Raw genomic sequence first — 57,671 nt, forward strand, 5'->3', positions numbered from 1 at the left:
TATGACAGACCTATGGCTGTCAGGATTGCAGTATTAGCTTAATTTTGGAGGAGACCAGATCTGGAAATAAATAGGTTCTGGTTGCTGTTTGCCGTAGTTCCATAAATTTTTGAAACCAGCAATAACAACAGTGTTTGTTTCTTCTGAAATTGCAGTGTAATTTATAGGTAAGGTTGTTGTGGAAGGACAGTGGCAAGAAAGATTCCCACAAGTGCCGCCACAATCTGTTGTTTTTTTGTCTTGATTTTTATGATTTTTGCAACAATCGCTAGAGGTCTGTTCCGTGCTATTGGAACAACAGCTTTTTTCTGACTGATGAGAAAAATTAATATGGGCAAATAAACTCGTAGGCATTAAAAATATGCCAAGCATAATTACCATAATCACTATTTGAAGCTTTTTTGCCATTCTTGAATAATCAGATAAATGTAATTAAAAAAACAATCTGATTTTTTAATTTGATGTGTTCTCTACTTAAATTTAAGTTTTATTTATGCTTTCTTTAGTAAAGAATATTCTCCACTAGTAATTTGTGTCAAAACTATGGAAGAGGCTGAACACTCTGCCCTTCCGCTTTGTTATAAAAATGAACAGCGAACAGCAGAATCACAACCAAAATTATAATATAGATCATATTAAAACGAAAGTATTAAGCAACAACTTCAGCTTTAAAGCCTACTTTTTGCAATGTAGCCTTTACATCTTCTTCGGTAGCACCATCGCTTTTAACGGTAAGAATTTTATCTGGATTAACAGTATCCACTTCCCAACTTTCAATTCCTTCTTGCTTGTTAAGGAAAGGTGTTACTTTCGAGATACACCCACCACAATTGATATTTGTTTTAAATTTTAAAGTTTTCATAGTATTTGAATTTATAATTAATATTAAAGTTTTATTCGTTTAAGTCTTAAGCTATTTGCAACTACAGATACGCTGCTGAAAGTCATTGCTGCTCCTGCGATCATTGGATCCAATAAAAATCCATTTATGGGATACAAAACTCCTGCTGCAATAGGTATTCCGATGATGTTGTAAATGAACGCCCAAAACAGATTCTGACGGATGCCCAATACGGTTCTCTTTGAGAGTTCCAATGCTTTGGGGATGGATTGTAAATCTGAGGTTATCAAGGTCATTTTCGCCACGTCCATTGCGATGTCTGAACCTTTACCCATTGCAATACTTACATTGGCCTGTGCCAAAGCGTGTGAGTCATTGATGCCATCGCCAACCATAGCTACTATCTTTCCGTCTGCTTGCAGTTTTTCAACAAAAGCTGCTTTGTCTGAAGGCATTACTTCGCCTTTGTAATTTGTTATTCCAACTTGTTTTGCGACGGCAGATGCGGTTTTATTATTATCTCCCGTAAGCATATAGACCTCAATGCCTCTTTCTTGAAGCATCTCTATTGCCTTTTTTGAAGTTTCTTTAATTTTGTCTGCAATGGCGAGTATCGCCAGCACTTGTTTTTCGTTAACAAAGAAAATTACTGTTTTTGCCTGGTCTTCTAAACTTTCTGCTGTTTGCATTAAAGAAGCGTCTATTTGAATATTTTTCTCAAGCATTAACTTATGGTTACCCACAAAATATGTTTAACCATTTTCTGTTTGGGCTTTCACGCCTTTGCCTGTAAGGCTTTCAAAGGAATCAATTTCAGCTTGTTCAATATTTTCCTCTTTCAAAAGTTTTACCACTGCCTCTGCCAAAGGGTGCTCTGATTGCACTTCTATTGCCAAAAGAATTTGCTTGTATTGATTTTGATTTTCAAGTTTATCCTTCCAAAATATATCAGTTACCAATGGTTTTCCTTCTGTAATTGTGCCTGTTTTATCAAGAATGACAGCATTCACTTTATAACCGAGTTCTAAACTTTCGGCATCTTTTATAAGAATGTTGTTTTCTGCACCTTTACCAATACCTACCATAATGGCAGTAGGTGTTGCCAATCCTAACGCACAAGGACAAGCAATAACCAAAACCGCTACCGAGGTTAATAAAGCTTGCGAAAATGCATTCTGCCCTCCTACTGACATCCAAACAATGAACGTAATAATAGATATCCCCAATACGACAGGAACAAATATTCCAGCAATTTTATCGACCAATTTTTGAACTGGTGCCTTACTTCCTTGTGCTTCCTGAACCATTTTAATGATTTGGGATAGCAAGGTTTCTCCACCTACTTTTTCGGCAGTAAATTGAAAACTCCCTTTTTGGTTAACTGTGCCTGCAAATACTTTTTCATCCTTTGTTTTTTCAACTGGAACGGGCTCTCCCGTAATCATACTTTCATCTACGTAAGAGCTTCCTTTGGAAACTTCTCCATCCACAGGTATTTTTTCTCCCGGACGTACTAAAATGGTTTGCCCCACTTGCACAGCTGAAATAGGAATTTCTTTTTCTTCCCCATTCTCAATAATTTTTAGTGTTTTGGGCTGTAATCCCATCAGCTTTTTAATGGCCGAAGAGGTATTTGACTTTGCCTTTTCTTCCAAGAGTTTCCCCAAAGAAATAAAGGTTATAATTACCGTAGCAGCTTCATAATAAACGTGTGGCTCGATACCACGACTCAACCAAAATTCAGGAAAAAAGGTATTGAATACACTAAAGAGAAAAGCGATTCCGGTACTCAATGCTACCAAGGTATCCATATTCGCTTTACCGTGTTTGGCTTGCTTGAAAGCATTGATGAAAAAACTACGACCGAACCAAAAAAGTATGGGAAAAGTCAATACCAAAGAAATCCACTTACCCAGTTCCCATTGCATATAGAACATTCCCAACACAAAAATGGGAAGCGTAAGAATTGCTGACCAAATGGTGCGATTTTTTATGTCTTGATAATGCTTTTGCTGAAGTTCTTGTTGTACTTCCGAGGGATTCTCCGCATCAATGATAATGTCATAACCTACCTCACGTAAGGCATTTTGTAGTTTTTCTTCTGTAACGGTATCATCATAGTCCACAAGTACCGAACTGCTCGCGAAATTAACGCTGGCACTATTTACGCCGTCAGTATGCGAAAGGACGGATTCAACGCTAGCTGCACACGATGCACAGGTCATTCCCGTAATAGGAAATGATTTTTTTACTCCCTGTTTAGAAGGTTTTTCTTTGGTTTCAAATACGTTGATTGTCTCCATAATCCCATTTTAATTGTACACTACAAATTTCAGGATTAAAGGACTTTAAGGTGTTACGTTTTAAGCAGAATGATTTGTAGAATTTGCTTAATTCGTTGAATTTATAAACAATTATAGCTACCCAATTAATTTCAGAATGCCTCTTAATATCACTGAAATTAAAATATTTTTTACAGCCTTTTATCTTTTAATGATATATCAAAATACAGAATAGTACTAATCCAACTTTAATACCAATTGCGCAAACTGCACTTCTATAGCCTTATCCAATCCTGGTATTACGGAATCCAAACCCGTTTCTGAAACCAAAACCTGTCCTGTCGCACTTATCAGACAAGACATATTAACGCCATGTTCTATATGGGTAATGGTTGCTTTAAATTGTGATTTATAGGATTTTCCTTGATATGAAATCTCCACCTGCCAATTAAAATTGATAGGCTCGTGACGTTTTGCCATAAAATCCACGGATGGAACTGAACCTGTAAACCGAAGGATTAACGGCTCTTCCCACTCTTGTAAAATGGTATTTAACTCAGGAACATCTGTCGTTAAAGTCTTAAGATCAATAACACCATTTATTATTTTAGATTCGTAATCAAGAAATAAATCCAAATCATGACTTTCTGCCTTGATAGGCTCACCGTCAACCAAAGTCATCATCTGAATATGGCCATCATTGGTTTTATAAATTTTTTGAGCCGTAGTCTTACAAAATGTAATTAAAAGGATCGTAAAAACAAATAGTTTAGCTTTCATATTATTATAATTTTAATGTGTTTTTGTTTATAGCTCTATTTAAAATTTATATCTCATCTAACGCTATTCGATTTTTATCTACAGACTTTTTAAACTGTGAAGATGTCATTCCTGTAACCTTTTTAAACTGATTGCTTAAATAAGCTACGCTACTATAGTTAAGTTGAATGGCTATCTCACTCAAGGTTAATTCATCATAAACAATAAGTTCTTTTATGCGTTCAATTTTTTGGTTGATGATGTATTGCTCAAACGTTATGCTTTCTACTGATGAGAATAGTGAACTCAAATATTTATAATCAAGAAGAATATTTTCGCCTATATAATCTGCCCATTTAAAACCCAGCTCCTCGGAAGAATGGTGGATTTTATCAACAACTAATGTTTTCATTTGTTCTATAAGTTGACTTTTACGGTCGTCAATCAAACTAAACCCTGAATTTTGAAGTGCTTTGGAAAGACCATTTTTGATATTTGCATTTAATGCTGAAACCAATAAAACTTCCCCCAATTTAATAGAAACATACGGTATTTCAAGTTGTTCCAAAATATTAGATACTGCCGAAATACATCTTGCGCAGACCATATTTTTAATATGGATAGTCTCGTTCATATGGTACTTATTTCAAAATAATGTTATTCCAGATTTATATAGAGAATAATAAACGGCAGCTATTGCAGCAACCACAAAAATCAATACCATAACAACCAAACCTATAATTTTATCCTTTTTTGAAATATCAGTTATAGGTTGATGCTTTTTCCTTTCAGATTTTCTTTTATATCTTCTACTTTCACTCATTATCGGTCGCCGTGATAAAACCAAGATTACTTTATGGTCATATACAGATTACTTGATTAATCCATAATTCATTTATTCTAAGGTTGCTTTTACCTCTCCACAGGTTTTCATAGCTTCTCCATAATATGGGTTTCGCACCTCTTTTTCTAAACTTATCCAATAAGCACCCTTATTGTTATCGGCCATTGGGCAAAACTCTACATAAACCTTTTGATTAACCCCAAAAAGTTGCACACTACTAATCATATGAGCAGAAAGATGCTTAAAGTGTCCTCTTTGCGTTGCTATATCTGAGCTGTTCTCAATAGCTTTAGCAGAGGTCTTTATCTCCTTCTGAATGGTCATCCAATGATTATGTGCCTTTTCATCAGATAATAATTTCATATCCACATTTTTCAAGGATTGGTCTATTTGCTTTCCTGCCTGTTGAGCACCTTTGGCGTTATCATTTACCAATGCATCTTTTAACAGGATATAATCATCAAAAACCTGTTTTAATTGATTTTGAAATTTGTTTGAAACGGCAATCCTTTCCTTCATTTGGGAATGATTGGTTTTATCCACGTTTTCTACAGTAGTATTTTTATCTTCTTGCATTCCTAAATGGCCTTCATGACCTGTCGTTGTTTTACCACCTGTGGCATTCATCATACTTTTTTTGCCTTGTAATTGTGCAGCTGCATCTACGGTAAACGTTCCGTAAGTTACCACCTCATCTCCATTCTTTAAACCTTCCAGAATAGTATAACTATCGCCAGTGGCGTTGCCTAATAAAACTTCTCTCATCTCAAAAACAGCCTTGTTAGGATTTGTTTTTACATAGACTACAGAGCGTTCTCCTGTCCACATAACAGCTGTTGACGGTACGGAAACGGTATTCTCGGTACTTGTTTGGGCACCCTTAATTATTCCTTCCACAAACATTCCTGGTTTGAAAAGATCTTTCTTGTTTTCCAGAACCGCTCTTACTACGATTGTTCGAGTAGCTGAATTTAATAAAGGATCTATAAATGAAACTTTTGCATCAAATACTTCATTTCGGTAAGCATTGGTAGTTACTTTGATTGTTTGTCCTTTTTTTAAATAAGCTATTTGGTTTTCGTAAGCATCAAATTCTGCCCATACTGTATTGAGATTTGCAATTTTGTATAAGGGTTGTCCTTGCTTTAAGTAATCACCTTCTTCTACCATTTTCTGTGTTACCGTTCCTGAAACTGTTGCAAATACAGGAAAGTTCTCTTGCACTTTTCCAGCAGTTTCTATGGCATTGATTTGCTTTTCTGAAAGTTTCCAAAGTTTAAGCTTGTTTCTAACTGCCTTATATAATTCTGGTTGCGATTCTTTCAAGGATGAAGCGGTAAGCAGTTCTTGCTGTGCTGCAACCAATTCGGGCGAATAAATAGTTGCCAAACGTTGGCCTGCTCCAACACGCTCTCCTGTAGTATTAACGTAGAGTTTTTCTATCCTTCCTCCAAAATATGTGACCTGTACGGCATTGGACTCTTCATTAGCTTTAATTTTACCAGATAATTTCAGAGAATTACTATCCATTTGTCCTTGTCCTACAATTGATGTTTGGATATTGGCCAGAGCCATAGCGTTTTCAGTCATTTTTATTTCATTGGCACTTAGGCCTTCGGCACCCGTTTCGGCAGGAATTAATTCCATACCACAAATGGGACAATCGCCAGGTTCTGGTTGCATAATCTGTGGATGCATAGAACATGTCCACATTTGATTAGATGCAATTTCTTCTGAATGTTCGTGCTTGTCTTTCGTATTACTTGTCGCCTTATTTGCCGAATCTCCACCGAATAGTAGAAAGCCGCCTAATAGGCCAACAATCACGGCTAAGCCTAAATACATGATGTTTTTATTCATTTTAATTTTATTTATTTGTTATTCTCCAATCGTTTTATCATTGCTTTCATTTCTGCAATTTCCTTTTCTTGTGCTTTAATTATATCATCCGCTAATTGCTTAACCTCTGGATCTTGTATATCAGCTCGCTTACTAGTCAATATAGCGATAGAGTGATGCGGTATCATTGCCTTCATCCAGAGTACATCGCCAATAATTGGGGCTTGAGCCCTTACAAGGCCTAACGAACCAGCAAAAAGAATAATACTACCCAAAACAATTGCTATATTCTTCTTTTTATTCTGATACATAGTACGCATTGCTACAAACATTATAATGGCCATAGCAGCAATACCCAAGCAACTCATATAAAATCTTGTAAGACTAAAGTAGACGTGATCTAATTGATAAGAGTTAAGATACATTGTAATGTACATTGCCACGAATGATGCTACGAGCATACCCACAAATTTTGTGTAATTATTTTTCTTTAAATTTTGATGTGAATTTTCCATTTTATGTTGATTTTAAGGTTACTTATTTTCGTTTCTTTTTAACTATTTTTCTAATGGTTGGCGATGATGTATACCAAAGTAGAAAACCACTTAATACCATAATTAAGCCTAATAATGAAAACGCTCGCAATACTATGGTATTAAAATTGTCTCTGCCTTGATAATCCATTGTAACTAATTAATTCTTTTAATTAAAACCTTTTAGTTTGAAAAAATTCAGATAAAACTTCAAAGTGCCTGATACGGAAGGGAACATAGAAACTACCAGGTAAACTATGTGTCCCCTCCAAGATCAGGGCTTTATTATAAACCATTCCTTAATATTACTCCTCATTGATTTCCTTTCTACTAGAAAAATTAAAATAACGATGTTTCCTTATATCTTTTTTAGAGTTTTTATTTCTACGCATCTATTACATTATTAATCTTAATTTGAATACCGTCAATATTTGAAAAACAGGCTGTTACTAAATTAGCCCCTTCTTAATAGCAGGTATAAATCACCAATCAAAATAATGGCAATAATGGCGTAATTGAACCATTTTCTAACTACAGACTTATCCGTTGTAGTTTGACACCCGTCTTTGCAAAATTCTTTCATATGTTATATGATCTTTTTTATGCAAAATCCTTTAAATAATAATTAAAAATGAAAGGCAAGCATTTATTAATCAATAAGCCATCCAAAATGTTTACCCCTCAAAATGAAGTATTCTTCACTAAACTTCTCTTCTTCATAAGTTTTTAATTGCCTGACATAGGAAGAGAGATTTTATTATTTAGGGGATACTTTATCTCTCTCCCTTGTGCAGGCTGGTATTAACTAAATCAACTTCTCTTTTTCAAAATTCTTTGTGCCTGACACGGGAAGGATTTCACTAACTATTAATCCTATTTTCCTTCCCACGGCAGGACTTGATAACTCTTCAGATATCCCTTTTATGCTACAACCTTCTGACAATAAATAAACAGGACCTTAAAAAGGTTTTATGTAAAAGCTTAACTATTGAATAGTTTTTTGAACTTTTCCGCATTTAAGCATTTTACTGCCGTAATACGGGTTTCTAACTTCGTTACTTGTACTTAACCAAACACTACCCTTATCATACATTGGGCAAAATTGCTCGTATAACGTGATTTTTGTCCCCGTAACTGCCACCATATCAGTAATGTCCTTGCTCAATATTTTAAAATGCTCACGTTGATGGTCTATGGCACTTTCAGAAATATGTTCTGCATGTTCGGTCGCATCTTCTATAATATCGGCCAGCTCTGTTTGCTGTTCTTTTGTATAGCTAGTCATATCAAATGCTTTAAGAGAGGCTACCAATTGAGTGCCTGATTCTGCCGCTTTTTTAGTGTCATCTCCCACCAAAGCATCTTTTAAATTGAAATAATCCTTTAATATAGCTTCTGCCTTTGCATCACTATTTTTATTCATCATTTTGCTATGGTCCATTTTCATATCTCCGTGATCATTATTCATTTTTTCTTTTTCCTGTGCATTGGTAAAAGAAACTGCTAACAATAGGATAACTGTTATACTCATTTTTAAATTTTTCATTTTTCTTTATATTAAATTGTTGTTTATAAATTATCTTTTAATTGTGTGATAAAATTGATTAATTCTTCTGCTTCAACTTCTGAAAATGATGCTTCACTATGTATCAAAGTGTAAGAATCCAAAGGCATCTCGCCATTTTCGATCTGCTTGACAATTGACGTTAACTTACTTTTCTTTCTTCGACTGGATAATGAATCCCATTCGTTGAAGTTAAGCTCAGCTTTTCCTTCTTTGATATGGTCTTCCAAAAACCAAGAAACAGGTTGAATCTTATTATACCAAGGATAGGCAGTATTATTACTGTGGCAATCATAGCAGGATACCTGTAACTTTTTTTGAATAGTTTCTGGCACATCATTAACCTGCATAAAATCGGTTGACGGAACAGTATCACTTTGGTTGCGTGTAGTGGGAACAAATTGAATTCCCACAAACGCTACCAATACTATTATTGCTATGATTTTTATTATTCTCATTTAGTTAATCTCTCTTTGCACCTTACCGCATTTCAACATTTTACTTCCGTAGTAAGGGTTTTTAACATCTTTAGTCATACTTAACCAAGTACTACCGTCGTCGTACATTGGGCAAAACTGTTCGTATAGCGTACTTTCAGTTCCTGTAATTGCAACCATATCGGTTACATCTTTACTCAATATTTTAAAATGTTCTCGTTGATGGTTTATGTCACTTTCAGAAATATGTTCTGCGTGTTCCACAGCATCTTCAATAATATCTTTTAATTCAGCTTTTTGAGTATCTGAAAAACTTGATGAAACATCAAGTTTTCCAAAACTTATAGCTATTACTGCTCCAAGTTCTTTTGCTTTAGCATTATCATCTGCAACCAATGCATCTTTAAGGTTGAAGTAGTCCTTCAATACGGCTTGTGAATTACCCGTTCCACTCATTGTCATTTCCTTTTTATCGGCATCGTGATGACCATCACCATTATCGTGATTCATTTCTGAATGATCTTCACCAGGACTCATTTCAGAATGGTTTCCATCCGTGTTATTTTGTTCTTTCTTGTTGTCTTTACAAGACACTGCTGTTAAGGTTATAAATGCTATCGCAACTATACCTATTGTTGATTTTAATTTGCTCATTTTGTTTTAATTTAAATTTGTGTTTATTAATTGTTATTACTGCTTTTTGATAAGATTCTTATAATTTTTCAATGACGTTTTCCAGCATTGCAGTTATTTCACTGGCAACCTCATTCAATTTTTCATTCTCTACAGCTTGCATCGATGCCATTGGGTTAACGGCTGCAACTTCAATGATACCTGCTTCAATTTCCTGCACTATGACATTGCAGGGCAACATCGTTCCAATTTTATCTTCTGCCTGCAAGGCTTTGTGTGCAAAAGGCGGATTACAAGCACCAAGGATCCTATATTTTTTAAAGTCTATATCCAGTTTTTGCTTTAGGGTTGTTGTAATATCAATTTCTGTGAGTATTCCAAAACCTTCTTCCTTCAATTCTTTTTTCACTTTCTCGATAACCGCTTCAAAAGTTCCATTAACTGTTTTATTAAAGTAGTAGTTCATCTTTTTGTTATTTAGTTATTAAAATCTTGCGGATAGTCCTCCCCCTGCACCAAAACGGTTATCATAGCTAGCCATAAGTGATAAATTTCGCGACAAGACATACTCAACACCAGCGCTCCAGACTACTTCTTTTTTAAAATTTATATCTTGTGGTAACTCGTCCACCCATCCAAAGTCTGCTTGATACTCGTACATTCCAAAAACAACAGTTCTCGGAAAAATGGTTATGGCACGACTTAAACTGATTTGTGGCCGTAATTTACTATCCATACGAACATCCAGATTAAACAGGTAGGGTGTTAAGTATCGTACTCCCGCTATTGCAGTTTTATTAATTTCATCAAGACTATTTTCTCCTTCATTTTCAACATTCACACCACCAAAAACACGGAAATAATCGTGCAGATAGCGTTCGTATGTAAATTCCGCCTCAATATTTTCATTCCATCCGTATTCTGCCGATAGCGTAAACTGATTTCTAATATTGGACGTCATAAATGTTGCACCAGTCATATGAGAAACAGCATCAACCATTCCCCACGAATACCATTGATTTGTTTCGTGAATTAATTTTGAAACAGGAGATGCTTCCATTCTCGTATCTCTAGGTGTATCATAACTTATTACGCGAGCCATTCCACCCATCATATGATATAGAATATGACAATGGAAAAACCAGTCGCCATATTCATCCCCATAAAACTCAATAGTAATTTCTTGCATTGGCGGCACATTTACGGTATGTTTTAAAGGCGAGTATTCCCCATTTTTATTGATGACTCTGAAAAAATGACCGTGTAAATGCATTGGATGGTGCATCATTGTTAGGTTATTTAATTTGATTCGAGTAACTTGATTTCCTTTTATCTTTATCTTATCTGATTCGGCCAGCGGAACCCCATTCATACTCCAAATATATCTGCTCATATTCCCTGTGAGGTTCAATAAAATTTCATTTACAGGTGTATCTGGCGCATAGGTTGTTTTTTCGGGGGACTTCAAATAATCATAATTATATTCTGAAAACATATCCATTCCCTGCATCGTATTTGAGTCCTTATCATTCATATCCATCGTTTTAGACTTTGCAGGTTCCTCCATTTTCATTTCACTATTTGCCATTTTAGAATGATCCATATGTGTCATTGTAGAATCCGTCTTCATACCGTCAGACATCTTATCTGTTTTTATATTGGAATGATCCATTTTCATATTCCCATCCATTTCCATACCTTTCATAGCATCCATCTGCATTCCATATTCATCTTTCATTTCAAAACGTTCGTCTTTACCCGGTTGAAATTTAAGAGCGTGTGCACCCATTTTCATTTTCATTTTCGCCATTTTTTGCATCATTTCGATTTTATCAGGTTTCTGCACGATTTCCGCAGGAAGAATTTTACCACTACCAATATATGCTAAGGCAGTACCAGATCCGTCTTGCGCCATTGATCGAAACTCAATTTTACCATCTTCGGGAACTGTTATTATAAAATCATAGGTTTCTGCAATGGCGATAAAAGTTTTACTACGTTTTATAGGAACAATGTTCTTTCCGTCAGCCGAAACTAGTGTTGGTTCTTGACCACCAAATGTCATCCAGAATTGAGATGAAGCAGCACCATTGATGATTCGCAAGCGCACTTTTTCGCCAGCTTTAAATTCAGGATATTCTGCTACCTCTTTGCCATTAACTAAAAACGCGGGATAATAAATATCTGCTATATCTGCACCTTCCATTCGTTGGCGCCAGAAATTTAATTGTGCGCCAAAAGCACCTCTTGCAATTACTTGATTTAAAGGTGTAGATGTACCTTTCTTCATTTGGTACCACTCATTGCCTCGCTTTAAATTTCGGAGAACATTCATTGGTTTTTCGTTTGTCCAGTCAGACAGCATTAATACTAATCCTTTATCGTAATCCAAGTTTTCTTCTTTTGGATGAATGACGATTGAGCCAAAAACACCGCTTTGCTCCTGTAGCATTGTGTGCGAGTGATACCAATATGTTCCATTTTGGTTGATTGCAAACTCATATTTAAAAGTGGTTCCAGACTTTATGGGTGGTGTAGTTAAATAAGGAACGCCATCATAAAAATTCGGTAAAAGAATTCCGTGCCAATGCACCGAAGTTTCAACGCTCATTTCATTTTTCACATAAATGACCGCATATTCGCCTTCAGTAAATTCGAGTGTTGGACCAGGAATTGTTCCGTTTACAGTCATACCCTTTACTTCCTTACCAGCTTTGTTAACTATTTCTTCACGAAGGGTAATGGTATATTCCTTTACCGGTAAATTATCGACGTTTCCTTCCACAGACTGTGCGAAAAGTACCTGACTACTGGTAGCGATAATAATTATAATAAGATGTATAATTTTCATTTTAAAAGTTTTATCAAGAATATAAATTTTTGTTGTTTTCAAGTTTGAGTCATTGAATGATGCGCTCAATTAATTCGTTAAATAATTAATAAGCGCGGTTTGAACATAATAAAGCTTTGTTGTTTCAATCTGTCCCATTTGAAACTTTAACTGCAATTCCTGAATGTCTAACACGTCATTGAAATCAATAGTTCCTGTTTCATAATTTTTTATGAGGATTTCTTCCGCATCTTCAGCTTGCTTCAGGTTTTTCTCTTGTGTGTTGAATTTAATTCGCGACTGATTGCGTTGAGAAATTGCCTTTGATAATTCAGCCACTAGCACATTCAACCTTTCATCTTTTTGGGATTGTATCTCCTGTTTACGCAGTTCATTTTGTTTTGAAATTGACTTATAGCGCTTGTTGAAAATGGGAATAGTAATTGAAACCATTGGCATAACGATGTCTTTCCCATTGTCAATTAGACTCATATCCGTTCTTTCAGAAACGGGTATATAATCCAATCCAAAACCGAACATTGGCAACGCCTCCCGTTGATTCAAAAGCTCCGATTGAGCGACTGATTCATAAAGCTTATCATATTTGAGCAATTCTGGATTTACAGATAGGGCCTCGTAACTATAAAAATTGTCCACTTCTGGAATTTCCAAAGAAGAAACCACTAACGCATCTTTATCATATTCTCGGTTCATCAAACTGTTCATAGCTGATTGTATGCCCTTATTTTGCTGAATCAAAACATCTTTCTCCTGTTGTAATTCGTTCTGCCTAATCTGTAAACGCAACACATCTACTGCTGATGCCTTTCCTACTTCTAAGGAAGTAAGCGCAAGACGTTCATAGGTCTGTAGGAGTGCTATATTTTCATCTAACACTTCCTGCTTCGCCCTGATTTCATATAGTTGGTAATAGAATTGCGAAACAGAAAGCGCAAGCTTTCGTTTTGCAATGGTCACTTCCACAAATTGGGCTTCGGCCATTGACGTGGCATAATTTTCCCTTGCTGATATGGTTCCAAACCACGGCAACATTTGTTTTACAGAAAAACGAGCACGTTGTGCTCCCACACGTGTTTCAGGTTCCGTAACAAAATAACCTGCACTTATTTCGGTGTTGGGAATCCAATTAGCTTCGTTTATCTTTTCTTCTGCTACATTGAAGCGCAGTTCAAAAGCTTGGATTTCTGGGTTGTTCTTTTCGGCCTCCTGAATATAGGATGCTAAATCTTGTGCATTTAATTCCGCAAAAGCGAAAAAAACAATTGTTATTAAAATTATATATCTCATTTTGTAGCTCGTTTTAATTGAAATTCTTGTTTCCAGCTGAATAAAACTGGCACAACAAATAAGGTTATAAGCGCAATGAGCATCCCTCCAAAGGACGGTATAGCCATTGGAATCATTATATCACTCCCTCGACCGGTTGAAGTTAAAACTGGTAATAGTGCAAGAATTGTAGTTGCCGTTGTCATTAAACACGGACGAATACGCTTTTCTCCTGCTTCTACTACAGACGCCCTAATTTCCTGTTTTGTTTCTGGTGTATTTTTATCGAAGGTTTGGGTCAAATAAGTTGCCATAACAACACCATCATCCGTAGCAATACCAAAAAGGGCAATAAATCCAACCCATACTGCAACACTTAAATTAATGGTGTGCATTTGAAAGAGCTCTCGCAAGTTTTCACCAAAAAAGTTGAAGTTTAAGAACCAATCTTGCCCATAAAACCAAATCATTAAAAATCCTCCTGCAAAGGCTACAGCAATACCCGTAAATACCATTAGCGATGTGCCAACAGAACGGAACTGGAAATAGAGAATAAGAAAAATAATACCTAGTGCCAATGGTACTACAACCCCCAAAGTTTTCTCGGCTCGCAATTGATTTTCATAAGTACCTGTAAATCGATAGTTAATACCTTTAGGGACTATAAGTTCGCCACTATCTATTTTTGATTGGATAAGGGCTTGTGCGTTTTCTACCACATCTACTTCGGCAAAACCATCAAGTTTATCAAAAAGTACGTAACCCACTAGGAAGGTGTCTTCACTCTTGATTACTTGTGGACCTTGTTCATATCTAATAGTTACAAGTTCACTTAATGGAACTGGACTTCCATTTTCCACAGGAACATAGATGTCCTTTAAATCATTTGGGTTTGCGCGTAACTCCCTTGGGTAGCGAACTCGAATACCATATCGTTCTCTACCTTCAACAGTTTGGGTGAGTACCATTCCACCAACAGACACTTGTATAACTTGCTGTACCTGTTCTACGGTAATACCATATCGAGCAAGTCGCTCTCTGTCAATATCCAAAAGCAGATAGGGTTTCCCGACAATACGGTCAGCAAAAACAGCTTCGTCTTTAACACCTTCTGACTGTTTTAATATGCCTTCCAACTGTACTCCAAACGCTTCAATTTCTTTTAAATCCTGTCCTTTTACCTTTATTCCCATTGGTGCTCGCATACCAGTTTGCAACATTACCAAACGGGTTTCAATGGGCTGTAATTTAGGTGCTGAAGTAACTCCTGGAAGCTTTGTAACCCTAACGATTTCTTTCCAAATATCATCTGGGGATTGAATTTCAGGTCGCCAGTTCCTGAAGTATTCGCCATCCTCATCTGGTATCAGTTGTGAACGATGAACCGAATATGGATCTTTGGTTTTGGAAATATCGTAGTCGGCTGCTTCATTAACTTCGCTATTGGGGTTTACAACTAAACTTCCATCTTTTAAAATGAAAAGTCCGTCTTCGTCTACCTTATAACGTTGTCTTTTCCTATTCTCATTTAAAATATATTCAGATTTGTACTGAATCATGTTTTCATACATCGATAAAGGAGCTGGATCTAATGCCGATTCAGTACGACCAGATTTACCAACAACGGTTTCAATTTCTGGAAGGCTTGCTACTGCCATATCTAGTTGTTGTAAAACACGTTTATTCTCTTCAACCCCAGCGTGTGGCATAGAAGTGGGCATTAACAGAAATGAACCTTCATTAAGTGATGGCATAAACTCCTTACCTGTATCGCGCATTATCAATACCCCAAAAATTATAATTGCGGTGGGTACGGAAAGAAACAACAGCTTATTGCGTAATGCCCAATTTAAAATTCGCACATAATATTTTCTGAAAAGGGTGAAAATACCAAGAAGACCAAAACAGATGAGACCTACAAAAATTAAATTTATAAAGATGCTTCGATCTACTCCTAATGGCCTCCAATATTCAGCCAGTAAAAATATGATGGCAAACGCGGAAATATAAATGTTAAGAGTATTTGCACGACTTGAAGTTAACCTTTCTCTTAACTTTAAAAATCCAGTAACCGCAAAGGCCAATAATATCAAACCGAGAAGGTAACCATACACAATAGCAATGATACCAAGAACTACAAGTGCTCCATTTAAAATATAATTGTATGTTTTTTTAACACTACGTTGCTTAAAAAGGAAAGCGGCAAATGGCGGTATTAAAAATAAGGCAACAATAAGGGATGCAGTTAGTGCAGAAGTTTTAGTAAATGCTAAGGGTCTAAATAATTTTCCTTCTGCACCAATCATTGTGAATACAGGAATGAAACTTATAATAGTAGTCATTACCGCCGTCAATATAGCCCCTGAAACTTCAGCAGTTGCATTATAAACTACAGTATTTATCGGTATTTTTTCGTCATTTTCATCTAGATGTCGCAGTATATTTTCTGAAAGAATAACACCCACGTCAACCATTGTACCAATGGCAATTGCAATACCAGATAAGGCTACAATATTGGCATCCACATTGAACAGTTTCATCGAAATAAAAACCATCAATACAGCTACTGGCAATAATCCTGATATTAGTATTGATGCCCTTAAATTGAACAGCATCATAATTATGACGAAAATGGTAATGAGTATTTCTAATGATAGTGCTTCATCGAGCGTGCCCAATGTTTCTTGAATGAGTTCTGTTCTATCATAAAATGGAACAATGGTAAGCTGTGACGTTCTTCCATCTTTTAATGTTTTCGATGGTAAACCAGAACTTAATTCATTAATTTTTTCCTTTACGTTATTGATGACATCCATTGGATTTGCACCATATCTTGCAACAACAACTCCACCTACCACTTCTGCACCTTCTTTATCTAAAATACCCCTTCTTGTAGCGGGTCCGTGGGAAACTTTTGCAATGTCCTTTAAGCGTATTGAGGTAAAATTCTCTGATGTGACTACAGCATTTTCTAAATCAGCAATGGATTTAACATATCCCAAGCCACGTATTAGATATTCCGCTTGATTTATTTCTAGGGTTTGTGCCCCCACATCCTTATTACTTTGTTTTACTGCTTTAACAACTTCATTTAAACCAATCTTGTATTGTTTCATCAACTCTGGATTGACATCTACTTGGTATTCTAAAACATAACCTCCAATCGAGGCTACTTCAGAAACACCGCTAGCTGAAGACAGTGCATATTTCACATAGAAATCTTGAATGCTTCGTAATTCCTGCAAATCCCAACCGCCTGTTACGTTTCCGTTGTCATCTCGACCTTCTAGGGTATACCAATATATTTGACCCAACCCAGTAGCATCAGGACCCAATGCAGGATTTACTCCGTCTGGTAAAAGTCCTGGTGGTAGTGAATTTAGCTTTTCAAGTATTCGGCTTCGGCTCCAATAGAATTCGATATCCTCTTCAAAAATGATATAGATACTAGAAAATCCAAACATGGAAGAACTTCGTATGGTTTTAACCCCCGGAATACCTAGAAGTGAAGTCGTTAAAGGATAAGTAATTTGATCCTCAATATCTTGTGGGGAACGTCCATCCCATTTGGTAAATACAATTTGTTGATTCTCGCCAATATCTGGGATGGCATCAACGGCTACAGGGTTACGTGGAAATGAGCCGGTGTTCCATTCAAAAGGTGCATTTACGACACCCCAACCCACGAATAAAGCTAATAGCAAAACAGCTACCAGTTTATTCTCTATTAGAAATTTGATGCTTTTATTCAGCATAGATATGATTATTAAGTAATTATAAATCTTGTTTAAAAAGTGATGTACAAGCAGAATTGTCCAAAACAATTTAATGCAGGACTACAGTTCTAATTACTTAAAAATCAAATAAGGAAAGTTTGGTCTAAAACTTGAATATCCTTGACCAAGGGAGGAGGAGTATAATCTCTATATGAGTTTAAATCTTCTTGAGATTCAAAAAATAAATTTATATAGGTATGGATAAAAGCAGCAACAAATATTTGTTGGTTTTTATCAATTTTGTCGAACGACGTTTTCAATGTGTCTTGGCCTTCAACAAGAACTTGTTCATCACTACAACAATCTTTTTTGGAAATGTCGCACTCCGATGACGGAGATTGCTGCTGAATTTCCATGCCGCAAGTTTCAACGTGACCAAATAAAGAAGAATCCACTAAAATATCGCCGCAATAATGGCTATCAACAGTAAATGAAAAAGTTGATAGTAGCACGATAAGTGCTAGAGAAAATGACGTTATTTTATGAAAAACTTTTTTCATTATAGTTACAAAGTTATGAAAAACTTATATCAAAACGTTTATTTAACAAATAATTAGAATTATGAAATTATCAAATGTATAATTACAATGCATTAAATATGATTGCAAATGAAATCTAATTAGCAATAACTATTTATGACAATGGTCATATTTTTGTTCTAACTTTAAAATTATCTTCGCTTAGATTAATTTTGCCATTAAGATGTAAATATTTGATAATGATTCGAATAAAAGGCACTCTGAAACTTTCAAATAATTTTGATTGTCAAATAATATTTAAACTGTGAAATCTTTTTTTACCAAAATATTGTCCTTTTTTTTAGCAGTAGTCATACTGTTTTCTACCTCTTCTTTTAAGGTAGATCTGCATTTTTGCTGTAATAAATTGGTCGATATGTCAATTCTGGGCGAGGTCAAAACCTGTAAAGATAAAGTTCAAGAAACAGTTATTCCTACCAAACAATGTACTACCCTGCAAGAGAAAGATTGTTGTAGCAATCAGTCCATATTCAAAAAAGGAGATGACACTTTCAAAAAATCCAATATCGTAGCAGAACCTGAAACGCTGGTTTTCTTAAATACTTTCATTTATAGTTATATCAATCTTTTTATGGGATTGGAAGATAAAATAATTTCCTTTCAAACCTACAGGCCACCACTGCTCTCTACAGATATAATTATTCTCAACGAGACCTTTTTAATTTGATTTTCTACATCGCAGATTGAATTTAATCTGCATTGCCTCTATAGCCACAGTTTTACTTCTGGCTAACATTTGTTGTACCCTGTTTCAACTACACCGTACATTATTCATCAAAACCGTACAGAGCTAACCCTGTTAGCTACAAATAATTTAAACTATTGGGTTAAAACCTGACTGCAATACATTAAACACTATGAGCAAGCCAAAAGAATTTTGGATTAAAAATATGGTCTGTAATCGCTGCTTAAAGGTAATTCAGCAGGAATTACAGCAACTTGGTGTAACCGTAGTTTCTCTGGAATTGGGACACTTGTTAGTAGAAGCACCAAAAAAGACCAACGATGAAGTTGTCAATGCCGTAACAACCGTAATCCTCGCCAATGATTTTGAAATCGTTCGGAATGAAGCAGAAATGCTCGCGGAGAGAATCAAGATTATTTTAATAGAACAATTGCAAGAGTTGCCATTACATATTAAGGTTAATACATCCGAACTTCTGGCATCAAGTCTTCATAAGGATTATAAAGCACTGAGCAAACTATTTTCTGCGTATGAAAAAACCACAATAGAGAAATACTTTATAAAACTAAAGATTGAAAAGGTAAAAGAACTAATTCAGCTTAAACAATATTCATTTTCTGATATAGGCTATATATTGGATTATAGCAGTGTCAATCATTTGTCCAGACAGTTTAAAGAAGTAGTGGGTATAAGTATGACGGACTATAAAAATACGGAAAACTGGAAACGGAATTTCTATGACGAAATTATATAGATAAGAAAGAAAGTTATGCAGAGCATAATACTGCAAAGCCAATAATTTTAAACAATTAATTTAAAACAAATACCTATGAAAACACTAACAATTATTTTATCGATTATTGGGCTTTTTAGCTTAAACAGTTGCATGCAAGAAACAAATCCTCTAGCGTTAATGGAAACTCATGAATCCCGCACAGAGGTTTATAATGCCATTGCCGAGAATGACGGTTATATGACAGAGTTTATGGCAAATATGCAAAACGACGAAAACGCCATGCAAATGATGCAGGGCAACAAAAAAATGATGAGCTCTATGATGCAAGGAGAAGGAATGCAAATGATGATGAAAGATAGCATGATGATGAAAAACATGATGCAGGGAATGATGGGCAACATGGAAGGCCGTCAATCAATGATGAACGGAATGATGAATGATGGCAAAATGATGGGAGCTATGATGCAAATGATGCACAAAGAAGGTATGATGAGCGAAGATTGCATGGAGTCGTGCAAGAAGATGATGGCTGAAAAAGGAATAGATATGGAGGGAATGAATAAGATGAAAAAGTGAGTTACAAGATGAAAATATTGAAGTTTAATCGATAAAATTTAAAATTATGATGAACAATAACGAAGATCACTATTACTGGGGAATGCATATGGGCTGGTGGATTGCCATACCTCTAATTTTAATAGTATTAATGGTAATAATATTTAATTCCAGAAAAAATAACAAATAGTGCACGATTCATCGAAATATTAGAGATATAAAATTTAAGACAGTTTTCAATACTAAAATCAAATAAAGAAAAATTATTATGGAGATTTTAATAGTAGCAACCAAGAGTTGTCAACATAGGCCTTCACTTGAGAAAGTGCTTCAAAAAGCTTGGTTACCCTACAAAGTAAATTATTTTGAAGAACATCCCAAAATATTTGAAAAATATCAATTGAAACACTCACCGTTATTGATTGTAGATGGAAAAGTAGCATCCATTGGTATGCCCGAAATAGATATAGTAAATGATCTAAAGACAAGAAATAGGGATATATCAGAGATTAGAACCTCTAAAAGAGATAAGAACCATATGATTCCCAAAAATATAGGTACAGAATCTGGCTTAGTGGAAGTTGATGTAACATGGGGCAGTATTCAATCAATAAAGGCAGCACAAACCGTGCATACGGTTGGTGAGGTAGAAGTATATCAGCACCACATGAAGGATTTGTCCATTATCGATGCGCGAAAACCCGATACCTCTGATGGAGTAACTATTCCAGGATCAAAAAATATTCCTTATGACGAGTTGGTAGGAAGAATGGAGGAATTGGACGAGAGCAACCCCAGCATATTTTTTTGCAATGGGCCACAATGCCCACAGTCATCAAGCGCTATAAAGAACCTCTTGGATGCAGGTTATCCTGCTGATAGAATTTTATATTACAGGGGAGGAATGCATGACTGGATTACATTAGGTCTTCCGGTACAAAAATTATGAAAGTAGTAATGACTATTCCCAGTTGGGTAATGAATTTTTGGGATTATTAACTATTAAAACTATACGATTATGATGATGTGGTGGTGGATATTGATACCGGTTGTGCTTCTATTGGGCGTATATCTGTACAATGGAAGAAATAGATAAAATACCGTTAAGAGGCAAAATCTCATGGATATCCTCGACAACCGGTCCGCCAAGGGCGAAATATCCAAAAAATAATACGAAGAAATAAAACGGGACATTGATTCAAAAAAATGAATAAACAACAATTTTATATAAATGAGTATTAATCTAAATTCAAATTAAAATGAAAACAATTGTAAAAACCTTAATGATTATCGGAGTAGTAAGCACATTATTTAGCTGTAAATCAGTGTTTAATGCGACTGAAACAATGGAAACTCAAGCTAATCGAAACGCTGTGTACCAAGAAATAATTGCGACCCCAAGCCAACTTAGCGAATTTATCGACCTAGCACAACAAGATGCAGGAGCAAGAAAGATAATGATGCAGAACCATATGCAAATGATGGAATCTGGAAATATGAAAATGATGATGGAAAAAAACCCTGAAATGAAAGAAAAAATGCAATCCCATATGCAGATGATGATGGAAAAAAATCCGGAAATGATGCAAAAGATGCAATCCAAAATGCTCGATAAAATGATGGAGAGTGAAAAGGGTCGTAAAATGCTGATGGATGAAATCCATAACAACGAAATGATGAAAAAGGAGATGAAACCAAAGATGATGGAAATGATGAATGACAACCCTGAAATGATGGAAGAAATGATGGAAAAGATGAAAGAGAAAAAATCTAATTCAGAAAATCATAAACACTAATAATTATGATGATGTGGTGGTGGATACTGATACCGGTTGTGCTTGTATTTGGCGTATTTCTATACAATGGAAGAAATAAACAAAATAGCGAGAAGAGAGAAAATCCTATGAATATTCTGGACAACCGATTCGCCAAGGGCGAAATATCCAAAGAAGAATATGAGGAACAAAAACGAACGTTGAACCCTAAAAACTAAAATTATGAAAAATCACTGGTTATGGATGGTTCTGGGTTGTGGATTACCACTCCTATTTATATTCTTTGCCCCCTCCTTGGGTATTGGAGGTGGCACGGCACTATTTACTTTATTCATAGTGATGTTTGCCTTTCACTTACTGATGCCAATGAAACACGGCGGCCATACCCACGGGCTGTCTGATGAAAATTTAAATAGAAAAAGAAATGATAATGACCCTGAACACAAGGGTCATCATCATTAAAAAAAAACAATGACACAAAAATTTCAAATAAACGTAATCGGTTGTGGCGGTTGTGTCGCTAGGGTCAAAAAGACTTTAGAAGAACACCCCAATATTGAGGAAGTCGAGATTTTCTTGACGCCAAAAGGCGCTACACTTATCACAATGAAAGAAGCTCTTTCGGTAGCTGAGCTACAAAAACAGCTCAGCGACCTTGACGGATATACAATAACTATAATAAATCAATAACAATTTAAAACTATAAATTATGCACTATTACGACGGAAGTTTTTGGGGAATGCACCTAATATGGTGGATTATATGGATCATATTAATCGTTTGGATATTCTTTATCCCGGCAGATATCCCATATCAAAAAACAAAGAAAGACAGCCCACTGGATATTCTAAAAAAACGTTTTGCCAAAGGCGAAATATCCAAGGATGAATTTGAAGAATCGAAAAAGATTTTAAAATTAGAAGACTAATACAAAAACATAAAACTATGTATCGATTAAATGTAAAAAAACTCGGTTTTGCCTTCGGGCTTACAGGTGCCATAATTTATTTAGGCTGTATGATTGTAATGGCAACAGCAGGACAGGAAGGAACAATTATCTTTTTCAACAGCCTATTGCACGGCTTGGACACTTCAAGTCTCATCAGAATGGACGTTCCATTATTAGAAGCATTCTTTGGTATCGTTCAAACTTTCATTCTGGGCTGGTTGGTTGGGGCGTGCATAGCAGCTTTTTATAATGCTCAAATAAAGGTTGTAAAGTAATAATGCTAGTTAGCATCTATGCCCTATAGTTAATTTGTATGGTCAGTAATTATTCATACACGTTGGACAGTTTTTATGCATACAATCCAAGTTGTATAATATGAAACAAGTGAAAAACTTATGTCCATAAGCGGTTTTAGAAATAGATTGATGGATGGTTTTAATTGGGCGGTAAGCTATTTCTCTTATGAAAAGAACAATCGCGTGATTATTAGAAATTTTAAACCAAAAGCTTCAGTTAAGAATACGAAGAAATAATTTAACTATGAAAAAAAGCAAAGACCAAAAGAATAAGCTCTCCCTAATAGGTTCCATATCTCTTGGTACAGGCGTAATGATTGGCGCTGGCATATTTGTCCTTATGGGGCAAATAGCAGAGTTAGTGGGTGATTTATTCCCGATTGCTTTTATAGCTGGTGCCATTGTGGTAGGTTTTAGTTCCTATTCCTATGTAAAGTTCTCAAACGCTTTTCCTTCCTCTGGAGGGGTCGTCAAATTTTTAAATAAATCTTACGGTCCAGGAACAACAACAGGAGTTTTTTCTTTGTTGATGTATGTCTCTATGGTAGTTTCAGAAAGCTTGGTAGCAGGCACTTTCGGAGCATATACACTTCGGTTATTCCCGGAAAGTTTTGTCGGTTACGCATCGGTTTTTGGTATTCTGCTTTTGGTAACAGCATATATCGTGAATATTTTAGGCAATAAGGTAATTGGCACAACAGCCACCTTTACAGCAATTATTAAAGTTGCGGGTATAGCAATACTTGCCATTGCTGGTCTAATAGTTTCCGGATTTGCAGATATTACTGGAAACTATATTCCAAAAAATACCGAAGAATTGCCACAGGGATTAGGCTTTGTAGCTGCCCTGGCATTGGCAATTCTTGCTTATAAAGGGTTTACAACCATTACAAATCAGGGCGGGGATATTAAAAACCCGCATAAAAACTTGGGACGATCCATCATTATTTCTATTCTAATCTGCACGATCATTTATGTAGCACTGGCTTTGGCAGTGGCCGGAGGCTTAACCATTCCTGAAATTATTGCTGCAAAAGATTATGCCCTTGCGGCGGCCGCAAAACCTGTTTTTGGGGAATGGGGAACTTGGTTTACCATTGGCATTGCAATAATAGCAACAGTTTCTGGTGTTATTGCCAGTGTTTTTTCATCATCGCGCCTGTTGGCTATGTTAAGCAATATGAAGCAAGTACCTTCCTTAAAAAGAATGGGGAACTTTAAAAATCCCGCCCTCATCTTCACGGTTTCACTTGCCATTTTACTCACTGCCCTACTCGATTTAACAAGGATTGCTTCTATAGGAGCTATATTTTATCTCATTATGGACATTGCAATTCACTGGGGGCTTTTCCGCCATCTAAGAAAAGAAGTGAAATTTCAACCTCTCATTCCCTTAATAGCCATAGTAATGGATATCGCGGTGCTCACTGCCTTTCTTTATTTAAAATACTTGAATGACTCATTGGTACTTATCGTTGCAGCTATCGGGATTATTTTAATAATTGTTGCGGAACGACTATTTATGATTTCGCATACAGACGATGATGGAAATATGCCGATGGGAATGGAAACTACGAGTAATAATAACAATTAAAAATATAAGATTATGAAACAAGAAGTAGCAATTAAAGGAATGACCTGTGGCGGTTGTGTTAGGACCGTTGAAAAAGCTTTGAGTCAAATAGAAGGCGTAAAAGCGGTATCGGTAAGTCTTTCACCACCACAAGCAGTGATTCAAGCAGATAGCGCTATAAGTACGGCACAATTACAGGCAGTACTATCAAAAGCAGGCAATTATGGAATTGTAGGAACTCAAGAGACAAATAAACCAAAAAAATCTGGTGGTGGATGTTGTGGATAACCGTCAGTTCTGGAAACTTCGGCCTCTTATTGATGGAGGCCGTTATTTATGCCTTAAAATTGAAACCCATCAGAAAAACATATTTAAACAATAACATAGATTTTAGTTAATTAAAATAAAGAACAAATGAAAAATATAGCAGTTATCGGCTACGGTGTCATTGGAAAAAGAGTGGCCGATGCCATCAATCTACAAGACGATATGAAACTTGTGGGAGTGTGCGATATTATCAGCGATTGGCGCATTCAAAATGCCGTAAGAAAGAATTATAACATCTACGCAGCTACTCAAGAAGCCGCTGATAAAATGAAGTCCGAAGGGATTTCAGTAAAAGGCAATATGCAGGAACTTTTAAACAAATCAGACCTCGTCGTGGACTGCACGCCTAAAAAAATAGCGGCTCAAAATGTAAAAATATATAAAGAAAAAGAAATTAAATTTATTGTTCAAGGTGGCGAAAAACACGAAACCACAGGCCATTCCTTTAGTGCCGAAAACAATTATCAATCCGCTATAAATATAGATGCTACAAGGGTTGTTTCCTGTAATACCACTTCTATCTTAAGAACTTTAACCGCTTTAAAAAGAGCTGAATTATTAGATTATGCTAGAGGTACACTTTTAAGAAGAGCTACAGATCCTTGGGAAAGTCATTTAGGAGGCATTATGAACACAATGGTTCCCGAAAGAGATATTCCGAGCCATCAAGGTCCTGATGCCCAAAGTGTCGATCCAGATTTGGATGTAATCACTTCCGCAATAAAAGTACCTGAAACCTTAAGCCATTTGCATTACTGGAACGTGAAATTGAAAAAACAAACCACAAAGGAAGAAGTACTAAAGGCTTTTAAAACCTCCAGCCGTATTAAACTCATTCAATATGACCAAGGTTTGGTTTCCAACAATACCATTAAGGAAATGTTTTTGGATATGGGCAGGCCTTGGGGCGATATGTATGAAGTTGCCCTTTGGGAAGATATGCTGAAAGTAGTAGGCGACGAACTGTTCTATGCCTATGTAGTGGATAACCAAGCTATTGTTATACCTGAAACTATCGATGCCATTCGCGCACTCACTGGAATTGAAATGGATGGAGCAAAGTCAATTTCAAAAACCAATGCAAGTTTAGGAATACATTAATCTTTATTGAAATGAAAACAGAGAAAAATATATCAGAAATCTTAGGAGAAAAAGCATCTTTCTATTTGAATCACGTTTGTGAAAAAATAACGAAAGATGAATTGCAAACCCCTAGCAAGAATTCTCTTGACGAGGTATTTGTCAACAGCAACAGAAATCCGCAGGTACTACGAAGTCTTGCACAATTATACAATCACGGAAATCTGGGAGGCACTGGATATTTAAGTATTCTTCCTGTAGATCAATGCATTGAGCATAGCGCAGCCTTTTCATTCTATAAAAACCCAGATTATTTTGACCCAGAAAACATTATAAAACTCGCTACTGAAGCTGGCTGCAATGGTGTGGCGTCAACATTTGGTGTGTTGGGATTGAACGCCCGAAAATACGCTCATAAAATACCATTTATAGTAAAGATCAACCATAACGAGCTCCTCACCTATCCCACTAAATATGACCAAACCCTATTTGGCAAGGTAAAAGCGGCTTGGGATATGGGAGCAGTTGCAGTAGGTGCCACCATTTATTTTGGTTCAAAAGAAAGCAACAGACAGCTTAAAGAAATAGCTGAAGCCTTTGAAGAGGCACACAATCTAGGAATGGTTACAATATTATGGTGCTATTTGCGTAACGAAGCCTTCAAAACTGAAAAAGAAAATTATAACGCGGCTGCCGATTTAACAGGGCAAGCAAATCATTTGGGCGTAACCATTCAGGCAGATATCATCAAACAAAAATTACCAACCAATAATTTCGGCTTCAAAGAAATCGGGTTTGGAAAATATGATGATGAAATGTACAAATCGCTTACCACAGACCATCCCATTGACCTATGCAGGCTGCAAGTTGCTAATTGCTATATGGGAAAAATAGGGTTAATCAATTCTGGAGGAGGATCTAAAGGTGAATCAGATTTCACCGAAGCGGTGACAACGGCTGTCATCAATAAAAGAGCTGGTGGCTCTGGGTTAATTATGGGAAGAAAAGCATTTCAAAAACCTTTTAGTAAAGGAATTGAATTATTGCAAACGGTGCAACAGGTATACCTTGAAGATAGCATCACAGTAGCCTAATAATAATCTAAAAAAAATAAGAATCGCAGAACGCCTAAAAATCAATAAACTATGAAAAACATACTCGTACCTACAGACTTTTCAGAAAACTGCAATAAAGCTGCAGAACTCGGAATTAAATTAGCTAAGCTTTATAATTCCGAAATCCATTTTTTTCATTTGATGAAGACTCCTGTTGACTGGGTAAAGCTGGATAAACAAAAAGAAATGCAGTATCCCGAAACAGTGAAGCAAATTGGGAGCGCTAAAGCAGCTTTACGCGAACTGGAAAAAGCAGCGGAACGTGAAGGACTTGAATGCAGAACCTTTTTGACATTTGATGTCGGACAGGAAAATATCCTAAAACATTCTGGTCATTTCCACCACGATTTTATAGTTACTGGAAGTAGTGGTGCGAGAGGCGGAGTACGTGAGTTACTAGGAAGCAACGTAGATAAAATTGTAAGAAAATCTGATGTCCCAGTAATCGTAGTTAAGGATCAAGAAGTATCCTTTCCTTTCAAGGATATCGTATTTGTTTCAGATTTTCTTCAAGATGTGAACCAAGCCTTTAAGAAGGTTATTTCGATAGCTGATAAATGCGGCGCGAATATCCATTTATTGAGAGTCAATACTGACACAGACTTTAATAGTATTGGACAAGGTTTAAACCCCATCAAGGAGTTCCTGAAAAAATTCCCCGATGTGGATAAATATTCAATGAATGTATATAATGAGCCTGACGTGGAAACCGGCATAAACAATTTCCTACAGTACAAAAATGCCGATTTGATTGCTATGTGTACCAGCGGACGTACTGGTTTTTTAAGCCTGTTCTCCAAAAGTATAGCTGAAGGTGTAACCAATCATTCCGAATTGCCTGTGATGACCATTAAAGTATAACGATGAATAAATCAGTCTTAATAACAAAGTATTCCGGTGAGCTTCAGGCCTTTGATGTCAACAAACTCATCAACTCCTTACGCCGTTCAAAAGCAGAGGAAGACATTGTTCAGGATATAGCCCGTAAGGTACAAGAGCAACTCGAAGAAGGAATTACCACTAAAAAAATCTATCGATTGGCATTTAAAATGCTAAAGAGCAAATCGAGAGTAAGTGCTTCAAAATACAAACTCAAAAAAGCCTTGATGGAACTGGGCCCAACGGGTTTTCCTTTCGAAAATCTAGTGGGCAAACTATTTGCGCACGAAGGATATACAACAAAAGTTGGTGTGATTGTACAGGGTAATTGTGTACAGCACGAAGTAGATGTGATAGCGCAAAAAGATAACAAACATTATATGATTGAATGTAAATATCATAGCGACCAAGGAAGGACTTGTAATGTGAAAATCCCGCTCTATATCCAGTCTAGATTTTTGGATGTTAAAGCGAAGTGGGAACATCAAAAAGACCACGAAACTAAACTTCATAAAGGAGGTGTTTACACTAACACTCGTTTTACAACAGATGCGATAAAATACGGAAAATGTGTGGGAATGTTAATGACTAGTTGGAATTATCCAAAGGGAAATGGGCTTAAAGAACGAATAGATAAATCTGGCTTCCACCCACTAACCGCCTTAACAACTCTCACCAAAGCCGAAAAAACAAAACTATTAGATAAAGGCATTGTGCTCTGCAAAGAGCTTCACGAAAACCCAGTGCTATTAAACCAAATAGGAATTAGTAAAAAAAGACACAAAAAGATTTTAGAAGATTCAGAAGCGCTATGTAAAATCACTTAACTATTAAAGTTTAAAAGCTTAGCAATCCTAAAAACAAAAGTTATGAAAACTGAAGAATTGAAACAACAGAACAGCATAGATTTCGAACCATTTTACCAAGCATTGGAAGATGCCCCAAAACGACTTGAAGAAGCCCTTGAAATATTGTTGGGGATGGTAAATTTTGAACCCAAATCCATAAAGAAACTGGCGCTTTTTATCAAAGAAGATTCCCGTAATCTATACAATGAAATAGCCGATATGAGCGAATCTAGCCAAGACAAAGGAAACACGACATCTTGTTGTAGTGGACACTAAACAAATACTATAAAAATGAAAAACAATAAAATAAACATCCACTTTTTGGGCGCAGCAGGTACAGTAACCGGCTCAAAATATCTTGTGGACACAGGAGACAAAAAAATACTGATAGATTGCGGACTTTTTCAAGGGTTGAAAGAATTACGCCTTAAAAACTGGGAATATCCACCTGTGGAAGTTTCAGAAATTGATATCGTCTTGCTTACACACGGCCATTTGGACCACACAGGATATTTACCAAGACTGGTCAAACAAGGTTTTAACGGCCCAATTTATGGCACCAATCCAACGTTGGACATCGCAAAAATCATACTTAATGATAGTGGCAAAATCCAGGAACAGGAAGCCGAACGTGCCAACAAAGAAGGCTATTCTAAACACAGTCCTGCTGAACCACTTTACGATTTGAAGGATGTAGAAAAAACCATTCCACATTTTAAGGGCATTCCGCAAGCACAATGGATTCCATTGTTTGATGGCATAAGAGCTCGATTTCAATATAACGGACATATTCTCGGCGCAACTTACATCGAATTAGACGTCCACGGAAAACGCTTTGTTTTTTCAGGAGATATAGGAAGAACGAATGATTTATTGCTCTATCCGCCGCTAAGACCAAAAAAAGCCGATGTCCTTTTTATAGAATCCACCTATGGCGGAAGGTTCCATCCCGAAGAGGCAGAAGCAGTTCCAGAGATTGAAAAACTGGTCAATGAAACCATAAACAGAGGGGGTAGCCTATTTATTCCAAGTTTCTCGGTAGAGCGCGCGCAGTTGATTATGCTTATATTATGGAAGTTGCTAAAAGAAAACAAAATACCCAAAGTACAGATGATTATGGATAGCCCAATGGGCGCTAGTGTTTTAGAGCTATTCCACCGCACAAGGGATTGGCACAGACTAGAAGACAATGAATGCGATGAAATGTGTTCGCACTTTACGGTCGTTAGCAGCTATCGTGAAACTATGGAATTGCGAACAGATAACAAACCAAAAATTGTGATTGCAGGAAGCGGAATGCTTACAGGAGGCAGAATGCTCAATTATCTGGAAACCCAAGCGCAAAACCCAAATAACACGTTACTTTTTGTGGGTTATCAAGCTGAAGGAACCCGTGGTAGAAAATTACTGGAAGGCGATAAAGAATTAAAAGTGTATGGAAAATGGGTGCCATTTAATATGGAGGTAGCTGAGATTCAAGGCCTGTCAGCACACGCAGACCACGCCGAACTTATGGATTGGATGAGTAAGATAAAAAATAAACCCGAACGGATATTTATTATACACGGCGAGAAAGAAGGCGCAGAAGCCGTTCAAAAAGGTATCAAAGAAACCTATGGTTGGGATTCTGAAATCCCACAACTATACAACATTGAAGAAATAGATTAGTTACAAAATTTTAATAATCAAGAAAATATGAAACAAAATTCAAACATATTAAAATACAAACATCTCGGCATTTATACCCAAAATGAGAACGTGGTGTATATGCGCGAAGATTGCCACGTCTGTATTTCAGAAGGTTTTGAGGCACTTACCCGAATTAGAATATCCAATGCAAGTACCTCAATCGTAGCAAGTCTTAATGTTTTAAATTCAGATATTCTGTCACTCAATGAAATTGGACTATCGGATGCTGCTGCAAAAAAACTGAATGTTTCCCCAAATGACACCTTATATGTTTCACATTTGGAGCCTATTGAATCGTTAGGCCACGTTAGGGCCAAAATCTATAATCAAAAGCTCGATTACAAAGCCTTTAACGAAATAATTACCGATATCGTTGAAGGCGATTATTCCAACATCCACCTTTCGGCATTTATTACAGCCTGCGCAGGAGACCGATTGGATATCAATGAAATATCCGACCTCACGAAAGCTATGATTGCTTCTGGCAAACAATTGAATTGGAACAAAGAAATCGTAGTAGACAAGCATTGTATTGGTGGATTACCTGGCAATAGAACAACGCCATTGATAGTTGCCATCGTTGCCGCTTATGGGCTTACGATGCCAAAAACATCTTCCCGTGCCATCACTTCGCCAGCAGGCACAGCAGATACTATGGAAGTACTGACCAATGTGACACTTTCTATAGAAGAAATAAAAAATGTGGTAGAAAGTGAAGGTGGTTGCATTGTGTGGGGCGGCACGGCGCAATTAAGTCCTGCTGATGATGTCCTCATAAAAATTGAAAAAGCCTTAGATATTGATAGTGAAGGACAATTAATTGCCTCGGTGCTTTCAAAAAAAGCTGCGGCAGGATCCACACACGTTGTTATTGATATTCCTGTGGGGGAAACCGCCAAGGTACGCAGTACCGAAAAAGCAAACCAATTAAAAGAACATATGGAAACCGTGGGCAAAGCTGTTGGTCTAAAAGTGAAAGTTATTATTACTGATGGTACGCAGCCTGTTGGTAAAGGAATTGGTCCCACATTAGAAGCCATCGATATATTAAAGGTTCTAAAAAATGAAGCTGATGCACCAAACGATTTAAAGGAAAGGGCGTTGCTTTTGGCTGGCGAACTTTTGGAGCTTTCGGGGAAAGTGGAAATAGGAAAAGGAACGCAAACCGCCGAAGAATTACTTAAATCGGGTAAGGCTTATGAAAAATTTATCGCCATTTGCAAAGCACAGGGTCGTTTTACACTACCGGTTTTGGCACCCTATAAAGTTGAAATTAAAGCGGAAAAGTCAGGAGTTTTAGAAAGAATCAATAACAGAAAGATTGCAAAACTCGCCAAACTTTCAGGAGCACCTAAATCTAAATCCGCAGGAATCCTTTTAAATGCTCATTTAGGAGAACAAATTGAAGAGAACCAATTACTATATACCCTGTACGCAGAATCCAAAGGTGAACTTAACTATGCAATGGAGTATAAAAATAACCACAACGATATTATAACCATAATTTAAAAAATATACTATGAAATGCCTATTAACAATTTGCAAACCAACCGATATGATTAACAGGGTATTCAATCTGACCTATAAAAAACAAATAAATATAAACAGATGAAAACAATTTTATTCAGTCTTCCCGGAAATGAAAAGCTCACTGAACTTTTGGCAACGAAAATGGATGCCGAAGTGGGCAAAGCTTCTTTGCGCAACTTCCCTGATGGAGAATCTTACACACGTATATTATCCGATGTAAAGGATAAATGTGTAGTACTGGTCTGCACCCTGCACGAACCAGACGAAAAACTATTACCGCTCTATTTTTTGAGCCATACTGCAAAATCGCTCGGAGCGATGTGTACTTGTTTAGTAGCACCATATCTCGCCTATATGCGGCAGGACAAAGTATTTAATGAAGGGGAAGGTGTAACCTCTGGCTTCTTTGGAAAATTGATTTCCGGATTTGCCGATAGCATTACCACGGTTGATCCGCATTTGCACAGAATAAGCTCTTTGGGCGAAGTCTATCAAATCCCAAATAAAGTCATTCACTCAGCCAATGCTATTTCAGAATGGATAAAGGAAAATGTTGAAAATCCAGTTCTTATCGGTCCCGATTCTGAAAGTGAGCAATGGGTATCGGAAGTTGCCAAAAATGCTGGAGTACCATTTACGGTATTGCAAAAAGTGCGTCACGGTGACCGTGATGTGGAAGTCTCGGTTCCAGATGTAGATAAATACAAAGATGCCACACCTATTTTGGTAGATGATATTATTTCTACCGCACGTACAATGATTGAAACTGTGAAACACCTAAAAAAAGCAGGGATGAAACCACCGATTTGTGTTGGTATTCACGCAGTTTTTTCGGGCAATGCCTATCAGGATTTGTTGGATTCCGGTGTAGAAAAAATAGTAACCTGTAACACCATTCCCCATCCTTCAAATGCTATTGATTTGAGTGATATAATGGCAAAAGAAGTCAAAAGCCTAATGCACCATATATGAGAATTAAAGGGATTATATTAATTTTTATCCTATTCAGTATCACAGTGAATAGCCAAACCGAAATGCTTATTGGGCAGATTTCAGGGAGGTTTGTGGTTCGCGAGAATTTTGATGAAAAAGGTGCTTTTCTCAACAAACAAACTTTTGAATCTGGAAAAGTTATCGCTAAAAATGGATATTATGAAATTGAAGTAATCACAGAGCTGTTTGACAAAAACAAAAAATCTACCGACAAATACACAACAACCTATCGCTGTAAACCAGATGAAGCCAGTATAATGGTAATGGCATTTCCGTTTTCAGATCCAAAATCACTAGAGACCGAAATTAACACCACTTCCACAAATTTTAAAGAATTGTACGATTTAGATAATCTAGAGGATATAGAACTAGAAATGAGTTTTGATTCGGGCTTATTGAATTTTTTTGGTTCAAAAAGCAGTATCAAAATTTACGAGAGAAAATTGGACGATAACAAAAACAACATTAAATCAAAAATCAATATTAAGGCCTATGCGTGGGGAATTCGGATTAAACAACTCAACTATACCGTTAACGAGAAATTAAATGAAAAAGGTTTATTGAACTTTCAGAAATTTACCGAAGCCGATGGTAGTTATTTTACAATGAACTATAAATAAAAACAAATGAAGAATTACGATACACTTTCAGAAGCTATTAACGATTTACAGGCAAACGAATATCCCTATGACTTCAATTTAACGCCTGAATGTTTGAAATGTGCTTCGCTGAAAATTGAGATTCATCCTGAAGATTTTAAAGTAGATAAAACCTATCGCTTTGAAGGAATGAGCAGTACCGATGACAATAGCATTCTTTATGCTATATCTTCCAAAGACGGAGTTAAAGGACTTTTGGTAGATGCCTACGGAGTGTATGCAGAAAACATTTCAGAAGCAATGCGGAAAAAATTACGATAACACTAAAACAACACTATAATGGAAAATCACGAACATCACAAGAACAAAAAAATGGATCACTCAAAGATGGACCATTCAAAGATGAAAAACAAAAAGGAGGACCATTCAAAAATGGATCATTCCAATCATGACGGTAATGCGCCTATGGGAATGGCTGGACACGACCATCATAAAATGATGATTGCCGACTTCAAGAAACGATTTTGGGTAACGCTTGTACTTACAATTCCCATATTAATATTCTCGCCAATGATCCAAGGATTTTTCGGATATGAATTTTTACCTCCTGGTAATCCATATATACTTTTTGCTCTTTCTACTATTGTGTATTTCTATGGTGGATGGCCTTTTCTTAAAGGTATTGTTTCAGAAATAAAGAGTGGTGCACCAGGAATGATGACGCTTATATCTATGGCAATTACCGTAGCTTATGTATATAGTTCCGCCACGGTATTTGGTTTAGAAGGTGTCGACTTTTTCTGGGAACTGGCTACGCTTATCGCTATTATGCTTATAGGTCACTGGATAGAGATGAAGAGTGTTTTGGGTGCTTCAAAAGCCCTACAGCTTCTCGTAAGTATGATGCCAGCCGAAGCACATCGCGTAAAAGGCGATACTATTGAAGATATTTCATTGGAAGATTTATTAATAGACGATATCATTTTGGTTAAGCCCGGAGAGAAAGTTCCTGCAGATGGGATTATTGTAGAAGGCTCAAGCTATTTAAACGAATCTATGCTTACTGGAGAATCGAAACCAGTAAAAAAAGAGGAAAAAGATAAAGTAATTGGAGGGTCAGTTAACGGTAATGGCAGCATAAAGGTAAAAGTAGAGCATACAGGTAAAGACAGCTATCTCAACAAAGTAATCACAATGGTTGAGGAAGCTCAAAAAACCAAGTCCAAAATGCAAAACCTTTCCGATAGGGCTGCAAAATGGTTGACATATATTGCTTTGGGTATCGGTTTTGGAACATTGGCAGTTTGGTTGCTTTTAGGCTTCCCATTTGTATATGCATTGGAACGAATGGTTACCGTTATGGTCATCGCTTGTCCACACGCACTTGGTCTTGCAATTCCTTTAGTAGTTGCTATTTCTACCTCAGTATCCGCACAAAATGGACTATTGATTCGTAATAGAACGGCTTTTGAAGAATCACGTAAAATTTCAGTGCTGCTTTTTGACAAAACAGGAACATTGACCAAAGGAGATTTTGGTGTTACCAGAATAGAATCTGTAAATGAATCCTATTCAAACGAAGAGATTTTGCGACTGTCTAGTGCATTGGAACAAAGTTCAGAACATCCCATTGCCGTAGGAATTATTAAAAAAGTTAGAGAAGACAAAATTGACATCCCAAAACTTGAAAACTTTAATGCGATTACTGGTAAAGGTGTTGAGGCAGATGTAGAAGGGAAGCAAGTAAAAGTGGTTAGTCCAGGCTTCTTAAGAGATGAAAAAATAGAAATTCCAAAAGATGCTTTTAGGGATGCTGCTGAAACGGTTGTTTTCGTTTTGATTGATGGGCAACTAGCTGGATACATTGCTCTTGCTGATGAAATAAGACCAGAATCTGCTGAAGCTATTAAAATATTCAAAAAGAACAATATCAAAGTCATAATGGCAACTGGAGATAATGAGATCACGGCAAAAGCAGTGAGCGATAAGCTTGGTTTAGACGGCTACTATGCAGAGGTTTTACCTCATCAGAAAGTTGAGCTAGTGGAAAAACTCCAAAAAGAAGGAGAGTTTGTCGCAATGACTGGAGATGGCGTAAATGATGCACCTGCACTTGCAGTAGCTAATGTGGGTATAGCCGTCGGTTCGGGTACAGATGTAGCTGCTGAAACTGCCGATATTATTTTGGTAAATAGCAATCCACAGGATATTGCCAACCTAATATTATTTGGTAAAGCAACCTACAATAAAATGATTCAAAACTTGATATGGGCAACAGGATATAATGTTGTAGCCATTCCACTAGCTGCTGGGGTACTATATTCTTCAGGCTTTGTTTTAGGCCCAGCGGTAGGAGCTGTGTTAATGAGTTTGAGTACAATTATTGTAGCTATAAATGCTCAATTATTAAAGCGAAAAATCGGTAAAAAATAAATGAATAGAAAAGAAAAACTCAACAGGATATTTTTAATCTTGTTGAGTTTATTCGTAGTGATGTTGGGCTATGGTATATTACTGCCAACCCTGCCCTACTATACCGAAAGATTAGCATTAGCAGATAATCTCGATCCGGACCGTATCAATTTTCATATAGGATTGCTCACCAGTATTTATCCTCTTTTTCAGCTTCTCTTTGTATTAGTTTGGGGAAAGCTTTCAGATAGATATGGCCGCAAACCTATTATAATTATTGGTCTTATCGGTTTTGTAATAATGCAATTGCTTACTGGTCTAGCCACATCTCTGACAATGCTATATGTAGCTCGAATTTTTGGCGGGATATTCACTTCTTCGGTTATTCCTGTCAGCAACGCATATTTAAGCGACATTATTTCTGAAAAGCGTAGAACAAAAATAATGGCCTGGTCTGGTGTTGCCATTAGTTCAGGAGTTATTTTCGGCCCCGTTATTGGAAGCTTTCTTTCTCAGACGGATTTTCATTTACAATATTCTATAGGTCTGCTACATTTAGACCGATTTTCAATACCATTTTTATTCGCCGCCCTACTCGGATTGATTGTTCTATCCATTGTAATGAAATGGCTTAAAAACACCGCTCGTGTAAATAAGTTCACGGCACGTAAAGTGGGCTTGCGATTCATATTTTCCAAATACTTTATCGTATTACTGATACTATCCTTTGTAATCCAATTTACAGTAACCCTATTTGAAACGGTTTTTTCAATTTACGGAAAAGATGACTTAGGTTTTAACAGTAATCAAGTAGGTATTGGCTTTATGTTATGTGGAGCTATAATGGCTATTTTACAGCCCGTTTTTGCTACTTACGGAGAGAAAGTTTTATCCACAAAGAAACAAATCACTCTAGGATTATTCATATCTGGAATTTCCTTGATCATCTTTCCATTTTTTAAGAATGAATTTTTCGTATATGGACTAATCGTTGTTTTTGCTGCTGGTATTGCTATGGTAATACCTAATTTATTATCAGCAGTTTCATTAACTTCTAAAAAAAATACGGGTCGAAATATATCCATACAAAGCTCGACCAATAGTATTGGTCAGATTTTAGGTCCCGTTTTAGGAACTTGGCTTCTTGCTGGTGGTTTTTACTATCCATTCATAATTTCTGGAAGCATTACCTTGGCTACTATAGGCTTTGTGTACTTTCTTAAAAACCCCTATAAACATAAAAAAGACCAACCAAGCGTTGCAATTATTGATAACTAACCCAGATTTAAAGCCGAAATATTCCGTATAAGATAATTACAAAGAGCGATGAATGTTGAAGGGGCCGACCCGATGCTGTCTGGTTAGAGACGACCGATGGTAAACAAGCGTAAAAGTGTTGTTTGGTCAAGCACTAAAATAATATTTGAAATTCCAATATTAGAGAGACGAGGATAACTTACAGAAGTGTGATTACTAATTTTTTACATACGCCTTGTATATTTATTCTTTAAAGAGGTAAAAGAAGAATTGCAGTTTAAAAAAAAGAGCAATCCAAAAAATCCAACATGAAATAGATGAAATATGTTAAAGTTTTTATTGAGGTGCGTAATTCGGTGCGTGTTAAATTTTGCTGGTTTTTGAAACCCTATGAAGGTTAGGAAATTTGATAATTGGTTAGTTCCTCTTTCTCCGCTAAAAGCCCCGTTATCGTAATGATGACGGGGCTTTGTTTTTTTAGGTGACAATATAGTTGACAATTACCACCCTCTTAAAATTAAAGTCTAATACTTGTCGTGATAAAACTCATTGGGGCGTGTTTCTTTTTTGTGTTTGCTAACGGCTTCTTCGGCGCGGAGTTCAATTCTTCTTATTTTACCAGAAATGGTCTTCGGTAATGCAGTAGCGAATTCAATAATTCTAGGAATCTTATAGCGCGCCAGTTGTTTTTCAGAATAATCAAACAGCTCTTGTGCCACCTCGGCTGTAAGGTTAATATCCGGAGCCAAGATTACAAATGCTTTAACAGCATTGCTCCTTAATGCGTGTGGACTTGCAATAACCGCTGCTTCCAATACTTTTGGGTGTTCAAGGAGTACACTTTCCACTTCAAAAGGACCAATCCGAAAATCGGAAGCTTTTATAACATCATCATCCCTGCCCACAAACCATAAATAACCTTCTTCATCTTTATATGCTTTGTCTCCGGTATAATAGAGACCGTGTTTAAAAACCAACTCATGTCTGCCCGAATCATTTAAATAGGTTTTAAACAGTCCATTGACATTTTCTTTATTGTGAGTAAGGCAAATATTTCCTTCTTCTAAGTTTTCTAATTGCTGGCCATGGTCATCGGCTATTACAATATCATAAAGAAAAGTAGGCTTACCCATAGAACCAAATTTAACAATGCTATTGGGTAAGTTCACCACCAAAGCTGTGGCTTCCGTCTGTCCATAACCATCTCTGATAAGCACCCCTGTGCCTTTTTTCCAGACCTCTATAATTTCAGGATTAAGAGGTTCGCCAGCAGCCACACATTCGCGAAGAGAAAATGAATAAGCACTCAAATCTTCCTGTATCAACATTCTAAGCGATGTGGGGGGCGAACAAAAGGTATTTACTTTTAAATCTTGTATTGTTTGTAATTGTTCCTTCGGATCAAACCTGTCTATGTGATAACCAAGTATCGTAGCTCCTACATTCCACGGGGCAAAAAAGCTACTCCAAGAAAACTTTGCCCATCCGGGTTGCGAAATATTGTAGTGCAAATCTCCACGTTTCATACCCACCCAAGTAGTGGTTGTTAGGTGCCCCATTGGATAACCATAGTGGGTATGTACTACTATTTTAGGCATGCCGGTAGTGCCCGAAGTGAAAAAATAGAACATATCTTCATCACTCTGGGTTTTAGCACCCTCCGCCTCGGTAGATTCGGATAGAATGTTGTCTATAGATTCCCAGCCTTCGCGAGTACCTTCTGTAATTATTTTTACTTTTATCTTTTTGCCTATCGTTTTTTCGGCCTTATCAATTTTTTCGGCGTTTGCTTGATCGGCTAAAGCAACTTGGGGGAAAACAGATTTAAAACGGAATTCCAAATCGCGCACTTCCAAACTCGTGGCGGCGGGAATAATAATCACTCCTCCTTTTATACAAGCTAAATAGCTATACCAATTGGGTGGCACCAATGGCAACTGGATAAATATATTATCACCATGTTGCACGTCATGTTTCCGAATAAAATTTAGAAACTGATTGCTACGCGCAGTAAGTTCGGCAAAAGTATAGTTTTCCTGTTGGTCGTTATATTTCCATATTAATGCCAAATCATTGGGGTGCTGTTGCACATTTAATGGCTCAAAAATATCGGTAACCCAGTTAAAATGAGTTGGTTTAATAGGTTTTAATTGATCTAAAATATCAAAGTCCCGCTCCGCTATGGCTTGGGCCACGCGGCGGTATATTTCAAGAGTATTCATAAGCAGTCTGGTTTTCTCTAAAAGTATAAATTTTGGTCGGTTTTGAAGGGCCGAAGTAGTTAATTATATATGAATTAAAAAATCTAAAGTAAGCTGCATTAGGTATCAATACAATGACGTACGTAATTCATATAGAATTTTTGAAAACTGAAGAACAGTTTTTTTAAAAAAAGTTTAACAAGGCTACTCTCTTTTTCTCAGCAAAAAGCCCCCGTTATCGCAATGATGACGGGGCTTTCTTATTATAACTGGTTATATAGGTTACAGTTATCGGTTATTACCTCAATTTTTAACCTTCACGTTTATGAACTACTATTTGGTACACACAAGGGATTACAATTAAGTTTAATATTGTAGCCGATAACAATCCACCAAGAATAACTACAGCCATTGGGCTTTGAATTTCGCTACCTGGTTCACCCCCTTTTAAGGCTAATGGAATCAATGCCAAACCCGTAGTAAAGGCTGTCATTAAAATTGGGTTTAAACGGTCTAAGGCTCCTATTTTTATCAATTGAAACCCTTGCATGCCTTCCTTCCTTAAATCTTCATAGCGCGATACTAATAAAATACCGTTACGTGTTGCAATACCAAAGAGACTTATAAACCCAATAGTCGCTGCAATACTGATGATTCCTGACGTGAAATACACAATCAAGATACCTCCAATTAATGCCAACGGCAGGTTTATCAATACAACAAAAGCCAATTTTACATCCTTAAATTCATAATACAACAACAGAAAAATGATGGCTATTGCAATAATTGCAGTTACCATAAGTAATTGCGATGCTTTAGATTCACTTTCAAACTGTCCGCCATATTCCACTCGATAGCCTTCCGGCATATTCACATTATTTGCAACCACTTCCTTTATTTCGTTTACGGCACCTCGTAAGTCCCTACCTTGCACATTGGCAGCAACTACAATTTTACGTTGCACGTCTTCACGATTAATAGTGTTTGGACTACTTACGGATTGAATAAGAGCCAATTCCCCCAAAGTGGTATGACCGCCATTTGGCAAACTGATTAAGGTATTGTTGATGTTTTCGATATCATCTCTAAATGGTTTTTCGTACCTAACAATCAAATCAAAATATTGTTGCCCTTCATAGATCTCGCCAGCTTCTTCTCCTGCAAAAGCAATATCTACTTGTTCCATTAAATTACCAACGGTCATTCCATAAGCTGAAAGAATTTGGCGTTTGGGTTTGATACGTATTTGTGGCACTTCAATTTGCTGGTCAACCGCAACATCTGCCAATCCATCAATATCTTTGATGTTCTGCTCTACGCTTTTACCGACTTCAAATAGACGTTGTAAATCTGAACCAAATATTTTAATGGCAATATTGGCACGTGTACCCGAAAGCATATGGTCAATACGGTGAGCAATGGGTTGACCCAATGTTATATTAACACCTGGTGCAATACTCAATTTGTTTCGGACTTCTTCAAAAAATTCTTCTTTGGTTTTGTCTTTCAAAATAAAGGGCACATCTATTTCTGATGCATTTACGCCTTGGGCGTGTTCATCTAATTCAGCTCTTCCCTGTCTTCGAGTAACAACTTCCACTTCTGGTAAATCCAGTAAAATAGTTTCTATCAATTTCCCTGTTTTGTTGCTCTCTTCTAAAGACATTCCTGGTGGACCAACCACACTAATCACCAATGAACCTTCATTAAATTCAGGTAGAAAACTCCTGCCCAATTGGGTTAATACCAATAAGCTTATGATAAAAGCCACAACTGTTACTCCAATGACTGTTTTTGGAATGTTTGTGGCACGTTCCAATAGGTTACCATAATGTTTCTGTAACCAACGTTCTACTTTTGTACCATCTGCCTGTTTATTTAAAAGCTTTTCGTTATCCAACAAATAAGAACATAATATTGGTGTTACCGTTACAGCAACTATCAATGATGTTAAAACAGACGTTACAAAAGCAATACCCAAGGGCTGCAACAATCGTCCTTCCATACCACTTAAAAAGAATAGCGGTATAAATGACACAATAATAATTAGGGTTGCGATAATGATGGAACTTCGTATTTCAACTGATGCATCACGGACAACAGTAATTGTTGATTGTCGTTCTGCTTTTGGTTTTTTGATGTTCTCTCTTAATCGTTTATATACATTTTCCACATCAATAATCGCATCATCAACCAATGCGCCAATGGCAATTGCCATACCTCCTAAACTCATTGTGTTAATGGTATAACCCAACCATTTTAAAATAATAATGGATACCAATAATGAAATTGGAATCGCTAACAATGAAATTAAAGTCGTTCTCCAATTCATCAAAAAGATGAACAGGATAATCATTACAAAGAATGCTCCTTCCAATAAGGTTTGATTTAAATTGCTGATGGAAGCATCGATAAAATCGGACTGTCTAAAAATGTGATTTTTGATGTTGACACCTTTAGGTAAGGTTGTTTCCAAATCGGCAATCGCTTCATCCAATCTATCAGTCAATTCCAAAGTATTGACATCGGGTTGTTTTGAAATGGTTAAAATCACTGCTGGATTTGCATTTAATGAACCGTCACCAATTTTATCGGCAGCTCCGATTTTAACAGTTGCTACGTCCTTAATTTTGATGGTTTGACCATTGACTTGTTTTAAAACCGCTTCCTGTAAATCTTCTATCGCATAAGCTCTACCACTACCTTTAATGATATACTGATTACCATATTGATTAATCACGCCGCCAGGGGCATTTGTGTTTGCTTCCTTAACGTGTTCTACCAATTCAGATAGACTTACATCATAATGCTTCATCTTTTCAGGATTGGCAAATACTTGGTATTGCTTATAATCGCCACCAATCACCACCACATTGGCAATACCACCAATCGCTTTTATACGGGGGCGAATTGTCCAATCTGATAAGGTTCGTATTTCCATTGGCGATAAACTATCGGAAGTTACGCCCAAGAGCATTATTTCACCCATAATCGATGAAATGGGTGCCATTGTTGGTGCTCCAATGCCTTCGGGTAAATTTTCCCTTACCATCGGGATGCGTTCACTTACAATTTGGCGCGCCCGATAAATATCTGTTCCCCATTCAAATTCTATCCATACAATGGAAATCCCTGCTGCCGATGACGAACGGATTCGTCTCACATTTGGCGAACCATTTAAGGCAGTTTCCAATTGATAGGTTACTAATTTTTCTACTTCTTCAGATTCCATTCCGTGAGCTTCGGTAAGAATAGTTACCGTTGGCGCTGTAAGGTCCGGGAATACATCGACGTTCATTGTTCGGGCATAATAAATACCCAACACGCTCAATGCAACCGCTCCCAATAGAATGAGTAATCTATTTTGAAGTGAAATTGATAATATTTTGTTTAACATTTGCTTCGTTTTTAATGTTCGTGACCGTGTGCAGGTGTTGAACCAGACATTGAAGCCATTTTAACTTGATATGCACCTGTAGTTACTACCACTTCACCAATTTGTAAGCCTTGAAGAATTTCTACATTTTCGCCATTTCGTTTTCCGATTTTTATAGGTCGTCTTTCGAAACTTTCTCCGGAAAGTTGAACCATAACGGAATAACTTCCATAATCCTCCAACAAAGCATTTACAGGAATCATTGTGTTTTGGGTTGCGTTACCCATTGCAATTTGAACCTGTGTTAGGCTACCTTCTGGCATGTCAACCTCATCATTTACTTGCGCAAATACTGAAATAAGTGGTCTGTTATTATCTACATCTTTAGCGATAGATAGGATTGAACCTCCAGATGTTGCTACATTACGCCATTGACCGTTATTGGTTTGATACCAAATACTTTCTGCGTTCTCCATTGTAAGGCCATAAGAAGGTGCTATTTGCGTTTTTAATACTCTGGATTGTTGCGTTCCAAGTGTTACCAATGTCACACCTTGGTTAACATAATCGCCATTGGACACATTAATTGCTGTAATAAACCCATCAAAAGGTGCTCGAATTTGCTTTCCTCCACCAGAAACGCCGGACGAAAGACTTTGGTAATTAGATTTAGCAATGTTGTAATTGCTCTCCACTTTTTCAAACTCTGCTTTAGGAACAATTTTAGATTCGTATAATTGTTTTTTTCGTTCGTATTCAGCTTTTGATTGCTCAAAGTTAGAACGTGCATTGGCAATTTCGGTATTCAAATTATTAGACGCCAAACCTTGACTGCTAACATTGATTAATAATTGTCCTTGTTTTACTTGCGTTCCTTCTGTGAGATTACTGACAGCAAAATCGACTACACCATTGGATTTAGCCACCAATGTTTTTACAGAACTTGGTGCTGGCGTCCAAACGCCTGATGTGCTAATTACATCATAAATTTTTCCGTTAACCACTGGAGCTGTTTGAAAGTCGATCTTCCAAGCCTGTTCTTTTAAAAACGAAATACTTCCATCATCTTCGGCAGTACCCAATGCTTTTATGGCTTCGCCTGCATTGGCATATACAGTAACATCATCTATGGTGATTTTATCTGAATACTCGGGTGTCGTTAATTCAAAAACCAACTGATAAACACCAGCTTCTTTAGGTTGAATTGTAGGCGAAAATATACCAGGTGATGAAGGTGCTTCGACTGTATTTCTAATTCCTTTATCATCTTTAATCAAACTAACGGTTACTGAACCTTCCTTAACGGGTTGGTGCTTATTTAAAACTGTAAAATGGGCTGCAAATCTGCTTGGATCGCCTACTATTAAAGCTGGAAACTCTACGAATAGTTCAGTTTTATCTGTCCAAACGGTGTGGTCCAATCGAGGAATTTCTTCTCCTTCGTGGCTACCATCGGGATTGTGGGCGTGTGCATCTTCTGCCGTGTTGTTGCATGACATTGCCAAAAAGGCAAGCACTATTATTATATATTTCATGTGTATTTATTTATTGTTTTTTAATGGTCGTGGTGTTCGGCGCCATCTTCGTGTTTGTGAGTTTCAGTCTTTATTTCTGTAGAATCTTTTTCTACATGAAATTCTTCTTGCTCTATGGTTTCATCGTGCATATGACCGCCATCTGTATTATGTTCGTGCCCGTGTTCTTCTGTAGTTTCTGTATTCTTTTTTGTATCTCTACAAGAAGTTACAGTAATCATTGCACCTATAGCTATTGCGAATATTATTTTTGAAATTTTACTCATTGCTATATATTTGTTTTGGTATTCGTGAATCTTCGATTTCATAAGTGTATGTTTTAAATTTATAATTGATGTTTTAATAATTGTGCTTGAAGCAGTTGTAATTCCATTTCCATTTGCAACATTTTATCTGAAGCATTTCTATAAAACTGAAGCTCTACATAGTAATCCATAAATGTATACTCGCCCAACATATAGGTTTTAAATAGTAAATCCTCACTTTCTAAACTGCCCATTGTGCTTTGATACTCGTTAAATTTTGAAAGCATCAATTGATAGCGACTAAAGGTTTCTTGAAATTGCAAGTAAAGCGAAGTAGTAATAACTTGGGTGTTAGATTGCTGATACTCATAATTAGCTTGTGCAGCTTTTACCTTGTTCTTGCTACTCCAAAGCGGAATTGAAAGTCCACCGTAAAAACCCGAATAATTATTACCGTTTACACCTTGATAATTATAGCCAAGTGCTAGGTTAGGTAGTATCTTATTTTTCTCCAGTTTCACTCTTTGAAATGAAGTGTTTTCATTCGCGTTTAATTCTTGTAACGATGGATCGTTCGCTAATTTATCTTGCCAAAGGTTATCTAAACTTTCTACTTCTGTTGAAGTTATAGTTTCTGCTGAAAGAGCATCTAAAGGTTTATCACCATTTAAGGTGTTTAGTTTAGACATCAGAATTTGAATATCGCTATCCAACTGTTCAATAACAAACTGTTCTTGAATCCAAGCAATTTTGGCTTTATTCAAATCTAAAATACCGACTTGCTCCTTATTAAAAAGTTCTTGAATTTGGTCAAAAATCTGCTTACTCTGGGTTCTTCTTTCGGTTTTAATGACTTTCTGTTTATGCAGAAAAGAAAGTTCTATAAGCAACTGTTTTGCGTTCAATAAAACTTCCTGTCTTTTCTTGGCATATGTAGTTTGTAGTTGTTCTGATTTTAAATCGTTCCATTTACCACGTGCCGCATATACTGTTGGAAATTCAAATGATTGTGCTATTTCATATTCGGTATAGGCATCGGTTGTATTATCACCAAAGGGCAAATAATATCCAGAGAGCTGTGGATCGGGTAAATTGTTGGTGCTCTTATTTTCGAGTTGTTGACTTTCAATATAGGATTGATAGCCTTTCAACGCTGTATTATTCTGTTCTATTTGATTAAGTAGTTCCTCTACATTTATAGTTTGAGAGAAACTATTAATAAAGAACAGGCATCCGCAAATTGCGAATACGATGTGTTTATTCATTGTATGTGATTTTTAGGTTTAATCTTGCCAGTCAGCAGACAGGCCTGAATTTATAGAAAGGACTACTGCCATAGATGGAAGTATTCCTATACGATTAACCCAAAGATGGTGGACCTCTTGTATTGAGGGATGAGAGATAAGAATTGAAATAAATATTAGGGGGATGATAGACCTTTATTTTCTCGGTCTCATCATAATTTAAAGAATTATAATAATATACAACAGAAACTGGTGTACTTACATCTTTTTTAATTTGGATGTGTTTTGAACTGCTTTCGTATGTTAATGGTATTTCATTAGATACCACTGTATGCACATGCATTTCCAAAAACAAATCTAAAAAGCCTTTGCTCGGACTTTCTTTTTCTGGCACATCGTGATGATGGCTGTGTGTATCACTAAATGCAGCTGTATTATGAGTATGCTCAGGGTTGTGTTCGTGATGCAAATGCGGCAACACTTGATGCAGCAGCAGCATAGAAAATATCCCTAAAAAGAAAAGAGCTTTTATGTGATTGTGTTTTTGCATCTATGCCAAAGGTAATAAAAGTTTAATGCTGTGCCATATAAACTTTTGAGATGATAGGCTTATAAACTTGAAGGGAGCTTATAGCTATATTATCCTACGAGGTTTCGGTATAACTTCTTCTTACAAAGATTATTTAATCTCATTAATAATTTAAAATAAAAAGCAGGTCCGCATTACAAGGGCCTGCTTTTCTAACTAAAACTAATTACGAAAATTAGTTCTTTATTACTTTATAGTTTCCAATTTTGCCGTTTACGGAAACTTTTAAAATGTATGTAATTATTTTATTTATCGAAATAATCTATGCTATAATACCCAAGTATTTAGCTGAAAAACAGGAAGGATTGTAAATAAGTTAAGATGCTTCCACTATGGCGATTTCCTCCTCCGTTAAGCCGTACAGTTCATAAACCATTTGGTCTATTTCTTTTTCGGTGGTGGTTATTTGGGTTTGTAGGGTTTGTGCTTTTTTCTTGTTTTCCTCAAAAAGTTCCATCCACTCAAACTCATCTTTTTTGGTGAGTTCTTGAACCTAGGTTAGATTATTTTTTGCTCTTTCTTTATTTGAAGCTCTTATAAATTTGTTGAGTTCTATGATAAATTAGCCGAAATCTAATTCGTGCTAACTTGAGAGTCTTCTTGAAATATTCTCCATTTCTAATGCACCTTTAAAGAAATATTGAAGCTTGCAATAAATAATGGAAGCTAAATGAAGCTTTTTTGCTCAAACCCTTTCAACGATGGATTAGGGAGTAGATTAAAATCTTTTTTAATGAATAATTCCTAAATCAGATTTCTGATTTAGGAATTATTTTTAAAAGTTTGACAAAAAAAACAAGGATTACCCATCTAAAAGATGTTCTTGCCTGCGATAGTTATTATAACGCAATGCGCTTAAATTTATGATTCTTCTTCCCCAACCTCTTCAGACTGCGTTGTAACCATAGCTTTAGTATGATCTCCATATACTGGTTTTTCATTTCGAAGAAGATCGGTAATTATTGCAAAGCTCTCTGCACTTACCGAGCCAGTGCGATTTCTTTGCCCATCGAAATATGTAAACCAAAAATAACCTCGGTTTACGCTTGAATCCCACCAAGCTTGGTACTGATTAATTAACTTAATTGCCATAATGTATTGTTTTAAAATCAGCCGTACAATTTGTAGCGTTATCACTCCAAACGGCTGTTCCGAAGTGATAGGCTTAATGATTAAATATTTTGAAAATGCAGATTCTTATGAAATAGAATCATGTTAACTTTTTTGGTTGCTAAAAAAATAAATTAGTAAACACTACAAAATCAGATAATTACATTTTTAAAAATAATAATTTAAAACAAAAACACCAAATTTTATTAAAAGCTAGACCATCTTAAAATATTCTGAATATGAGACAACCAATAATTAACAAATCCCTACAAAATTTTATCTGTTTAATTTTTGCACATTTTGGATAGTGATTTGACTGAAGTTTGGGCTTGTTAACAACAACTTTTGTTTTCTTGAATTGGTGGACAAGCTACTGTTCCATAAGAGCAATAAACACAACAATCTCCTTCTTTTGGCTTTAGAACCGTTTTACAATTCTCACACTCGTAAAAGAACTGACAAGCGTTTGTTGGCAAATCCTCCAATTTTATATGTTGGCAGTTTGGACAGGTAATTTCTGATTTTAATATAGTTTCCATTCAATTTTTTATTAAAGCATATGTGGTATGTCTGAAGCCAATGTGGGATATGAGAAAATCATTGTTCTAATATCATTAACCTTCATCTTTGTTTTTATGGCCATTGCGAAGAGGTTTATTGTTTCTTCTGTATTTGGTCCGATTAAATGCGCTCCCAAAATTGTTTGGGTTTCTTCATCAATTATAGTTTTGAAGGCATATTCTTTTAAATTCAAGCGCTTAGCATTGAACCAATTGTCGGCCTCTTTATAATTTACCCGAATATTGTAATTCAACTCTTTCGCTTTAGCTTCAGTATAACCAACATAAGCTATAGTAGGCAAAGTGAAAACTACCGTTGGCATTGGTGGATAACTTATTTCTTTAGAATTGCCTTTAATTATATTTGAAGCAACAGTATGACCTTCCAAAACTGCAATTGGCGTTAAAGGCAAACCTTCTGTATCTGCGGCATCGCCTGCAGCATATATAGATGGGTTTGAAATGCTTTGTAGGAATTTGTTAACCGTAACACCTTTTTTAGTAAAGGCTATGCTGGCTTTGTCTAAATTCAAATCGAATATTGCCGGTGGTCGTCCGGCAGAATTAAAAACAGCATCGGCTTCAAAATATGCTGTTTTCTCTTCGGATTTACCTTCCACTCGATATTCGTTATCTACTTTTTCAATAGCTGTTACATCTGTATTAAGAATGAGTTTTATACCTAATTTTTTTGTGGCAGAAACAAGATGTTTTACTATATCCTGTTCAAAATTTTCTAAGGGGTTTTCTCCACGATGAACAATTGTTACTTCGGCGCCACAGCGAGCTGCGATATGTGCAAACTCAAAAGCGATATAGCCACCACCAATGAATAATAAGGATTTTGGCAATTTTTCTAAATTCAAGAAATCTGTACTGGATTTTGCAAAATGACCACCTTCAAATTCTAAAACTCGTGGCTTGGAACCCGATGCGATTACAATTTTGTTAGCCTTTATTTTTTCTTTTCCAACTTCTAATGTGTTTTCAGACAGAAATTTTGCTGAACTATGAAAGGTGTCTATTCCGTTCTTTTTATATCCTTTTTCAATTTTTGGAGGCATTTCATCCACAAAGGATTGTTTAAAGGCCATTATATCTTTCCAATTGACTTTAGGTATGGTATCAATGCCGTTACCTTTAAGCCTTTTGGCAAAATCTCGAACTTCCGTAGCGCCTATAATTACTTTTTTTGGGTCACAACCCCTCAATGCACAAGTGCCACCGTAAGGTAATTCATCTGTTATTCCGACTTTCAAGCCTTTTGACGCGCATTTATTGGCGATGGTCATTCCTGCCATTCCTGAACCAATTATAAATACATCATATTCTTTCATACTAATTGATTTCTTTTTTATCGGTTACTTTATAGCCCGTTGAGTTAATTGCTTTCTCAATTTCCGTTTCATTAGATTTGGTTCTGTCAAATTCAATGATTGCGTTTCCATTTTCGTAGGACGCTTTTGAGTTTACAATTCCGATTAGTTTATTTACTTCGTGGTTTACGTGTTCTTCACAACTGGCACAGGTCATTCCGCTGATTGTAAATTCTGTTGTTTTAATATCCGATTTGTTAACTACGATGATTTGTTTTTCTGTGTTTGGATAAAAAATTCCTGAATAGTATGGAAAAGCTAACATTACAATTGCAAATGCGGTTACAATACCTAAAAAGGTTTTTGACTGTATAAATTTTGGCTTCCCTGCCTTGCCGGCAGGCAGGTCGTCTGTCTCACATTCGCAGTCAATTTCTTTTCGAGGTTTTAGTTTTTGATACCAAGCAAAACCAAGAACTAAAACTGTCAGTCCAATTAGATAGGGTCGAAAAGGTTCTAGCCAAGAAAATGTTGAAGCAATTCCGCTTGTTCCTGCTATTAGCGCTAAAACAGGAGTAATACAGCATAATGAAGCTGTAATGGCAGTTAACAAACCTGCACCTATAAATTTGTTTTCATTGCTCATATCGTTTCTAAAATTTTGTTTTTATCAAGTATCTCAAAGAATGGATTTAGCATTTTTTCGTATTCAGCGGTGAGCGAGTAAAAAATTGTTTGCGCCTCTCTTTCCGTTTCTAATAGATTTCGATCTTTCATTTTTCGCAAATGCTGTGAAATGGCAGAAATATTCATTCCGAGGATATCGCTTAAATCACAAACACAAAGTCTCTTTTCCTCAAATATTAAGTAAAGTATTTTCAGTCGAACGCTATTTCCGACCAATGAAAGTCCATTCGCCAAATAGTCGAACGATTCATTTAATTCTGAAACTGTGTCTTTGCAACGGTTTATTTGTTTAATATCCGCCTGTTGTCTTATGCAAGAATTATTTTCCATAGCACAAAGTTACATTTATTTCTTATTTAAGCAAATGCTTAAATACATAATTCTTAAGTGTTGGGAAAATTCTAGCTCTTTTTTTTGGGGGGGGGTACCGTTGGATTTGTGTGTCTAAATATGCTGAATGGTAAAAACTTTAAACAAAACTCTGGTATTAATTAATTCCCGTTTTCTGTAAATGTTTTATGAAAACATATAGTAATCAACTAAATGAGTGTTTGATCAATTTAAGGCGTTGAGGCTTTAAGCAACCTTAATTCAATATACGATTTAATGAAAATGTTGCAATACCCAACCACCCTTCTCCAGTATTTTCTCCACTTAAAGATTATAAAAGATGCTTAAAAAAACCCGCTGAATTTATTTCAGCGGGCATTTTCCTTCTTCATAATTATTAATCTTCTACTCAATTTCCTCAGAAATATCCCCACAACTCAACATTGCCGACCCAAAATACGGATTGCGAATTTCTTTCTCTGTGCTTAACCAAAATGCGCCCACGTCGTTATTCGCCATTGGGCAATAATCTACATATACCTTTTGGTTGATACCAAAGGTTTTCAGTGCATTAATTAAATGCGCTGAAAGAGCAACAAAATATTCCCTTTGTGCTTTAATTTCTGAAGTTTTAGAAATTTTGGTGACAGATTCTTTAAGTTCCTTTTCCAGTCGCATCCAATGGGTATGAGCAGATTCTTCTTTTAGTAATTTCATATCTACATTCCCGATACTTTTAAGTAAGCTGATAGCTCCCTTCTTTGAATTTTCTGAATCGTCATTAGCTAATGCTTTTTCTATGGTGATATAATCGTTAAAAACTGATTTCAGTTGCGTTTGAAACTTTGATGATACCTCTAGTCTTTCTATTTGTGCTGAATTATTTGTGGCATCTGCCTCCAATTGTCCTTCATTCCCAGTTTGTGTTTTGCCGACACCGGCATTCATCATACTTTTTTTGCCCTGTAACTGCGCTGCTGCATCTACCGTAAAGGTTCCGTTGGCTACTACTTCTTCGCCATTTTTAAGACCTTCAACAATTGTGTAAACTGCTCCGTTTTTAGCACCCAAGGTTACTTCCCGCATTTCAAAAATAGGTTCGTTAGGATTTGTTTTCACATATACCAAAGACCTACTTCCCGTCCAAAGAACTGCTGTGGCCGGAACGGTTATTTGCGATTTAGTTTCTGTATTTTTTGACAATTGCACTTTTGAAGTAACGAACATTCCAGGTTTCAAAATTGCCTCTTTATTATTTAAAGTCGCCCTTACTGAAACAGTTCTAGATTTGGTATTTAAACTTGGATCTATAAAAGAAATAGTCGCTTCAAATTCCTTATTGGGATAGGCATTGGTTGAAACCGTTATCTTTTGTCCTTCCTTTAGTTGCGAAATTTGGTTTTCGTAAGCATCGAACATTGCCCAAACTGTTCCTAAATCGCTAACCTTTACAATTGGCTGTCCTTGCTTAACATAGTCGCCTTCTACCGCCATTTTTTCGGAAACTGTACCAGAAACCGTTGCGTAAATAGGGAAATTCTCTCGAACTTTTCCAGAGGTCTCAATTTGATTGATTTGATTTTCTGAAAGTTTCCACAACTTTAATTTGTTTCGAACGGCATTATATAACGCAGGTTGCGATTCCTTCATGGAAGCTGCCGTTAAGAGCTCTTGTTGGGCGGCAACAAGCGAAGGCGCATAAATGGAAGCTAATAATTGTCCTTTGCGAACTTCTTCTCCTGTAAAATTGATATTCAGTTTTTCAATTCGGCCTTCAAAATAACTTGCCTGCACAGCATTGGCTTCTTCATTGGGCACAATTTTTCCAGAAAGCAACATTGAGTTCCCTACAATTTCAGAACCATTACCCACTATTATTGTTTGAATATTTGCTAATGCCATTGCATTGTCAGACATTTTAATTTCGTTCAATGCAAGTCCGTCAGCACTTGTACTGGCAGGAATTAATTCCATTCCACAAATTGGGCAATCGCCAGGTTCTGGTTGCATAATCTGTGGATGCATAGAGCAGGTCCACATTTGATTTGCTGCAATCTCTTCTGAATGCCCGTGAGTGTCTTTAACATTATTTGCCGACGTATTGGCAGAATCTCCACCGAATAGTAGAAAGCCGCCTAATAGGCCAACAATCACGGCTATCCCAAGGTAAATGATATTTTTCTTCATCTGATATTTATTTTATTTTTGATTCTCCAATCGTTTAATCATTGCTTTCATTTCAGCAATTTCCTTTTCTTGTGCTTTAATAATATCGTTGGCTAGTTTTTTCACCTCAGGGTCTTTTATATCAGCTCTTTTACTGGTTAAAATTGCGATGGAATGATGCGGAATCATTGCTTTCATCCATAAAACATCACCCACGATAGGGCTTTGGGCTCTAACTAAACCAAGAGCGCTGATAAATAGAATTAAACTTCCCAATAGAATTACAATATTTTTTTTCTTGTTTTGATACATCTTCCGCATAAAGAACCACATAATTACTGCCATTGCCGCAATACCTAAACACGACATATAAAACCTGGTAAGGCTAAAATAAACGTGGTCTATTTCATACGTATTCAAATACATTGTGATGTACATTGCTATAAAAGAAGCTGCAAGCATCAAAATAAACTTTGTGTAATTGTTGTTTTCTGAGTGTTGATTTGAATTTTTCATAGTATTGAATTTATGGTTTAATTTATATAATCTTAGCGTGTTTTTATATAGTGGCTTTATTGCAAACTATCTTTTATTCGATTCATATATTTTATAATTATTTCTTTTTCAGCTTTCAATAAAATGGCATCACGATGAATTAAAGTGAATGAAGTTAACGGCATTTCGTCATCTTCAATTTGGTTAATAATTGACTTTAACTTGCTGTTTTTTCTTCTATCTGAAAAGTCATCCCAATCATTGAAGTTTAGCTCATCCTTTCCCTCTTTTATATGATCTTCCATAAACCAAGCGACGGGCTGAACTTTACTGTACCAAGGGTACTGGGTATTGTTACTGTGACAATCATAACAGGATTCTTGTAATATTGAATTGATTTCTTTTGGCGAATTATTTGCCAATAAAAAATCAGCTTTAGGTATAATATTGCTCTGGTTAAGCTCTGTGGGTACAAACTGTATACCCACAAAAGCAACCAATAAAATAGTCAATATGATTCTTAGAATCTTCATATTAATATGAAATGAGACGGTAAGACGTAGGACATAGGGCTTTTCGAATTATGAATTTTTAGTCTTCCGTCCTAAGTCAGCCTGTCTTAGGTCATTTTTAATTTATTTCCTTTTGCACTTTTCCGCAATGAAGCATTTTACTTCCGTAATAAGGATTTTTAACCTCTTTGTTCATACTTAACCATGCACTGCCGCCATCGTACATTGGGCAAAACTGCTGATATAAAGTCGTTTCTGTTCCGGTAATCGCAACCATATCGGTTATATCATTACTCAAAATTTTGAAATGTTCGCGTTGGTGGTTCATTTCACTTTTGCCAATATGCTCTGCGTGTTCCTTTGCATCTTCGATAATATCCTTCAACTCTTTTTGTTGCGCAGCAGTGTAGCTACTCACGTTAAAAGTATTTAAGGTACTTTCAAGTTTCTTTCCTGCCTTTGCAGCTGCTTCTTTATTATCTGCCACCAAAGCATCTTTAAGCGCCATATATTCTGCCAATACTACTTTTACATCAGGATTCTGCATCTTAGAATTGCTCATTGTATTGGATTTATCCATATTGTCGTGTTCCATCATTGAACTATCGTGATGACCTTCTTCTGGCATTTCGGAATGCATATCGTCATTCACTTCTTCATTTTTAGTGTCTCTACAAGACATTGCTGTTAGGCTTATTAAAGCCATTACCATAATTGCTGTTGTTACTCTTAGTTTTTTCATTGTTTTACATTTTAAAATTAGCACTGTGTTTATTTTATTAAATAATTTATAATTGTTGACTGCACATAATAGTTTTTAACCGATTCAATCTGGTTCATCTGAAATTTCAATTGCAACTCCTGAATGTCCAGCACATCATTAAAATCAATAGTTCCGGTTTCATAGTTTTTGATTAATATTTCTTCGGCATTCTTCGCCTGTCCAAGATTTTTCTGTTGCGTTTCGAATTTTATTCGCGCTTGGTTTCGTTGAGAAATTGCCTTGGCCAATTCAGATTCCAAAATATTTAATCGCTCATCCTTTTGGAAATGTATTTCCTGTTGACGAAGTTCGTTCTGTTTTGAAATAGACTTATAGCGCTTATTAAAAATAGGAATCGAGAGCGAAACCATTGGCATTACGATGTCTTTGCCGTTATCTATCATAGTCATATCCGTTCGCTCGGAAACTGGAATATAATCTAAGCCAAAACCAAACATAGGTTGGGCTTCGCGAAGATTGAGCAATTCAGATTGGGTTACCGATTCGTAGAGCTTGTCATATTTTAATATTTCCGGATTTAGTGAAAGTGCATCATATGAAAGTTGTAAATCTTCAATAGGCATTTCCAAAGTATCAACTACCGTAATATCCTTATCATACTCGCGATTCAACAAACTATTCACAGCTGCTTGAATACCTATTGACTGTTGCGTTAGCACTTCTTTTTCCTGTTGCAATTCATTTTGCCTAATTTGTAAACGCAACACATCAACTGCCGATGCCTTCCCAACTTCCACGGAAGTAAGGGCCAAGCGTTCATAAGTTTGTAGCAGCTCTATATTTTGGTCAAGCACAAGCTGTTTTGCCCTTATTTCATATAGCTGGTAATAGAACTGGGAAACCGAAAGTGCAAGCTTACGTTTTGCGATGGTTACTTCCACATAGTCCGCTTCTGCCATTGAAGAAGCATAATTTTCTCTAGCCGAAATAGTTCCAAACCAAGGTAACATTTGCTTTACTGAAAAGCGGGCGCGTTGTGCTCCCACACGTGTTTCGGGTTCCGTAACAAAATAACTTGCGCTTATTTCGGTGTTGGGAATCCAATTAGCTTCGTTAACCTTTTCCGAAGCAATTTCGTACCGCATCTGAAACTTTTGGATTTCCGGATTGTTGGAAATCCCTTCGTCTATATAGGTTTGTAAGTCTTGACCATAACTATTGAATGCCGAAAGGCAAATCAGGAAGGCCAAGACCAATTTTATATGTGATTTCTGTTTAATCATTATTCAATAGTTATAGTTTGTGATTCATTTTTCAACCTTCTTTTAGCTATCCGCTCTTTCCTCCAACTATAAAGTACCGGTACAAGAAAATACGATGTTGTATCCAGAAGCATTCCGCCGAAAATGGGGATAGACATAGGGATCATAATATCGCTTCCTTTTCCTGTGGAAGTCAAAACTGGCAGGAGTGCCAAAATGGTGGTTACAGTGGTCATTAAACATGGACGAATACGTTTGGAAGCAGCTTCCAAAGTAGATCTTCTAATTTCCTGAATATCTGTAGGATCATTTTTCTCGAAAGTCTGTGTGAGATAGGTTGCCATTACCACCCCATCGTCAGTAGCAATACCAAAAAGGGCAATAAAACCTACCCAAACCGCCACGCTCAAATTGATGGTGCTTATATTGAAGAGATCCCGCAGATTTTCGCCAAAGAAATTAAAATTCAAAAACCAATCCTGTCCATAAAACCAAATCATAACGAAACCACCTGCAAAAGCTACTGCAATTCCTGTAAAAACCATAAAAGTTGTGGCCACCGATTTAAACTGAAAATACAGAATCAAAAAGATAACCAGCAAGGCTAAAGGAACAATAACAGAAAGCGTTTTTTCGGCGCGTAATTGATTTTCGTAGGTTCCCGTGAATTTATAGCTGATGCCTTTGGGAACGATTAAATCGCCATTATCAATTTTTTGTTGAATTAACGCTTGCGCATTTTCAACCACGTTTACTTCGGCAAAACCGTCCAATTTGTCAAACAGTACGTAACCTACCAAAAACGTGTCTTCACTTTTTATTACTTGCGGACCTTGTTCATAACGGATAGTTGCAAGTTCGCTTAACGGGACTGGGCTTCCTTTTTCAACAGGAATATAAATCTTTTCCAAATCTGAAGGGTCTGCGCGTAATTCCCTAGGATAGCGGATGCGAACCCCATAACGTTCCCTGCCTTCCACAGTTTGGGTTAATGACATTCCGCCAACAGCAACTTTTAAAACATCCTGAACTTCTTCTACGGTAACGCCGTAACGGGCCAATTTTTCTCTATTAATATCAATAAGAAGGTATGGTTTGCCCACAATACGATCTGCAAAAACAGCCTCCTGTTTTACGCCTTCGGCTTGTTTTAAAATATCTTCCAGTTCTAAACCAAAAGCTTCAATCTGTCTTAAATCCTGCCCTTTAACTTTTATACCCATTGGCGCACGCATACCAGTTTGCAGCATAACTAATCGCGTTTCTATAGGTTGTAGTTTGGGTGCCGAAGTAACCCCCGGAAGTTTAGTAACTCTTACAATTTCTTTCCAAATATCATTAGGCGAATTAATTTCTGGCCGCCAATTTCTGAAGAATTCGCCATCATCATCTGCAATCATTTTGTTAGCAGATTCATCAACTGTAATAGACACTTTCTTTCCGTTTTTCCGATAGTTCTCGACTGTGCTCGAACTAATATCGTTATTCGGATTTGCAATAAGACTGCCATCTTTCAATTCGAATAATCCGTCATCGTTCACTTTAAATCGTTGCCGCTCGCCTTCGCTGTTTACCATATATTCAGTTTTATACTGAATCATATTTTCGTACATTGAAAGTGGTGCTGGATCTAAAGCAGATTCGGTTCTTCCAGATTTCCCCACCACGGTTTCAATCTCCGGAAGGCTTGCAACTGCCATATCTAATTGTTGCAAAACACGTTTGTTTTCTTCAATGCCTGCATGTGGCATCGAGGTGGGCATTAAAAGAAATGAGCCTTCATTAAGGGAGGGCATAAATTCTTTCCCTGTATTTTTAAAGATGATAAAACCAAGAATTAAAAGCGTGGCTGGAATG

The 57,671-nt window shown here is 36.5% G+C and carries 56 protein-coding genes and 2 pseudogenes (1 of these 58 only partly in view); 25 read left to right on the forward strand and 33 right to left on the reverse strand.

Annotated elements, in window-relative coordinates:
- Positions 1-33: 33 nt before the first annotated feature.
- The 15 genes and pseudogenes from AC3RVF_RS07140 to AC3RVF_RS07210 form a co-directional block, all read right to left on the reverse strand.
- Complete coding sequence (locus AC3RVF_RS07140; protein WP_489689628.1) at positions 34-408, reverse strand: hypothetical protein; 375 nt, start codon at positions 406-408, stop codon at positions 34-36.
- A 241-nt stretch (positions 409-649) separates the two neighbouring features.
- Complete coding sequence (locus AC3RVF_RS07145) at positions 650-862, reverse strand: heavy-metal-associated domain-containing protein (RefSeq protein WP_489689627.1); 213 nt, start codon at positions 860-862, stop codon at positions 650-652.
- A 23-nt stretch (positions 863-885) separates the two neighbouring features.
- A pseudogene (locus AC3RVF_RS07150) lies at positions 886-3,144 on the reverse strand (heavy metal translocating P-type ATPase).
- Positions 3,145-3,360: 216 nt separating this feature from the next.
- Positions 3,361-3,903: a hypothetical protein gene (locus AC3RVF_RS07155; RefSeq protein WP_489693083.1), complete on the reverse strand. Its 543-nt coding sequence runs from the start codon at positions 3,901-3,903 to the stop codon at positions 3,361-3,363.
- Positions 3,904-3,949: 46 nt separating this feature from the next.
- Entirely contained in the window at positions 3,950-4,516 is a 567-nt protein-coding gene (locus AC3RVF_RS07160; RefSeq protein ID WP_489693084.1) for a helix-turn-helix domain-containing protein, read from the reverse strand.
- 261 nt (positions 4,517-4,777) lie between these two features.
- Positions 4,778-6,586, reverse strand: coding sequence for an efflux RND transporter periplasmic adaptor subunit (locus AC3RVF_RS07165; protein ID WP_489693085.1), 1,809 nt, complete (start codon positions 6,584-6,586; stop codon positions 4,778-4,780).
- A gap of 11 nt (positions 6,587-6,597) precedes the next feature.
- Positions 6,598-7,080, reverse strand: coding sequence for a DUF305 domain-containing protein (locus tag AC3RVF_RS07170; protein WP_489689622.1), 483 nt, complete (start codon positions 7,078-7,080; stop codon positions 6,598-6,600).
- A gap of 1,003 nt (positions 7,081-8,083) precedes the next feature.
- Entirely contained in the window at positions 8,084-8,644 is a 561-nt protein-coding gene (locus AC3RVF_RS07175; protein ID WP_489693086.1) for a DUF3347 domain-containing protein, read from the reverse strand.
- Between the two features lie 23 nt (positions 8,645-8,667).
- Complete coding sequence (locus tag AC3RVF_RS07180) at positions 8,668-9,120, reverse strand: heme-binding domain-containing protein (protein WP_489689619.1); 453 nt, start codon at positions 9,118-9,120, stop codon at positions 8,668-8,670.
- Positions 9,121-9,753 carry a DUF3347 domain-containing protein gene (locus AC3RVF_RS07185; protein ID WP_489689618.1) on the reverse strand — a complete coding sequence of 211 codons (633 nt, stop codon included), beginning with the start codon at positions 9,751-9,753 and terminating at the stop codon, positions 9,121-9,123.
- Between the two features lie 58 nt (positions 9,754-9,811).
- Entirely contained in the window at positions 9,812-10,198 is a 387-nt protein-coding gene (locus tag AC3RVF_RS07190) for a DUF302 domain-containing protein (RefSeq protein ID WP_489689617.1), read from the reverse strand.
- Positions 10,199-10,216: 18 nt separating this feature from the next.
- Positions 10,217-12,583: a multicopper oxidase domain-containing protein gene (locus tag AC3RVF_RS07195; RefSeq protein WP_489693087.1), complete on the reverse strand. Its 2,367-nt coding sequence runs from the start codon at positions 12,581-12,583 to the stop codon at positions 10,217-10,219.
- Positions 12,584-12,652: 69 nt separating this feature from the next.
- Positions 12,653-13,870: a TolC family protein gene (locus AC3RVF_RS07200; protein WP_489693088.1), complete on the reverse strand. Its 1,218-nt coding sequence runs from the start codon at positions 13,868-13,870 to the stop codon at positions 12,653-12,655.
- Positions 13,867-17,604: an efflux RND transporter permease subunit gene (locus tag AC3RVF_RS07205; protein WP_489689614.1), complete on the reverse strand. Its 3,738-nt coding sequence runs from the start codon at positions 17,602-17,604 to the stop codon at positions 13,867-13,869. The genes AC3RVF_RS07200 and AC3RVF_RS07205 overlap by 4 nt, the downstream gene beginning before the upstream one ends.
- A 104-nt stretch (positions 17,605-17,708) precedes the next feature.
- Positions 17,709-18,125, reverse strand: coding sequence for an HYC_CC_PP family protein (locus tag AC3RVF_RS07210; RefSeq protein WP_489689613.1), 417 nt, complete (start codon positions 18,123-18,125; stop codon positions 17,709-17,711).
- A 283-nt stretch (positions 18,126-18,408) separates the two neighbouring features.
- On the opposite strand from AC3RVF_RS07210, the gene AC3RVF_RS07215 reads away from it, so the two are divergent.
- The 25 genes from AC3RVF_RS07215 to AC3RVF_RS07335 all read left to right on the forward strand — a co-directional run bounded on the left by AC3RVF_RS07215 (position 18,409) and on the right by AC3RVF_RS07335 (position 37,483).
- Entirely contained in the window at positions 18,409-18,831 is a 423-nt protein-coding gene (locus AC3RVF_RS07215; protein WP_489689612.1) for an HYC_CC_PP family protein, read from the forward strand.
- 190 nt (positions 18,832-19,021) lie between these two features.
- Positions 19,022-19,603, forward strand: a complete 582-nt coding sequence (locus AC3RVF_RS07220; protein WP_489689611.1) for a helix-turn-helix domain-containing protein — start codon at positions 19,022-19,024, stop codon at positions 19,601-19,603.
- Between the two features lie 75 nt (positions 19,604-19,678).
- The gene (locus AC3RVF_RS07225; protein ID WP_489693089.1) at positions 19,679-20,161 is read left to right on the forward strand and encodes a hypothetical protein; all 483 of its coding nucleotides are present in this window, start codon (positions 19,679-19,681) and stop codon (positions 20,159-20,161) included.
- Positions 20,162-20,207: 46 nt separating this feature from the next.
- Positions 20,208-20,330 (forward strand): hypothetical protein, encoded by a 123-nt coding sequence (locus tag AC3RVF_RS07230; protein ID WP_489689608.1) that lies wholly within the window; start codon positions 20,208-20,210, stop codon positions 20,328-20,330.
- 78 nt (positions 20,331-20,408) lie between these two features.
- The gene (locus AC3RVF_RS07235; RefSeq protein WP_489689607.1) at positions 20,409-21,089 is read left to right on the forward strand and encodes a rhodanese-like domain-containing protein; all 681 of its coding nucleotides are present in this window, start codon (positions 20,409-20,411) and stop codon (positions 21,087-21,089) included.
- Between the two features lie 310 nt (positions 21,090-21,399).
- A complete protein-coding gene (locus AC3RVF_RS07240; RefSeq protein ID WP_489689606.1) occupies positions 21,400-21,936 on the forward strand; it encodes a hypothetical protein in 537 nt (178 codons plus the stop codon).
- Between the two features lie 5 nt (positions 21,937-21,941).
- The gene (locus AC3RVF_RS07245) at positions 21,942-22,133 is read left to right on the forward strand and encodes an SHOCT domain-containing protein (protein ID WP_489689605.1); all 192 of its coding nucleotides are present in this window, start codon (positions 21,942-21,944) and stop codon (positions 22,131-22,133) included.
- Between the two features lie 4 nt (positions 22,134-22,137).
- On the forward strand, positions 22,138-22,377 hold the full coding sequence (locus AC3RVF_RS07250; protein ID WP_489689604.1) for a hypothetical protein: 240 nt from the start codon (positions 22,138-22,140) through the stop codon (positions 22,375-22,377).
- A gap of 9 nt (positions 22,378-22,386) precedes the next feature.
- The gene (locus AC3RVF_RS07255) at positions 22,387-22,605 is read left to right on the forward strand and encodes a heavy-metal-associated domain-containing protein (RefSeq protein ID WP_489689603.1); all 219 of its coding nucleotides are present in this window, start codon (positions 22,387-22,389) and stop codon (positions 22,603-22,605) included.
- A gap of 19 nt (positions 22,606-22,624) precedes the next feature.
- On the forward strand, positions 22,625-22,843 hold the full coding sequence (locus AC3RVF_RS07260) for an SHOCT domain-containing protein (protein WP_489689602.1): 219 nt from the start codon (positions 22,625-22,627) through the stop codon (positions 22,841-22,843).
- Between the two features lie 17 nt (positions 22,844-22,860).
- A complete protein-coding gene (locus AC3RVF_RS07265) occupies positions 22,861-23,139 on the forward strand; it encodes a DUF5676 family membrane protein (protein ID WP_489689601.1) in 279 nt (92 codons plus the stop codon).
- A gap of 265 nt (positions 23,140-23,404) precedes the next feature.
- Positions 23,405-24,754 (forward strand): APC family permease, encoded by a 1,350-nt coding sequence (locus tag AC3RVF_RS07270; RefSeq protein WP_489689599.1) that lies wholly within the window; start codon positions 23,405-23,407, stop codon positions 24,752-24,754.
- Between the two features lie 12 nt (positions 24,755-24,766).
- On the forward strand, positions 24,767-25,021 hold the full coding sequence (locus tag AC3RVF_RS07275) for a heavy-metal-associated domain-containing protein (protein ID WP_489689598.1): 255 nt from the start codon (positions 24,767-24,769) through the stop codon (positions 25,019-25,021).
- 126 nt (positions 25,022-25,147) lie between these two features.
- Positions 25,148-26,161, forward strand: a complete 1,014-nt coding sequence (locus AC3RVF_RS07280) for a type II glyceraldehyde-3-phosphate dehydrogenase (protein WP_489693090.1) — start codon at positions 25,148-25,150, stop codon at positions 26,159-26,161.
- 11 nt (positions 26,162-26,172) lie between these two features.
- The gene (locus AC3RVF_RS07285) at positions 26,173-27,234 is read left to right on the forward strand and encodes a class I fructose-bisphosphate aldolase (RefSeq protein WP_489689596.1); all 1,062 of its coding nucleotides are present in this window, start codon (positions 26,173-26,175) and stop codon (positions 27,232-27,234) included.
- Between the two features lie 51 nt (positions 27,235-27,285).
- Positions 27,286-28,116, forward strand: a complete 831-nt coding sequence (locus AC3RVF_RS07290) for a universal stress protein (RefSeq protein ID WP_489689595.1) — start codon at positions 27,286-27,288, stop codon at positions 28,114-28,116.
- 2 nt (positions 28,117-28,118) lie between these two features.
- A complete protein-coding gene (locus tag AC3RVF_RS07295) occupies positions 28,119-28,961 on the forward strand; it encodes a restriction endonuclease (protein WP_489689594.1) in 843 nt (280 codons plus the stop codon).
- Positions 28,962-29,003: 42 nt separating this feature from the next.
- A complete protein-coding gene (locus tag AC3RVF_RS07300) occupies positions 29,004-29,258 on the forward strand; it encodes a hypothetical protein (RefSeq protein WP_489689593.1) in 255 nt (84 codons plus the stop codon).
- A gap of 15 nt (positions 29,259-29,273) precedes the next feature.
- Positions 29,274-30,650 (forward strand): MBL fold metallo-hydrolase RNA specificity domain-containing protein, encoded by a 1,377-nt coding sequence (locus AC3RVF_RS07305; RefSeq protein WP_489689592.1) that lies wholly within the window; start codon positions 29,274-29,276, stop codon positions 30,648-30,650.
- 27 nt (positions 30,651-30,677) lie between these two features.
- Positions 30,678-32,180 carry a thymidine phosphorylase family protein gene (locus tag AC3RVF_RS07310; protein ID WP_489689591.1) on the forward strand — a complete coding sequence of 501 codons (1,503 nt, stop codon included), beginning with the start codon at positions 30,678-30,680 and terminating at the stop codon, positions 32,178-32,180.
- 99 nt (positions 32,181-32,279) lie between these two features.
- Positions 32,280-33,173 (forward strand): ribose-phosphate pyrophosphokinase, encoded by an 894-nt coding sequence (locus tag AC3RVF_RS07315; protein WP_489693091.1) that lies wholly within the window; start codon positions 32,280-32,282, stop codon positions 33,171-33,173.
- Positions 33,170-33,814, forward strand: a complete 645-nt coding sequence (locus tag AC3RVF_RS07320; RefSeq protein ID WP_489693092.1) for a hypothetical protein — start codon at positions 33,170-33,172, stop codon at positions 33,812-33,814. The genes AC3RVF_RS07315 and AC3RVF_RS07320 overlap by 4 nt, the downstream gene beginning before the upstream one ends.
- A 6-nt stretch (positions 33,815-33,820) precedes the next feature.
- Positions 33,821-34,114: a phosphoribosylpyrophosphate synthetase gene (locus AC3RVF_RS07325; RefSeq protein WP_489689588.1), complete on the forward strand. Its 294-nt coding sequence runs from the start codon at positions 33,821-33,823 to the stop codon at positions 34,112-34,114.
- A gap of 18 nt (positions 34,115-34,132) precedes the next feature.
- Positions 34,133-36,226, forward strand: a complete 2,094-nt coding sequence (locus tag AC3RVF_RS07330; protein ID WP_489693093.1) for a copper-translocating P-type ATPase — start codon at positions 34,133-34,135, stop codon at positions 36,224-36,226.
- Complete coding sequence (locus AC3RVF_RS07335) at positions 36,227-37,483, forward strand: MFS transporter (protein WP_489689586.1); 1,257 nt, start codon at positions 36,227-36,229, stop codon at positions 37,481-37,483. It abuts the gene before it with no gap.
- Between the two features lie 503 nt (positions 37,484-37,986).
- Here the strand turns inward: AC3RVF_RS07335 and AC3RVF_RS07340 are convergent.
- From AC3RVF_RS07340 to AC3RVF_RS07425, 18 genes and pseudogenes are all read right to left on the reverse strand, one after another.
- Positions 37,987-39,684 (reverse strand): AMP-binding protein, encoded by a 1,698-nt coding sequence (locus AC3RVF_RS07340; RefSeq protein WP_489689585.1) that lies wholly within the window; start codon positions 39,682-39,684, stop codon positions 37,987-37,989.
- A 289-nt stretch (positions 39,685-39,973) separates the two neighbouring features.
- Positions 39,974-43,060, reverse strand: coding sequence for an efflux RND transporter permease subunit (locus AC3RVF_RS07345; RefSeq protein WP_489693094.1), 3,087 nt, complete (start codon positions 43,058-43,060; stop codon positions 39,974-39,976).
- 11 nt (positions 43,061-43,071) lie between these two features.
- Positions 43,072-44,574: an efflux RND transporter periplasmic adaptor subunit gene (locus AC3RVF_RS07350; protein ID WP_489693095.1), complete on the reverse strand. Its 1,503-nt coding sequence runs from the start codon at positions 44,572-44,574 to the stop codon at positions 43,072-43,074.
- Positions 44,575-44,594: 20 nt separating this feature from the next.
- Complete coding sequence (locus tag AC3RVF_RS07355) at positions 44,595-44,882, reverse strand: hypothetical protein (RefSeq protein ID WP_489689582.1); 288 nt, start codon at positions 44,880-44,882, stop codon at positions 44,595-44,597.
- A gap of 17 nt (positions 44,883-44,899) precedes the next feature.
- On the reverse strand, positions 44,900-46,084 hold the full coding sequence (locus tag AC3RVF_RS07360; protein ID WP_489689581.1) for a TolC family protein: 1,185 nt from the start codon (positions 46,082-46,084) through the stop codon (positions 44,900-44,902).
- A gap of 94 nt (positions 46,085-46,178) precedes the next feature.
- Entirely contained in the window at positions 46,179-46,613 is a 435-nt protein-coding gene (locus AC3RVF_RS07365; RefSeq protein ID WP_489689580.1) for a hypothetical protein, read from the reverse strand.
- A gap of 355 nt (positions 46,614-46,968) precedes the next feature.
- Positions 46,969-47,139 (reverse strand): annotated as a pseudogene (locus tag AC3RVF_RS07370) (DUF8810 domain-containing protein); the annotation flags it as partial.
- A 374-nt stretch (positions 47,140-47,513) separates the two neighbouring features.
- Positions 47,514-47,744, reverse strand: a complete 231-nt coding sequence (locus AC3RVF_RS07375) for a hypothetical protein (RefSeq protein WP_489689579.1) — start codon at positions 47,742-47,744, stop codon at positions 47,514-47,516.
- Positions 47,745-48,094: 350 nt separating this feature from the next.
- The gene (locus AC3RVF_RS07380) at positions 48,095-48,301 is read right to left on the reverse strand and encodes a GDCCVxC domain-containing (seleno)protein (protein WP_489689578.1); all 207 of its coding nucleotides are present in this window, start codon (positions 48,299-48,301) and stop codon (positions 48,095-48,097) included.
- Between the two features lie 11 nt (positions 48,302-48,312).
- A complete protein-coding gene (locus AC3RVF_RS07385) occupies positions 48,313-49,659 on the reverse strand; it encodes a dihydrolipoyl dehydrogenase family protein (RefSeq protein WP_489693096.1) in 1,347 nt (448 codons plus the stop codon).
- 1 nt (position 49,660) lies between these two features.
- Complete coding sequence (gene merTP / locus AC3RVF_RS07390) at positions 49,661-50,284, reverse strand: mercuric transport protein MerTP (RefSeq protein WP_489693097.1); 624 nt, start codon at positions 50,282-50,284, stop codon at positions 49,661-49,663.
- A complete protein-coding gene (locus AC3RVF_RS07395; protein ID WP_489689575.1) occupies positions 50,281-50,655 on the reverse strand; it encodes an ArsR/SmtB family transcription factor in 375 nt (124 codons plus the stop codon). The genes merTP and AC3RVF_RS07395 overlap by 4 nt, the downstream gene beginning before the upstream one ends.
- 405 nt (positions 50,656-51,060) lie before the next feature.
- Positions 51,061-52,842, reverse strand: a complete 1,782-nt coding sequence (locus AC3RVF_RS07400) for an efflux RND transporter periplasmic adaptor subunit (RefSeq protein WP_489689574.1) — start codon at positions 52,840-52,842, stop codon at positions 51,061-51,063.
- Positions 52,843-52,854: 12 nt separating this feature from the next.
- On the reverse strand, positions 52,855-53,337 hold the full coding sequence (locus AC3RVF_RS07405; RefSeq protein WP_489689573.1) for a DUF305 domain-containing protein: 483 nt from the start codon (positions 53,335-53,337) through the stop codon (positions 52,855-52,857).
- Between the two features lie 56 nt (positions 53,338-53,393).
- The gene (locus tag AC3RVF_RS07410; RefSeq protein ID WP_489689572.1) at positions 53,394-53,849 is read right to left on the reverse strand and encodes a heme-binding domain-containing protein; all 456 of its coding nucleotides are present in this window, start codon (positions 53,847-53,849) and stop codon (positions 53,394-53,396) included.
- Positions 53,850-53,946: 97 nt separating this feature from the next.
- Complete coding sequence (locus tag AC3RVF_RS07415; RefSeq protein WP_489693098.1) at positions 53,947-54,570, reverse strand: DUF3347 domain-containing protein; 624 nt, start codon at positions 54,568-54,570, stop codon at positions 53,947-53,949.
- A 29-nt stretch (positions 54,571-54,599) separates the two neighbouring features.
- The gene (locus AC3RVF_RS07420) at positions 54,600-55,835 is read right to left on the reverse strand and encodes a TolC family protein (protein ID WP_489693099.1); all 1,236 of its coding nucleotides are present in this window, start codon (positions 55,833-55,835) and stop codon (positions 54,600-54,602) included.
- Positions 55,835-57,671, reverse strand: the 3' end of a protein-coding gene (locus AC3RVF_RS07425; protein ID WP_489689569.1) for an efflux RND transporter permease subunit. Its footprint extends 1,940 nt past the window's final position; the window shows 1,837 of its 3,777 coding nt (coding positions 1,941-3,777); its start codon lies beyond the right edge, outside the window — the gene reads right to left on this strand; its stop codon occupies positions 55,835-55,837. The genes AC3RVF_RS07420 and AC3RVF_RS07425 overlap by 1 nt, the downstream gene beginning before the upstream one ends.

This window comes from Aequorivita sp. IT1183 (genome assembly GCF_058068265.1).

Coding starts and splice junctions, on each gene's coding strand:
- AC3RVF_RS07210 (WP_489689613.1), bottom strand. CDS start 18,125: ATGAAAAAAGTTTTTCATAAAATAACGTCATTTTCTCTAGCACTTATC.
- AC3RVF_RS07185 (WP_489689618.1), bottom strand. CDS start 9,753: ATGAGCAAATTAAAATCAACAATAGGTATAGTTGCGATAGCATTTATA.
- AC3RVF_RS07265 (WP_489689601.1), top strand. CDS start 22,861: ATGTATCGATTAAATGTAAAAAAACTCGGTTTTGCCTTCGGGCTTACA.
- AC3RVF_RS07205 (WP_489689614.1), bottom strand. CDS start 17,604: ATGCTGAATAAAAGCATCAAATTTCTAATAGAGAATAAACTGGTAGCT.
- AC3RVF_RS07335 (WP_489689586.1), top strand. CDS start 36,227: ATGAATAGAAAAGAAAAACTCAACAGGATATTTTTAATCTTGTTGAGT.
- AC3RVF_RS07250 (WP_489689604.1), top strand. CDS start 22,138: ATGAAAAATCACTGGTTATGGATGGTTCTGGGTTGTGGATTACCACTC.
- AC3RVF_RS07410 (WP_489689572.1), bottom strand. CDS start 53,849: ATGAAGATTCTAAGAATCATATTGACTATTTTATTGGTTGCTTTTGTG.
- AC3RVF_RS07305 (WP_489689592.1), top strand. CDS start 29,274: ATGAAAAACAATAAAATAAACATCCACTTTTTGGGCGCAGCAGGTACA.
- AC3RVF_RS07295 (WP_489689594.1), top strand. CDS start 28,119: ATGAATAAATCAGTCTTAATAACAAAGTATTCCGGTGAGCTTCAGGCC.
- AC3RVF_RS07315 (WP_489693091.1), top strand. CDS start 32,280: ATGAAAACAATTTTATTCAGTCTTCCCGGAAATGAAAAGCTCACTGAA.
- AC3RVF_RS07145 (WP_489689627.1), bottom strand. CDS start 862: ATGAAAACTTTAAAATTTAAAACAAATATCAATTGTGGTGGGTGTATC.
- AC3RVF_RS07270 (WP_489689599.1), top strand. CDS start 23,405: ATGAAAAAAAGCAAAGACCAAAAGAATAAGCTCTCCCTAATAGGTTCC.
- AC3RVF_RS07180 (WP_489689619.1), bottom strand. CDS start 9,120: ATGAGAATAATAAAAATCATAGCAATAATAGTATTGGTAGCGTTTGTG.
- AC3RVF_RS07140 (WP_489689628.1), bottom strand. CDS start 408: ATGGCAAAAAAGCTTCAAATAGTGATTATGGTAATTATGCTTGGCATA.
- AC3RVF_RS07160 (WP_489693084.1), bottom strand. CDS start 4,516: ATGAACGAGACTATCCATATTAAAAATATGGTCTGCGCAAGATGTATT.
- AC3RVF_RS07385 (WP_489693096.1), bottom strand. CDS start 49,659: ATGAAAGAATATGATGTATTTATAATTGGTTCAGGAATGGCAGGAATG.
- AC3RVF_RS07170 (WP_489689622.1), bottom strand. CDS start 7,080: ATGGAAAATTCACATCAAAATTTAAAGAAAAATAATTACACAAAATTT.
- AC3RVF_RS07275 (WP_489689598.1), top strand. CDS start 24,767: ATGAAACAAGAAGTAGCAATTAAAGGAATGACCTGTGGCGGTTGTGTT.
- AC3RVF_RS07165 (WP_489693085.1), bottom strand. CDS start 6,586: ATGAATAAAAACATCATGTATTTAGGCTTAGCCGTGATTGTTGGCCTA.
- AC3RVF_RS07240 (WP_489689606.1), top strand. CDS start 21,400: ATGAAAACAATTGTAAAAACCTTAATGATTATCGGAGTAGTAAGCACA.
- AC3RVF_RS07400 (WP_489689574.1), bottom strand. CDS start 52,842: ATGAAGAAAAATATCATTTACCTTGGGATAGCCGTGATTGTTGGCCTA.
- AC3RVF_RS07200 (WP_489693088.1), bottom strand. CDS start 13,870: ATGAGATATATAATTTTAATAACAATTGTTTTTTTCGCTTTTGCGGAA.
- AC3RVF_RS07225 (WP_489693089.1), top strand. CDS start 19,679: ATGAAAACACTAACAATTATTTTATCGATTATTGGGCTTTTTAGCTTA.
- merTP (WP_489693097.1), bottom strand. CDS start 50,284: ATGAGCAATGAAAACAAATTTATAGGTGCAGGTTTGTTAACTGCCATT.
- AC3RVF_RS07340 (WP_489689585.1), bottom strand. CDS start 39,684: ATGAATACTCTTGAAATATACCGCCGCGTGGCCCAAGCCATAGCGGAG.
- AC3RVF_RS07320 (WP_489693092.1), top strand. CDS start 33,170: ATGAGAATTAAAGGGATTATATTAATTTTTATCCTATTCAGTATCACA.
- AC3RVF_RS07195 (WP_489693087.1), bottom strand. CDS start 12,583: ATGAAAATTATACATCTTATTATAATTATTATCGCTACCAGTAGTCAG.
- AC3RVF_RS07255 (WP_489689603.1), top strand. CDS start 22,387: ATGACACAAAAATTTCAAATAAACGTAATCGGTTGTGGCGGTTGTGTC.
- AC3RVF_RS07155 (WP_489693083.1), bottom strand. CDS start 3,903: ATGAAAGCTAAACTATTTGTTTTTACGATCCTTTTAATTACATTTTGT.
- AC3RVF_RS07175 (WP_489693086.1), bottom strand. CDS start 8,644: ATGAAAAATTTAAAAATGAGTATAACAGTTATCCTATTGTTAGCAGTT.
- AC3RVF_RS07285 (WP_489689596.1), top strand. CDS start 26,173: ATGAAAACAGAGAAAAATATATCAGAAATCTTAGGAGAAAAAGCATCT.
- AC3RVF_RS07230 (WP_489689608.1), top strand. CDS start 20,208: ATGATGAACAATAACGAAGATCACTATTACTGGGGAATGCATATGGGC.
- AC3RVF_RS07245 (WP_489689605.1), top strand. CDS start 21,942: ATGATGATGTGGTGGTGGATACTGATACCGGTTGTGCTTGTATTTGGC.
- AC3RVF_RS07380 (WP_489689578.1), bottom strand. CDS start 48,301: ATGGAAACTATATTAAAATCAGAAATTACCTGTCCAAACTGCCAACAT.
- AC3RVF_RS07280 (WP_489693090.1), top strand. CDS start 25,148: ATGAAAAATATAGCAGTTATCGGCTACGGTGTCATTGGAAAAAGAGTG.
- AC3RVF_RS07415 (WP_489693098.1), bottom strand. CDS start 54,570: ATGAAAAAACTAAGAGTAACAACAGCAATTATGGTAATGGCTTTAATA.
- AC3RVF_RS07405 (WP_489689573.1), bottom strand. CDS start 53,337: ATGAAAAATTCAAATCAACACTCAGAAAACAACAATTACACAAAGTTT.
- AC3RVF_RS07190 (WP_489689617.1), bottom strand. CDS start 10,198: ATGAACTACTACTTTAATAAAACAGTTAATGGAACTTTTGAAGCGGTT.
- AC3RVF_RS07310 (WP_489689591.1), top strand. CDS start 30,678: ATGAAACAAAATTCAAACATATTAAAATACAAACATCTCGGCATTTAT.
- AC3RVF_RS07290 (WP_489689595.1), top strand. CDS start 27,286: ATGAAAAACATACTCGTACCTACAGACTTTTCAGAAAACTGCAATAAA.
- AC3RVF_RS07260 (WP_489689602.1), top strand. CDS start 22,625: ATGCACTATTACGACGGAAGTTTTTGGGGAATGCACCTAATATGGTGG.
- AC3RVF_RS07420 (WP_489693099.1), bottom strand. CDS start 55,835: ATGATTAAACAGAAATCACATATAAAATTGGTCTTGGCCTTCCTGATT.
- AC3RVF_RS07365 (WP_489689580.1), bottom strand. CDS start 46,613: ATGCAAAAACACAATCACATAAAAGCTCTTTTCTTTTTAGGGATATTT.
- AC3RVF_RS07395 (WP_489689575.1), bottom strand. CDS start 50,655: ATGGAAAATAATTCTTGCATAAGACAACAGGCGGATATTAAACAAATA.
- AC3RVF_RS07300 (WP_489689593.1), top strand. CDS start 29,004: ATGAAAACTGAAGAATTGAAACAACAGAACAGCATAGATTTCGAACCA.
- AC3RVF_RS07345 (WP_489693094.1), bottom strand. CDS start 43,060: ATGTTAAACAAAATATTATCAATTTCACTTCAAAATAGATTACTCATT.
- AC3RVF_RS07220 (WP_489689611.1), top strand. CDS start 19,022: ATGAGCAAGCCAAAAGAATTTTGGATTAAAAATATGGTCTGTAATCGC.
- AC3RVF_RS07235 (WP_489689607.1), top strand. CDS start 20,409: ATGGAGATTTTAATAGTAGCAACCAAGAGTTGTCAACATAGGCCTTCA.
- AC3RVF_RS07375 (WP_489689579.1), bottom strand. CDS start 47,744: ATGGCAATTAAGTTAATTAATCAGTACCAAGCTTGGTGGGATTCAAGC.
- AC3RVF_RS07355 (WP_489689582.1), bottom strand. CDS start 44,882: ATGAAATCGAAGATTCACGAATACCAAAACAAATATATAGCAATGAGT.
- AC3RVF_RS07325 (WP_489689588.1), top strand. CDS start 33,821: ATGAAGAATTACGATACACTTTCAGAAGCTATTAACGATTTACAGGCA.
- AC3RVF_RS07350 (WP_489693095.1), bottom strand. CDS start 44,574: ATGAAATATATAATAATAGTGCTTGCCTTTTTGGCAATGTCATGCAAC.
- AC3RVF_RS07360 (WP_489689581.1), bottom strand. CDS start 46,084: ATGAATAAACACATCGTATTCGCAATTTGCGGATGCCTGTTCTTTATT.
- AC3RVF_RS07330 (WP_489693093.1), top strand. CDS start 34,133: ATGGAAAATCACGAACATCACAAGAACAAAAAAATGGATCACTCAAAG.